General features: G+C 66.6%; 68 protein-coding genes, 1 tRNA gene and 2 pseudogenes. 52 read left to right on the top strand and 19 right to left on the bottom strand.

Annotation, left to right across the window (positions count from 1 at the left end; genetic code table 11):
• Window positions 1-775: LmeA family phospholipid-binding protein (locus tag BST17_RS25060; protein ID WP_331250709.1), on the top strand; the 775-nt coding region annotated here is incomplete at its 5' end.
• Between the two features lie 18 nt (window positions 776-793).
• On the opposite strand, the gene BST17_RS25055 is transcribed toward BST17_RS25060, so the two are convergent.
• The 4 genes and pseudogenes from BST17_RS25055 to BST17_RS25040 form a co-directional block, all read right to left on the bottom strand.
• A complete protein-coding gene (locus BST17_RS25055) occupies window positions 794-1957 on the bottom strand; it encodes a cytochrome P450 (RefSeq protein WP_083061611.1) in 1164 nt (387 codons plus the stop codon).
• A 59-nt stretch (window positions 1958-2016) separates the two neighbouring features.
• A pseudogene (locus BST17_RS25050) lies at window positions 2017-3096 on the bottom strand (bifunctional 3-(3-hydroxy-phenyl)propionate/3-hydroxycinnamic acid hydroxylase); the annotation flags it as partial.
• Window positions 3093-4022: a fumarylacetoacetate hydrolase family protein gene (locus BST17_RS25045; RefSeq protein ID WP_083061609.1), complete on the bottom strand. Its 930-nt coding sequence runs from the start codon at window positions 4020-4022 to the stop codon at window positions 3093-3095. The gene BST17_RS25045 and the pseudogene BST17_RS25050, both read right to left, overlap by 4 nt.
• Window positions 4019-5155 carry a VOC family protein gene (locus tag BST17_RS25040; RefSeq protein WP_207573716.1) on the bottom strand — a complete coding sequence of 379 codons (1137 nt, stop codon included), beginning with the start codon at window positions 5153-5155 and terminating at the stop codon, window positions 4019-4021. The genes BST17_RS25045 and BST17_RS25040 overlap by 4 nt, the downstream gene beginning before the upstream one ends.
• 94 nt (window positions 5156-5249) lie before the next feature.
• Between BST17_RS25040 and BST17_RS25035 the strand changes: the two genes are divergently transcribed.
• Window positions 5250-5879 (top strand): TetR/AcrR family transcriptional regulator, encoded by a 630-nt coding sequence (locus BST17_RS25035; RefSeq protein WP_083061607.1) that lies wholly within the window; start codon window positions 5250-5252, stop codon window positions 5877-5879.
• On the opposite strand, the gene BST17_RS25030 is transcribed toward BST17_RS25035, so the two are convergent.
• The gene (locus BST17_RS25030) at window positions 5866-6690 is read right to left on the bottom strand and encodes a hypothetical protein (protein ID WP_083061606.1); all 825 of its coding nucleotides are present in this window, start codon (window positions 6688-6690) and stop codon (window positions 5866-5868) included. The genes BST17_RS25035 and BST17_RS25030 overlap by 14 nt on opposite strands.
• On the opposite strand from BST17_RS25030, the gene BST17_RS25025 reads away from it, so the two are divergent.
• The 3 genes from BST17_RS25025 (at window position 6685) to BST17_RS25015 (ending at window position 9551) form a co-directional block, all read left to right on the top strand.
• A complete protein-coding gene (locus BST17_RS25025; protein WP_083061605.1) occupies window positions 6685-6876 on the top strand; it encodes a hypothetical protein in 192 nt (63 codons plus the stop codon). The two genes, BST17_RS25030 and BST17_RS25025, sit on opposite strands and share 6 nt — an antisense overlap.
• A 366-nt stretch (window positions 6877-7242) precedes the next feature.
• Window positions 7243-9003 (top strand): N-acyl-D-amino-acid deacylase family protein, encoded by a 1761-nt coding sequence (locus BST17_RS25020; protein ID WP_083061604.1) that lies wholly within the window; start codon window positions 7243-7245, stop codon window positions 9001-9003.
• Complete coding sequence (locus tag BST17_RS25015) at window positions 9003-9551, top strand: chorismate mutase (protein ID WP_083061603.1); 549 nt, start codon at window positions 9003-9005, stop codon at window positions 9549-9551. Before BST17_RS25020 ends, BST17_RS25015 begins: the two co-directional genes overlap by 1 nt.
• A 12-nt stretch (window positions 9552-9563) precedes the next feature.
• Here BST17_RS25015 and BST17_RS25010 read toward each other — a convergent pair whose 3' ends face one another.
• The gene (locus BST17_RS25010; protein ID WP_083061602.1) at window positions 9564-11090 is read right to left on the bottom strand and encodes a PTS transporter subunit EIIC; all 1527 of its coding nucleotides are present in this window, start codon (window positions 11088-11090) and stop codon (window positions 9564-9566) included.
• An 82-nt stretch (window positions 11091-11172) separates the two neighbouring features.
• Between BST17_RS25010 and BST17_RS25005 the strand changes: the two genes are divergently transcribed.
• From BST17_RS25005 to nagA, 3 genes are read left to right on the top strand one after another with little or no spacing between them, the layout of a single operon-like run.
• Window positions 11173-11634 (top strand): PTS sugar transporter subunit IIA, encoded by a 462-nt coding sequence (locus BST17_RS25005; RefSeq protein WP_083061601.1) that lies wholly within the window; start codon window positions 11173-11175, stop codon window positions 11632-11634.
• Complete coding sequence (gene nagB, locus BST17_RS25000; RefSeq protein WP_083061600.1) at window positions 11634-12419, top strand: glucosamine-6-phosphate deaminase; 786 nt, start codon at window positions 11634-11636, stop codon at window positions 12417-12419. The genes BST17_RS25005 and nagB overlap by 1 nt, the downstream gene beginning before the upstream one ends.
• On the top strand, window positions 12420-13559 hold the full coding sequence (nagA, locus tag BST17_RS24995) for an N-acetylglucosamine-6-phosphate deacetylase (RefSeq protein ID WP_083061599.1): 1140 nt from the start codon (window positions 12420-12422) through the stop codon (window positions 13557-13559).
• Here nagA and BST17_RS24990 read toward each other — a convergent pair.
• Window positions 13556-13789, bottom strand: coding sequence for a hypothetical protein (locus tag BST17_RS24990; protein WP_083061598.1), 234 nt, complete (start codon window positions 13787-13789; stop codon window positions 13556-13558). The genes nagA and BST17_RS24990 overlap by 4 nt on opposite strands.
• A gap of 302 nt (window positions 13790-14091) precedes the next feature.
• Between BST17_RS24990 and BST17_RS24980 the strand changes: the two genes are divergently transcribed.
• Window positions 14092-17376: a cadherin-like domain-containing protein gene (locus BST17_RS24980; RefSeq protein WP_133053592.1), complete on the top strand. Its 3285-nt coding sequence runs from the start codon at window positions 14092-14094 to the stop codon at window positions 17374-17376.
• 22 nt (window positions 17377-17398) lie between these two features.
• Window positions 17399-17794 carry a DUF2237 family protein gene (locus BST17_RS24975; protein ID WP_083061595.1) on the top strand — a complete coding sequence of 132 codons (396 nt, stop codon included), beginning with the start codon at window positions 17399-17401 and terminating at the stop codon, window positions 17792-17794.
• A 7-nt stretch (window positions 17795-17801) separates the two neighbouring features.
• Here the strand turns inward: BST17_RS24975 and BST17_RS24970 are convergent, their stop codons facing one another.
• Window positions 17802-19427, bottom strand: coding sequence for a patatin-like phospholipase family protein (locus BST17_RS24970; protein ID WP_234807816.1), 1626 nt, complete (start codon window positions 19425-19427; stop codon window positions 17802-17804).
• Between the two features lie 54 nt (window positions 19428-19481).
• Window positions 19482-19673: a hypothetical protein gene (locus tag BST17_RS24965; protein WP_083061593.1), complete on the bottom strand. Its 192-nt coding sequence runs from the start codon at window positions 19671-19673 to the stop codon at window positions 19482-19484.
• 90 nt (window positions 19674-19763) lie between these two features.
• Here BST17_RS24965 and BST17_RS24960 point away from each other — a divergent pair, with 90 nt between their 5' ends.
• The gene (locus BST17_RS24960; protein WP_083061592.1) at window positions 19764-20393 is read left to right on the top strand and encodes a GNAT family N-acetyltransferase; all 630 of its coding nucleotides are present in this window, start codon (window positions 19764-19766) and stop codon (window positions 20391-20393) included.
• 80 nt (window positions 20394-20473) lie between these two features.
• Here BST17_RS24960 and mbtN read toward each other — a convergent pair whose 3' ends face one another.
• Genes mbtN through crcB (BST17_RS24935) form a run of 5 tightly spaced genes read right to left on the bottom strand, consistent with a single transcriptional unit; the run spans window position 20474 to window position 24311 of the window.
• Entirely contained in the window at window positions 20474-21655 is a 1182-nt protein-coding gene (gene mbtN, locus BST17_RS24955) for a mycobactin biosynthesis acyl-ACP dehydrogenase MbtN (protein ID WP_083061591.1), read from the bottom strand.
• Window positions 21652-23226: a long-chain-fatty acid--ACP ligase MbtM gene (mbtM, locus tag BST17_RS24950; protein WP_109750290.1), complete on the bottom strand. Its 1575-nt coding sequence runs from the start codon at window positions 23224-23226 to the stop codon at window positions 21652-21654. Before mbtM ends, mbtN begins: the two co-directional genes overlap by 4 nt.
• Window positions 23227-23243: 17 nt before the next feature.
• Window positions 23244-23513: an acyl carrier protein gene (locus BST17_RS24945; RefSeq protein ID WP_083061589.1), complete on the bottom strand. Its 270-nt coding sequence runs from the start codon at window positions 23511-23513 to the stop codon at window positions 23244-23246.
• A 52-nt stretch (window positions 23514-23565) separates the two neighbouring features.
• Window positions 23566-23940: a fluoride efflux transporter CrcB gene (gene crcB, locus BST17_RS24940; RefSeq protein WP_083061588.1), complete on the bottom strand. Its 375-nt coding sequence runs from the start codon at window positions 23938-23940 to the stop codon at window positions 23566-23568.
• Window positions 23931-24311, bottom strand: a complete 381-nt coding sequence (gene crcB, locus BST17_RS24935) for a fluoride efflux transporter CrcB (protein ID WP_109750288.1) — start codon at window positions 24309-24311, stop codon at window positions 23931-23933. The genes crcB (BST17_RS24940) and crcB (BST17_RS24935) overlap by 10 nt, the downstream gene beginning before the upstream one ends.
• 47 nt (window positions 24312-24358) lie before the next feature.
• Between crcB (BST17_RS24935) and BST17_RS24930 the strand changes: the two genes are divergently transcribed.
• Window positions 24359-27607: an ATP-binding protein gene (locus BST17_RS24930; RefSeq protein WP_083061587.1), complete on the top strand. Its 3249-nt coding sequence runs from the start codon at window positions 24359-24361 to the stop codon at window positions 27605-27607.
• 79 nt (window positions 27608-27686) lie between these two features.
• Here the strand turns inward: BST17_RS24930 and BST17_RS24925 are convergent, their stop codons facing one another.
• A complete protein-coding gene (locus BST17_RS24925) occupies window positions 27687-28358 on the bottom strand; it encodes a hemerythrin domain-containing protein (RefSeq protein ID WP_234807814.1) in 672 nt (223 codons plus the stop codon).
• A gap of 96 nt (window positions 28359-28454) precedes the next feature.
• On the opposite strand from BST17_RS24925, the gene pgm reads away from it, so the two are divergent.
• The 5 genes from pgm to BST17_RS24900 all read left to right on the top strand — a co-directional run bounded on the left by pgm (window position 28455) and on the right by BST17_RS24900 (window position 33072).
• Window positions 28455-30101: a phosphoglucomutase (alpha-D-glucose-1,6-bisphosphate-dependent) gene (pgm, locus tag BST17_RS24920; RefSeq protein WP_083061617.1), complete on the top strand. Its 1647-nt coding sequence runs from the start codon at window positions 28455-28457 to the stop codon at window positions 30099-30101.
• Window positions 30098-31366 (top strand): MFS transporter, encoded by a 1269-nt coding sequence (locus BST17_RS24915; protein WP_083061585.1) that lies wholly within the window; start codon window positions 30098-30100, stop codon window positions 31364-31366. Before pgm ends, BST17_RS24915 begins: the two co-directional genes overlap by 4 nt.
• A 56-nt stretch (window positions 31367-31422) precedes the next feature.
• A tRNA-Ala gene (locus BST17_RS24910) sits at window positions 31423-31495 on the top strand.
• A gap of 124 nt (window positions 31496-31619) precedes the next feature.
• Window positions 31620-32744, top strand: coding sequence for a tyrosine-type recombinase/integrase (locus tag BST17_RS24905; RefSeq protein ID WP_083061584.1), 1125 nt, complete (start codon window positions 31620-31622; stop codon window positions 32742-32744).
• A gap of 28 nt (window positions 32745-32772) precedes the next feature.
• The gene (locus tag BST17_RS24900; protein ID WP_083061583.1) at window positions 32773-33072 is read left to right on the top strand and encodes a hypothetical protein; all 300 of its coding nucleotides are present in this window, start codon (window positions 32773-32775) and stop codon (window positions 33070-33072) included.
• On the opposite strand, the gene BST17_RS24895 is transcribed toward BST17_RS24900, so the two are convergent.
• The 4 genes and pseudogenes from BST17_RS24895 to BST17_RS30005 form a co-directional block, all read right to left on the bottom strand.
• Complete coding sequence (locus BST17_RS24895; protein ID WP_083061582.1) at window positions 33007-33270, bottom strand: DUF3263 domain-containing protein; 264 nt, start codon at window positions 33268-33270, stop codon at window positions 33007-33009. The genes BST17_RS24900 and BST17_RS24895 overlap by 66 nt on opposite strands.
• The gene (locus BST17_RS24890; protein WP_234807813.1) at window positions 33258-33695 is read right to left on the bottom strand and encodes a hypothetical protein; all 438 of its coding nucleotides are present in this window, start codon (window positions 33693-33695) and stop codon (window positions 33258-33260) included. Before BST17_RS24890 ends, BST17_RS24895 begins: the two co-directional genes overlap by 13 nt.
• Window positions 33696-33770: 75 nt before the next feature.
• A complete protein-coding gene (locus BST17_RS29755) occupies window positions 33771-34160 on the bottom strand; it encodes a hypothetical protein (protein ID WP_234807812.1) in 390 nt (129 codons plus the stop codon).
• Window positions 34161-34256: 96 nt separating this feature from the next.
• Window positions 34257-34427, bottom strand: a pseudogene (locus BST17_RS30005) (helix-turn-helix domain-containing protein); the annotation flags it as partial.
• Window positions 34428-35086: 659 nt separating this feature from the next.
• Here BST17_RS30005 and BST17_RS24875 point away from each other — a divergent pair.
• The 35 genes from BST17_RS24875 to BST17_RS24730 all read left to right on the top strand — a co-directional run bounded on the left by BST17_RS24875 (window position 35087) and on the right by BST17_RS24730 (window position 51902).
• Window positions 35087-35833: a phage antirepressor KilAC domain-containing protein gene (locus BST17_RS24875; RefSeq protein ID WP_234807811.1), complete on the top strand. Its 747-nt coding sequence runs from the start codon at window positions 35087-35089 to the stop codon at window positions 35831-35833.
• Between the two features lie 41 nt (window positions 35834-35874).
• Window positions 35875-36420: a sigma factor-like helix-turn-helix DNA-binding protein gene (locus BST17_RS30000; RefSeq protein ID WP_109750286.1), complete on the top strand. Its 546-nt coding sequence runs from the start codon at window positions 35875-35877 to the stop codon at window positions 36418-36420.
• A 264-nt stretch (window positions 36421-36684) separates the two neighbouring features.
• On the top strand, window positions 36685-36927 hold the full coding sequence (locus BST17_RS24865; RefSeq protein ID WP_083061578.1) for a hypothetical protein: 243 nt from the start codon (window positions 36685-36687) through the stop codon (window positions 36925-36927).
• The gene (locus BST17_RS29085; RefSeq protein ID WP_133053591.1) at window positions 36924-37121 is read left to right on the top strand and encodes a hypothetical protein; all 198 of its coding nucleotides are present in this window, start codon (window positions 36924-36926) and stop codon (window positions 37119-37121) included. Before BST17_RS24865 ends, BST17_RS29085 begins: the two co-directional genes overlap by 4 nt.
• Window positions 37121-37738 (top strand): hypothetical protein, encoded by a 618-nt coding sequence (locus tag BST17_RS24860; protein WP_083061577.1) that lies wholly within the window; start codon window positions 37121-37123, stop codon window positions 37736-37738. The genes BST17_RS29085 and BST17_RS24860 overlap by 1 nt, the downstream gene beginning before the upstream one ends.
• A gap of 322 nt (window positions 37739-38060) precedes the next feature.
• Window positions 38061-38267, top strand: a complete 207-nt coding sequence (locus BST17_RS24855) for a hypothetical protein (RefSeq protein WP_133053590.1) — start codon at window positions 38061-38063, stop codon at window positions 38265-38267.
• Window positions 38264-38590: a hypothetical protein gene (locus BST17_RS24850; protein WP_083061575.1), complete on the top strand. Its 327-nt coding sequence runs from the start codon at window positions 38264-38266 to the stop codon at window positions 38588-38590. Before BST17_RS24855 ends, BST17_RS24850 begins: the two co-directional genes overlap by 4 nt.
• On the top strand, window positions 38587-38886 hold the full coding sequence (locus tag BST17_RS24845; RefSeq protein ID WP_083061574.1) for a hypothetical protein: 300 nt from the start codon (window positions 38587-38589) through the stop codon (window positions 38884-38886). The genes BST17_RS24850 and BST17_RS24845 overlap by 4 nt, the downstream gene beginning before the upstream one ends.
• 336 nt (window positions 38887-39222) lie before the next feature.
• A complete protein-coding gene (locus BST17_RS24840; RefSeq protein WP_083061573.1) occupies window positions 39223-39525 on the top strand; it encodes a hypothetical protein in 303 nt (100 codons plus the stop codon).
• Window positions 39526-39775: 250 nt separating this feature from the next.
• Window positions 39776-40297 (top strand): WhiB family transcriptional regulator, encoded by a 522-nt coding sequence (locus BST17_RS24830; protein ID WP_083061571.1) that lies wholly within the window; start codon window positions 39776-39778, stop codon window positions 40295-40297.
• Window positions 40294-40548: a WhiB family transcriptional regulator gene (locus tag BST17_RS24825; protein WP_407937768.1), complete on the top strand. Its 255-nt coding sequence runs from the start codon at window positions 40294-40296 to the stop codon at window positions 40546-40548. The genes BST17_RS24830 and BST17_RS24825 overlap by 4 nt, the downstream gene beginning before the upstream one ends.
• A complete protein-coding gene (locus BST17_RS29410; RefSeq protein WP_165762345.1) occupies window positions 40545-40718 on the top strand; it encodes a hypothetical protein in 174 nt (57 codons plus the stop codon). The genes BST17_RS24825 and BST17_RS29410 overlap by 4 nt, the downstream gene beginning before the upstream one ends.
• Window positions 40715-41185 carry a hypothetical protein gene (locus tag BST17_RS24820; protein ID WP_083061570.1) on the top strand — a complete coding sequence of 157 codons (471 nt, stop codon included), beginning with the start codon at window positions 40715-40717 and terminating at the stop codon, window positions 41183-41185. The genes BST17_RS29410 and BST17_RS24820 overlap by 4 nt, the downstream gene beginning before the upstream one ends.
• The gene (locus BST17_RS29995; RefSeq protein WP_083061569.1) at window positions 41182-41433 is read left to right on the top strand and encodes a YegP family protein; all 252 of its coding nucleotides are present in this window, start codon (window positions 41182-41184) and stop codon (window positions 41431-41433) included. The genes BST17_RS24820 and BST17_RS29995 overlap by 4 nt, the downstream gene beginning before the upstream one ends.
• Window positions 41430-42431, top strand: a complete 1002-nt coding sequence (locus BST17_RS24810) for an AAA family ATPase (RefSeq protein WP_083061568.1) — start codon at window positions 41430-41432, stop codon at window positions 42429-42431. The genes BST17_RS29995 and BST17_RS24810 overlap by 4 nt, the downstream gene beginning before the upstream one ends.
• 220 nt (window positions 42432-42651) lie before the next feature.
• Entirely contained in the window at window positions 42652-42984 is a 333-nt protein-coding gene (locus tag BST17_RS24805) for a hypothetical protein (RefSeq protein ID WP_083061567.1), read from the top strand.
• Window positions 42985-43045: 61 nt separating this feature from the next.
• Window positions 43046-43537 carry a hypothetical protein gene (locus BST17_RS24800; protein ID WP_133053589.1) on the top strand — a complete coding sequence of 164 codons (492 nt, stop codon included), beginning with the start codon at window positions 43046-43048 and terminating at the stop codon, window positions 43535-43537.
• A 127-nt stretch (window positions 43538-43664) separates the two neighbouring features.
• On the top strand, window positions 43665-44063 hold the full coding sequence (locus tag BST17_RS24795; RefSeq protein ID WP_133053588.1) for a hypothetical protein: 399 nt from the start codon (window positions 43665-43667) through the stop codon (window positions 44061-44063).
• Between the two features lie 566 nt (window positions 44064-44629).
• Window positions 44630-44884, top strand: coding sequence for a hypothetical protein (locus BST17_RS24785; RefSeq protein ID WP_083061563.1), 255 nt, complete (start codon window positions 44630-44632; stop codon window positions 44882-44884).
• A 68-nt stretch (window positions 44885-44952) separates the two neighbouring features.
• Entirely contained in the window at window positions 44953-45348 is a 396-nt protein-coding gene (locus BST17_RS24780; RefSeq protein ID WP_207573714.1) for an HNH endonuclease, read from the top strand.
• Window positions 45341-46150, top strand: coding sequence for a hypothetical protein (locus tag BST17_RS29080; RefSeq protein WP_133053587.1), 810 nt, complete (start codon window positions 45341-45343; stop codon window positions 46148-46150). The genes BST17_RS24780 and BST17_RS29080 overlap by 8 nt, the downstream gene beginning before the upstream one ends.
• Complete coding sequence (locus BST17_RS24770; RefSeq protein ID WP_083061560.1) at window positions 46143-46523, top strand: hypothetical protein; 381 nt, start codon at window positions 46143-46145, stop codon at window positions 46521-46523. Before BST17_RS29080 ends, BST17_RS24770 begins: the two co-directional genes overlap by 8 nt.
• Before the next feature lie 254 nt (window positions 46524-46777).
• Window positions 46778-47155 carry a hypothetical protein gene (locus BST17_RS29075; protein WP_133053586.1) on the top strand — a complete coding sequence of 126 codons (378 nt, stop codon included), beginning with the start codon at window positions 46778-46780 and terminating at the stop codon, window positions 47153-47155.
• The gene (locus BST17_RS30025) at window positions 47148-47510 is read left to right on the top strand and encodes an FDXHR family putative zinc-binding protein (RefSeq protein ID WP_456238131.1); all 363 of its coding nucleotides are present in this window, start codon (window positions 47148-47150) and stop codon (window positions 47508-47510) included. Before BST17_RS29075 ends, BST17_RS30025 begins: the two co-directional genes overlap by 8 nt.
• Window positions 47503-47754: a hypothetical protein gene (locus tag BST17_RS24760; RefSeq protein ID WP_083061559.1), complete on the top strand. Its 252-nt coding sequence runs from the start codon at window positions 47503-47505 to the stop codon at window positions 47752-47754. The genes BST17_RS30025 and BST17_RS24760 overlap by 8 nt, the downstream gene beginning before the upstream one ends.
• A 281-nt stretch (window positions 47755-48035) precedes the next feature.
• On the top strand, window positions 48036-48344 hold the full coding sequence (locus BST17_RS24755) for a hypothetical protein (protein ID WP_083061558.1): 309 nt from the start codon (window positions 48036-48038) through the stop codon (window positions 48342-48344).
• 134 nt (window positions 48345-48478) lie between these two features.
• Window positions 48479-48778 carry a hypothetical protein gene (locus tag BST17_RS24750; protein WP_133053585.1) on the top strand — a complete coding sequence of 100 codons (300 nt, stop codon included), beginning with the start codon at window positions 48479-48481 and terminating at the stop codon, window positions 48776-48778.
• Between the two features lie 49 nt (window positions 48779-48827).
• Window positions 48828-48992: a hypothetical protein gene (locus BST17_RS29405; protein ID WP_165762344.1), complete on the top strand. Its 165-nt coding sequence runs from the start codon at window positions 48828-48830 to the stop codon at window positions 48990-48992.
• Window positions 48993-49097: 105 nt separating this feature from the next.
• A complete protein-coding gene (locus tag BST17_RS24745) occupies window positions 49098-49394 on the top strand; it encodes a hypothetical protein (RefSeq protein ID WP_083061556.1) in 297 nt (98 codons plus the stop codon).
• Entirely contained in the window at window positions 49394-49504 is a 111-nt protein-coding gene (locus tag BST17_RS30020) for a DUF7419 family protein (RefSeq protein ID WP_456238130.1), read from the top strand. The genes BST17_RS24745 and BST17_RS30020 overlap by 1 nt, the downstream gene beginning before the upstream one ends.
• Window positions 49501-49731 carry a hypothetical protein gene (locus BST17_RS29070; RefSeq protein WP_133053584.1) on the top strand — a complete coding sequence of 77 codons (231 nt, stop codon included), beginning with the start codon at window positions 49501-49503 and terminating at the stop codon, window positions 49729-49731. The genes BST17_RS30020 and BST17_RS29070 overlap by 4 nt, the downstream gene beginning before the upstream one ends.
• A gap of 20 nt (window positions 49732-49751) precedes the next feature.
• Window positions 49752-50081, top strand: a complete 330-nt coding sequence (locus BST17_RS24740; protein ID WP_133053583.1) for a hypothetical protein — start codon at window positions 49752-49754, stop codon at window positions 50079-50081.
• 70 nt (window positions 50082-50151) lie between these two features.
• Entirely contained in the window at window positions 50152-50814 is a 663-nt protein-coding gene (locus tag BST17_RS24735) for a DUF7341 domain-containing protein (RefSeq protein WP_083061554.1), read from the top strand.
• A 400-nt stretch (window positions 50815-51214) separates the two neighbouring features.
• Entirely contained in the window at window positions 51215-51475 is a 261-nt protein-coding gene (locus BST17_RS29060) for a hypothetical protein (protein ID WP_133053581.1), read from the top strand.
• Entirely contained in the window at window positions 51465-51902 is a 438-nt protein-coding gene (locus BST17_RS24730) for a hypothetical protein (RefSeq protein ID WP_133053580.1), read from the top strand. Before BST17_RS29060 ends, BST17_RS24730 begins: the two co-directional genes overlap by 11 nt.
• Window positions 51903-52439: the final 537 nt, after the last annotated feature.

The following is a 52439-nucleotide window of genomic DNA, read 5'->3' as shown; positions in this document are numbered from 1 at the left end:
GCCCCCGCCGATGCCCACCCTGCCGCCCGGCCCGCAACCGCCCGAGCCCAAAGCGAAACGCAACCGCCAGACCGTCGTGCTGACCGCCGTCATCGTGGTCGCCGCCCTCGTCGGCCTCCTGGCCGGGGCCGAACTGTTCGCCCGGCACCGCGCCGGCACCGTGCTCTCCGGTATCACCGACTGCCTGGTCGAGGACACCGCCGACGTGTCCTACTCGGTGACGCCGCCGTTCCTGTGGCAGTACCTGACCGACCACTACACCGACATCTCGGTTGTCACCACCGGCGACCGCGTCCAGGCCGCCAAGGGGATGACCGCCGATGTCACGCTCAGCGATATCGAGCTGACGGATTCGGCCGACTCGAAGGGCACCATCGGCAAGGTTACCGCCGACCTGTCCTGGACCGCCGACGGCATCAAGCAGACCGTGGCGGAGAACCTGCCGGTGGTCGGCAATCTTGTCACCGCCGTGCGCACCGACGCGAGCGCGGGCACCCTGATCCTGGAGGCCGCTGGGGGCACCACCATCACAGCCAAACCCGAAGTGCGCGACGGCAATCTGGAACTCATCGTGCAGGACGTCACCGGCGCGTTCGACAAGGCGACCGTGCAGACCGCGCTGAACGAACTGACCACCCAGCTCAACGAGAACTATCCGCTGGGCATCAAGGCGGATTCGGTGCGGGTCACCGGCACCGGGGTGGACGGGACCTTCTCCAGCACCGACGCGACGATCCCGTCGGGTGAGAGCGACGCCTGCTTCGCGGACCTGTAGGGCTTGCGAGCGCTGTTGTCACGCACAGAGCCGCAGCGGCAGGCTGTGGTGGCGACGGATGATGTTGTTGACCGCCCACCGTGGTTCGCCGACCACCTCGATGCGGTGCACCCGCTGCACCAGCGCCCGCATGATGGCAACGGTCTCCAGGCGCGCCAACCCCTGCCCGGCGCAGGCGTGCGCGCCGTTGCCGAATCCGAGGTGCGCACCGGCACTGCGCCGGATGTCGAAGGTGTCCGGATGATCCCAGGCCCGCTCGTCGCGGTTGGCCGAGGCGTAGAGCACCAGCACCTTCGACCCGGCCGGTAGCGCGGTGCCGGCGATCTCGGTGTCGGTGCGGACCTGGCGGGCGAACGCGCGCAGCGGTGACTCGTAGCGCACCACCTCGTTCACCGCGGCCGGGATCAGGTCGGGATCCTCCTTGATCAGCTCCCACTGCTCGGGGTGGGTACCGAACAGGTACAGCGCATTCGAGATGGCACTGATCGTGGTGTCCAGGGACGGCGCGATGTAGTCGACCATCAACTTCGGACACTCGGCGCGGTCGAGGACGCCGGCATCGGCCGCCGTCAACAACTCGTCGGCCATGCTGCCGGGCAGCACATCGTGGCGGTGCACCACGCGCCGCGCGAAACGCAGCATCTCCCATGCCCGCGGAATCGCCTTGACCGCCTGCCAGTTCAGCGGTCCCAGGATGTCGAAGGTGGCGCCACCCCAGGCGATGAGATGCTCGCGCTGGTCCTGCGGCCAGCCGACCAGGTCGGGCACCACGGCCAGCGGTAGGGCGCTCGCCAGCTCGACCCCGTCGATGACGCCGCGGGTGACGGCGGCCTCGACCACGGCCTCGGCCTGTTGCTGCACCGTGTCGCCGATATCGCGCAGCGCCCGCGGCATCAGCCGGTGCGCGACGAGCTTACGGCGCTCGGCGTGCTCGTTGCCATCGCTGGCCAGCGTGGTGCCCCGGGACAGCCGATCGGTCACCGCGTTGAGAGAGACCCCGTCGCGGGACAGGAACTGCCGATCATCGCGCAGGGTGGCCTTGCACTCGGCGTAGCGGGGCAGCGCAAAGCACTTGTGCCGGTTCAGCCACACCACCGGTCCCAGCTCGCGTAGCCGCCGGTAGTGCGGATACGGGTCCAGGATGGCGCCGGTGCGGTAGATGTCGGCGGCATAGCTGGTCATCGGGTTCTCCCGGCCGGTGCGCTGCGGGGTTCGGTGTGGCGGATGGGCACGACCGCACCGACCGCGCGCCGGATCGCATCGCCGGTGCGCCCGCCGCCGGTCATCAGTCGGCCGACGAGCAGCGCAAGCCGGATCATCCTGCGGGCGTGCGGCTTCCGCTCGGCCTGGTAGTTGTCCAGTGTCGCGGCGGGCTGCCGGCCGGTCAGCACCGCGGCCAGCTTGTCGGCCAGGCTCATCGCATCGCGCAACCCGGCACCCATGCCCTGGCCGATGAACGGCGGCGTCAGGTGCGCGGCGTCACCGAGCAGGAACACGTTGTCGCGGCGCCACCGGTCGGCCAGTTGCGCACGGAAGGTGTATTCGGTGACGCGCAGCAGCTCCAGGTCGGTCTGCGCGCTCACCCACGGCGCGATGAGTGGCCGCAAGCGGTCCAACGTGGCGTAATCCGAGGCAGTTTCGCCGGGCAGCAGCTGGAATTCCCACCGGTACCGGGTGTCGCCGATGCGCATGTAGGTCGCGGCCCGGCGCGCACTGCACACCTGGTGTACACCGTCCCACTGGTCCAGGTCGGCGGTCGTCGCGATGTCCACCACCAGCCAGCGCTGATCGAAGCGCAGGTCGCGCATGGTGGCGCCGATGCACCGGCGCACCAGGCTGTTCGCCCCATCGCAGCCCAGCAGATAGTCGCAGGTGATCACCTCGCCGTCGGCGAGCGTGACGCGCGCCGGGGTGCCGGGCGCGACGTCGACGACCTCGACACCGCCGCGCAGCTGTAGCTGGGGAAACCGGGAGCTGTTGGCGCGCAGCAGGCTTTCCAGCTCGGGCTGGTCGAACATGTTGGCCCGGGGGACGCCGCGCCGGCCGGTGCCGCGCCGGACGCGGGCCAGCACCCGGTGGCGTTCGTCAACCAGTTGCAGTCCCATCCCGGGCCGGGAGATCGCGGCGAACTCATCGGCGATGCCCACCCGATCCAGGATCTGGTACACCTCGTCGTCGAGATGGACCGCGCGTGGTTGCGGGTAGACATCGGGCCAGCGGTCCAGTACCAGGACGTCGATCCCACGTTGCGCCAACAGGGTTGCCGCGGTCAGGCCGGTGGGGCCGGCGCCGATGACGACGACGGGCACGTGGCCGGTCATGGATAGCGCACCCGCATGCGTTGGCGGCCGAGGTCGATGGCGCCGTCGTCGGTGGCGACGGTGGCCTCGACGATATCGCCGTCGTGCAGGTACTTCTGGTTGCCGGCCTGCCGTTTGAAGAAGGCCTTCCACTTCACCGCGGGCGGCAGCAGGTTGCCGATGATCTCGATGACCTTGGCCGGGGCGCTCAGCGCGGTGCCGACCGGGGTTCCGGTGAGGACCAGGTCGCCGGCGGACAGGTCCTGGAATCGGGTCAGCGATTGCAGCGCCTGCAGCGGCCGGTACAGCATGTCACCCTCGACCACGGCGTTCTGACGTTCGGATCCGTTGACCGACAGACGCAGTCGCAGATCACCGAAGCGTTTGAGCTCGTCGGCGTCGACCAGGACGAGTTCGGGGCCGACCGGGGTGAAGGTGGGGTAGGACTTGGCCTCGTAGAACTGGGTCTGGGGGAGCTGGATGTCGCGGGCGGACACATCGTTGGTGATGACCAGTCCGGCGATCGCGTCGGCGAGATCGTTGTCGGTCAGCAGCGTGCCCACCGGGATGTCGCGCCCGATGACCAGACCGATCTCCACCTCATAGTCGAGGAACCGGACGTGCTCGGGCTTGACGATATCGTCGAACGGCCCACTGACCGAGGCCGAGGACTTGCGGAAGAAGGTGAGGGGCACCGTCTTCGGATCCATCCCGGCATCGCGGACATGGGATTCGAAGTTGGTCATCTGCGCCACCACCCGGCACGGCGTGGTGACAGGGGAGATCAGGTCGAGGCTGTCGACCGCGACGGTCTCGCCCGTGGTCTGCAGGGCGGCGCGGTCGGCCAGTAGTTCGGCGGTGGTGGTGGCCGCGGTGTCGATGCGGGCGGCGTCCCCGGCGGTGCGCACCCACCAGGCGTCGGCGGTACGGAGGATGGAAGTGGTCATGTGGCAGCTACTTTCAGTAGGCCGGCGAGGCGCCGGATGTCGAATTCGTTCTCCCCGCGCAGGGCGGTCAGCATCGCGGCCGCCTCGTGGCGCACCGAGCGGGCATCGGTGCCCAGGAAGTCACGGGTGACGGGCGGGCCCCACTGCGACAGCCCGCTGGCGCTGAATTCGGCCCAGCCGGGCTCCAGGGTGTTGTCGAACATGTCGCCGTCGGCGAAGTGCTCGACCAGGAAGCCGTCGGGATCGCGCCAGTAGTCGAACAGCTGGCTGCCCTGGATATGCCTCCCGATGCCCCAGGACCGCGAATAGCCGCGCGCGCTGAGGTATTCGCCGCCGGCGGCCAGTGCGTCGAGATCGCTGACCTGATACGCCGAATGCACGTAGCGGTTGGCCGGGCCGAGCGCGAGCGCCAGGGTGTGGTGATCGGCGGGCTGGCTTCCGCGGTCGCACCGGATGAAGCTCATGGTGGGACCGCGATCGCGCTGGCCCGGGAAGTACAGGAAATCGCTGACGATCATCCCGAACATGTCCAGGTACCAGTTCAGCGTCGTCAGATAGGTGGTGGATTGCAGCACCACATGACCGAGCCGCTGGACCCGCGCCGGCACCCGGGCCGGGCGCTGGGTGGCGTTGATGCGCGCGATGTCGCGTCCGGTGTTGTGCGTCAACGGTTGCTGCACCGGGGTGTCGGGCAGGGCGTGCATCCCGGCGACCACCCGGACCGGCGTGCCGCTGGGATCGGTGAGATCGACCGCGACGCCGCCGATCACCTCGGGCAGCGGCCGGATGCCCGCACCGGTCGCGTCGGCGATGCGCAGCACGTCGACCTCGTCGCCGGCCCGCAATGCCAGTCCGCCGAACCGGGTCCGCGGTCCGCGTCGCAGCAGCACGCAGGGAGCGCCGGCGTCGGTGCCGCGCAGGTGGAGCTCGCTCGGCGTGCGCTGGGCGGTCTGGAAGCCGAACGCCCGGGCGAAGGCCTCGGCGCGGGTCAGATCGGGCTTCTCGAACTCCAGCCACGCCAGGTCGGCCACCTTGATCAGCGGGTTACGGGACCGGCCTGGGTGCTCGCCGCGGACGGCGCCGCGCTCGCTGTGCAGGTCCTTGTGCAGATCTTTGTGCACGTCAGTGGCCATCCCATCTCCTTTGTTGACGAAATCGTCACATACGACGAGACGCTCAGTCAACAGTTTCTGACGAATTCATCAGAAATGAGGCACACTGTGCTGCATGCCCGATGCACCGACCCGCACCGACCGCCGTAAGCAGCGCACCCGCGCCGCATTGGTCGAGGCGGCGCAGCGGTTCATCGCCGACGGCAAGCTGAACGTGCCGATCCTGGAGATCACCCAGGCCGCCGACGTCGGGATGGGCTCCTTCTACAACCACTTCGAGTCGCGCGAGCAACTGTTCGAGGCCGCGGTCACGGAGGTGCTGGACACCCACGGTGCGCTGCTCGACGTGTGCACCGCCGACCTGGACGATCCGGCCGAGATCTTCGCCGCTTCGTTCCGGCTGACCGGGCGCATGTTCCGCAACCGCCCCCAGGAGAGTCAGGTGCTGCTGGCGAACGGGCTGATGCTGCTGCAGTCCGATCGCGGTTTGGCACCGCGCGCGCTGCGCGACATCCGGGCCGGCGTCGCGGCGAAACGCTTCCGCGTCGACGATCCCGAACTCGCGCTGGCCGTCGCCGGCGGTGCGCTGCTGGGCCTGGGTAACCTGCTGCGCGCTCAGCCCGATCGCGATGACGCGCAGGCCGCCGACACCGTGACCGAGGATGTGTTGCGGTTGCTCGGTATGAGCGATGCCGAGGCCCGCGAGGTCTGCGGGCGGCCACTGCCCGACTTCACGTCCTCCTAGTCCGCGACAACACCGCCCGCCAGACGCGGCGACACACGTCTCTGCTGTCATGCTGCGGCAACACCGGGATGTACAACCAGCCCAGGCTCTGCAGGAACTCGGACGTGCGGATGATGAAGGCGGGGTCTACGTCGGCCAGATCGCAGCCGACACCGACCTTCAGGGCCGGCCACCCCATTGCCACCAAGGACTCCTGCCACCCGTCGGTGATGCGAATCTGGCTGTGCGTGGGGCGAATTGCGCCGTCGGACAGCATGAGTCGCACGCGGGTCTGCTCGGGCGTCCGCGAACCAGGGTCGATCTGCACGATGGCTCGGTCCGCGGTCCTGATCGAACGCGTCCCCCGATACCGCTTCGACAACCGCCAGATGTCGTCCTTGGTGAGACCCCACGCGGCGGTGAATGGGTCGAGCAGTGTTACGGCCTCATCCCGCTCCAGATGTCGCGCCAAGTCCAAGGCGGTGCGGACCGGGGTGGTGGTCGGCAACCCCAGCCTGATGGTGACCTCGTCGACGGAGATGCGTTCATTGCGGATCAGCACGCCGGACGGGCGTCCGCTGTGTCGGGCGATGAGTTCGACCGGATCCGAGCTCTTCGCGAGCGCGCGACCGTACAGGGCCGCGGCCGTGCGACCGGCGATGATGGCTGTTCGCCCGCTCCACAGCCAGGCTGCCTTCGCGCGCACCTCCAGGGTCGGTTCGGTGCCTTTCAGGACGTAGACGTTCGGCAGGATCGCGGTGTACCGGGCCCGCAGCACGCCCCGGGTCAGGGTGCCGGCGGCCAGGGCCTCGCTGCCGATGAACGGTTGCATATCGGCATCGTCGCCAAGCGCACCGACAAGATGGACTGTCCGGCCGAGCTGTCTGTGGACAACTCGGTTGTCCGGGCGGGAACCGACTGGAAGTGCTACGACGAGATCGGCGTGAGGGTCGTGATTTCGCGGGAAATGCGTCGAATCCGGCGCCGTGAGCCCGATCTCGTGGCGAGATCGGGCTGAGGGTTGTAATTCGGCCGAGATCGGGCCTGATCCGCGACCGTGGGGGAGATCTCGCCATAGCGTTTTGTCACCTATGTCGGCGGGAGACCGGCGGCCGGTCGGTGGACGTGGGTCCGGCGGGTCGACGTAGGGCCGGCGGGTCGACGTAGGGCCGGCGGGTGGACGCGGGGTCGGGCGCCGACGGGGGACGTGACAGGAGGCCGGCGGGTGGCGTGGGCCGTGGGCCGTGGATCTGGGTCGGAGGCTGGGCGTGGGGTCGGCGGGTGGGCGTGGGCCGACCGCGGCGAGTGAACACTTTCTCAAATCTGCCTAGTCGGTGCGGCGGGCAGTGCTACACACGATGCGGGGGAACCGAAGGAGCGACGCGTGTTCGATCTGAAGATCATCGGCGGAACGGTTGTCGACGGCACCGGTGCGGACCGGTTCACCGCCGATGTGGCAGTCAGGGACGGACGCATCGTCGAGGTCCGACGACGGGGCCCGGGCGACCCGCCGCTGGCCGGGGACTCCGCCGAAACCATCGACGCCACCGGCAAGATCGTCGCACCCGGCTTCGTCGACATCCACACCCACTACGACGGCCAGGTCAGCTGGGACGACGTACTGGAACCGTCGAGCAGCCACGGCGTGACCACCGTCGTCGCGGGAAACTGCGGTGTCGGGTTCGCGCCGGTGCGGCCCGGCCAGGAGCAGTGGCTGATCGAGCTGATGGAAGGCGTCGAAGACATTCCCGGCACGGCACTGACCGAGGGCATCACCTGGGGCTGGGAAAGCTACGCCGACTACCTCGACGTCATCGGCCGCCGCGAACTGGCCGTCGACATGGGCAGCCAGATCGCCCACGGCACCGTGCGCGCCTACGCGATGGGCGAACGCGGTGCCCGCAACGAACCGGCCACCCCCGACGACATCGCCGCCATGAGCCGTATCGTCCGCGACGCCATCGAGGCAGGCGCACTGGGATTTTCGTCATCGCGCACCCTGGCCCACCGCGCCATGGACGGTGAACCCGTGCCCGGTACCTTCGCCGCCGAGGACGAATTGTTCGCGCTCGGCCGGGCCACCGCGGCCGGGGGTGGGGCGGTGTTCGAACTTGCCCCGCAGGGCGCGGCCGGCGAGGACATCGTCGCGCCCAAGCGGGAACTGGAGTGGATGCGCCGGCTCGGCGAGGAGATCGACTGCGCGCTGAGTTTCGCGCTCATCCAGGTCGACGCCGACCCGCACCTGTGGCGTGAACAGCTCGACCTGTCGGCGGCCGCCCACCAGGCCGGTAGTCGGCTGCACCCGCAGGTCGCCGCCCGCCCGTTCGGCATGCTGCTGGGCTTCCCGGGACACCACGCCTTCACCCACCGCCCGACCTATCGGGCGCTCAAGGCCGAGTGCAGTCGCGAGCAGCTGGCCGAGCGGCTCGCCGAACCGGCTGTACGGCAGGCGATCCTGTCCGAGGAGGACCTGCCGATCGACCCGAATGTGTTGTTCGACGGTATGTTCGCGCTGGCCCAGTACTCCGGGGACCGGTTGTACTCGCTGGGCGAACCGCCCGACTACGAGCCCACCCGTGACCGCACGGTCGCCGCGATCGCGGCTGAGCGCGGCCAGGATGTGCTGGCCGCGATGTACGACCTGATGCTGGAGGCCGACGCCTCGAACATGTTGATGCTGCCGATGTTCAACTACGCCGAGGGTAACCACGACGCGATCCGGGAGATGATGACCCATCCCGCCGGGGTGCTGGGCCTGTCCGACGGCGGCGCGCACTGCAGCATGATCTGTGACGCGTCGTATCCGACGTTCCTGCTGACGCACTGGGCGCGGGATCGTCACCGCGGCGAGAAGCTGCCGCTGGAGTACGTTGTTCGCAAACAATCCCATGACACCGCGCAGCTGTTCGGGCTCACCGACCGCGGCGTGATCCAGACCGGAAAGAAGGCCGACCTCAACGTGATCGACCTCGATGCGCTGACACTGCATGCGCCGCGGATGGCCTTCGACCTGCCGGCCGGCGGGCACCGGCTGGTCCAGGGCGCGTCCGGCTACACCGCGACCATCGTCAGCGGCGTGATCACCCGACGCGACGGCATCGACACCGGGAAGCGGCCCGGCCGGCTGCTGCGCGGGACCCGGTGATGCGCGCACCGCTGGTCGCCGCCGCTCTGCTGCTCGCGACGGTCGCCCCGCCGGCCGGCGCCGATGTGCTGAGCCCCCTGCTGCCGCTGGTCGATGCTGCCGCCCAGCGTCTGCAGACCGCCGACCCCGTCGCGGCCGCCAAATACCTGACCGGCGGCGCGATCTCGGACCCGCCGCGCGAACAGCAGGTCCTCGACGGTGTCGCGGCCGCCGCGCAGGCCCAGGGCGCCGACCCCGGATATGTGCGGGAGGTCTTCCGCGACCAGATCGACGCCACCGTCTCGCTGCAGCACAGCCTGTTCGCGTACTGGAAGATCGATCCGGCGGCCGCGCCGGTCACCGCGCCCGACCTGGCCGCGACCCGCGCGAAGATCGACGCCCTGAACCAGACCATGGTGACCGAGATCGCCCAGCGCTGGCAGGAACTGCACGACCCGTCGTGTCCGGCTGAGCGCGACGCCGCCATCACCGAGGCGAGCGTCAACCGCGGACTGGACCCTGTGTTCCGGCGCGCGCTGGAGTACGCGACGCACGACTACTGCCGCTGATCGCCACGGCGGTCAGAGCACGCCGAGGATGTCGTTCTTCAGCGCCTCGGCCTCGGTGCCGAAGACCGCCTGCACGTTGTTGCCGACCTCGATCACCCCGGCCGCGCCCAGCGTCTTCAGCCGCGCCTGATCGACCTTGGCCGGATCGGCGACCTCCATCCGCAGCCGGGTGATGCAGGCGTCGACGTTGACCAGGTTCTCCCGCCCGCCGAACGCGGCGATGACCTGCTCGGTGCGGCTCGCCTCGGCGCCGGCGCTGACGGCGGTGGCGGATTCGGCACCGGCCCCGACGTTGGCGGCCTCCTCGGCCTCGAACTCCTCTTCGGGTTCACGGCCCGGCGTGCGCAGGTTCCAGCGGGTGATGGCGAACCGGAACAGCAGGTAGTAGAGCACGAAGAACACCACGCCCATCCCGATCAGCAGCGGGATGTTCTTGGCCGCCGGCGCGCCGCCGTAGAGCAGCAGATCGATCAGGCCGGCCGAGAAGGAGAAGCCGAGGTGGATGTCGAGTGCGTACGCGACGGCCAGCGAGAGCCCGGTCAGCACCGCGTGGATGACATACAGCGGGAACGCCACGAACATGAAGGCGAATTCCAGCGGCTCGGTGACCCCGGTGAGGAACGCCGTCAGCGCCGCGGCGGACAGGATGCCGACGGCCACCTTGCGCTGCTTCTTGTTGGCGACGTGGATCATGGCCAACGCGGCGGCGGGCAGGCCGAACATCAGGATCGGGTAGAACCCCGACGTGAGGTGTCCACCGGTCGGGTCGCCGGCGGCGAAACGGGTCAGCTCGCCGGTGACGACGCCGTTGGGGGTGTCGTAATCGCCGTACAGGAACCAGATGTAGGAGTTCGGGATGTGGTGCAGGCCGACCGGGATGAGCATCCGGTTGGCGAACCCGTAGACGAACGCGCCGATAGCTCCCGCACCACCGATGAACTGCCCGAGGCTGGTCAGGCCGGCGTCGAAGATCGGATAGAAGTAGCTCATCGCGAACGCCACGAACAGACTGGCCAGCGACACCACGATCGGGACGAACCGCCGACCCCCGAAGAAGCCGAGATACGAGGGCAGTTCGATGGTGTGGTACTTGTCGAACAGCCAGGCGGTCAGCAGGCCGATCACGATGCCGCCGAATACGCTGTAGTTGATCTGGGCCTGCTCGCCGGCCTTGTCCAGTACGCCGTCGAGCACGAACGGCGACATGGTCTCGAAGACCTTGTCCATCACCAGATAGCCGACGACGGCGGCCAACGCGGTGGATCCGTCGGCCTTCTTGGCGAAGCCGATGGCCACACCCACGGCGAACAGCAGCGCCAGGTTGTCGAACAGGGCGCCACCGGCGGCGCTCATGGCCTGGAAGAACGGCCCGATCACCGGTGCCTCGATGCGGCCCAGCAGATCTGGCTGCCCCAGCCGCAGCAGGATGCCCGCGGCCGGCAACACCGCGATCGGCAGCATCAGGCTCTTGCCGAGCCGCTGCAACTGTGCGAACCCCGGAATCCGGGGACTGGTCTGCGCTTTCGTCGACCCACCCATTCGCGGCAGCTTAGTCCCTAACTGCAGAACCCAGGACCGTGTTCGGCAACGCCACAGGTGTGGCGCTCGTAGTGTTGAGGCCATGACGACAAACGTTCTGGCCCCGGTCGCGGGACGCGCGGTCGCGCTTGGCGATGTGCCCGATCCGGTGTTCTCGCAAGGCATGGTCGGTTTCGGCGCGGCCATCGACCCGCCGCACGAGATCGTCGACGCCGTCGCCCCGGTGTCGGGCAAGCTGCTCAAGCTGATGCCGCACGCCTACATCGTGCTGACGCCGGACAACGTCGGTGTGCTGGTACATCTGGGACTGGACACTGTGGCGCTGAATGGCGAGGGTTTCACCACCCACCTGGAGCAGGGTGTCGAGGTGAGCGCGGGACAGGTTGTCATCACCTACGACATCCCGTCGGTGGTGGCCAAGGGCCTCAACCCGATCGTGCCCGTGGTGATCATGGACGAACGCGAACCCGGCAACATCGCGGTGACCCCTCCGCTGGGGGCGCACCTGACGGTCGGGGCCGGACTGTTCGTGGCGAGCAGCTGATGGAGGTCATCATCCTGCCCGACGCGGCCACCATTGGGGCCGTCGCCGCCGACGCCATCGAGGCGTTGCTGCACCGCAAGCCCGATGCGGTGTTGGGGCTGGCCACCGGATCCTCACCGCTGTCCATCTACGACGAACTGGCCACCCGCCATGGCGCGGGCCGGCTTTCGTTCCGGCAGGTCCGCGGGTTCACCCTCGACGAGTACGTCGGCCTGCCCGCCGACCATCCCGAGCGCTACCGCAATGTCATCGACACCGTCTTCGTCGACCGGGTGGATTTCGCCGAGGGAGCGGTGCAGGGTCCCGACGGCCTGGCCGCGGACATCCCGGCGGCCTGCGCGGCCTACGAGGCCGCGATCGCCGACGCCGGGGGAGTGGACCTGCAGATCCTCGGGATCGGCACCGACGGGCACATCGGGTTCAACGAACCGGGTTCCTCGCTCGCCTCGCGCACCCGGATCAAGACGTTGACCGAACAGACCCGCCGCGACAACGCCCGCTTCTTCGGCGACGATATCGACGCGGTACCGACGCACTGCCTCACCCAGGGCCTGGGCACCATCCTGGATGCCCGGCACGTCGTGCTGGTGGCGACCGGGCGGAGCAAGGCCGAGGCCGTGCATCATCTGGTGGAGGGTGCGGTCAGCGCGATGTGGCCGGCGAGCGTGCTGCAACACCACCCGCACGTCACCGTGTTGCTCGACGATGCCGCCGCACGACGGCTGCAACTGGCCGAGTACTACCGCGAGACCTACCGTGCCAAGCCCGACTGGCAGGGCATCTGAGTGCTGCTGGCCGCTGACACCGTGCTGACCGGCGCAGAACTGTTGCGGCCCGGCTGGATTGACGTGGCCGACGGCAGGGTCCGCGCGACCGGGGCCGGCGCACCGCCAGGGCCGGCCCGCGAGCTGGGGGCGGTGACCGTGGTGCCAGGATTCGTCGACACCCATGTGCACGGCGGCGCCGGGGCCAACTTCACCGCCGCCGACACCGCGCAGACCGCGGCGGCGGTGGACCTGCACCGCCGACACGGCACCACCACCCTGATCGCCTCCCTGGTGACCGCGGCGCCGCAGGAGCTGCTGCGCCAGGTCGGTGGGCTCGCCGCCGATGTGCGCTCCGGCCTGCTCGACGGGATCCACCTGGAAGGGCCGTGGCTGTCCGAATCACGATGCGGTGCACACGAACCCGCCCTGATGCGCGATCCCGACCCGGTCGAGGTCGACCGGGTGCTGGCCGCCGGTGCCGGGTGTATCCGGATGGTGACCCTGGCCCCGGAACGCCACGGCGCTCCGGGAGCCATCGATCGATTCGTCGGCGCGGGTGTCGTGGTGGCCGTCGGACACACCGAGGCGACCTACGCCCAGACCCGGTGCGCGATCGACGCGGGTGCGACGGTCGGCACCCACCTGTTCAACGCGATGCGCCCGATCGACCGTCGCGAACCCGGCCCGGTGATCGCGCTGCTGGAGGATGACCGGGTGACCGTCGAACTCATCACCGACGGGGTGCACCTCGACCCGGCCATCTACCGGCACGTCACGCGAAGCGCAGGGCCGCAGCGGGTGTCGCTGATCACCGACGCCATGGCGGCCACCGGGATGGCCGACGGCTGGTACGAACTCGGCCCGCTGGGGGTGCAGGTGACCGGCGGGGTGGCCCGGGTCGCCGGGACCGAGACGATCGCCGGCAGCACGGCCACCATGGATCACGTGTTCCGGTTCGCGGTGGCGCACAGCGGGTTGGCGCGCGATGCGGCGCTGCAGTCGGCGGTGTCGCAGGCCTCGGTCAACCCCGCCCGGGCGCTCGGCCTGCCGGATGCCCGGATGCTCGCCGGGACGGCCGCGGATCTGGTGGTGCTGGATGCCGACCTCGCCGTGGCCGGCGTGCTGCGCCGCGGCCAGTGGGTGGTGGAACCGGCCTAGGGCGAGCAGGTTCCGCCGAGGGCGCATGGCAGCACGGCGTCCATCCAGCCGTGGTTGTTCTGCATCTGCGCGAGCAGCCAGGCCGTGAGGGCGACCGCCGAGAACGCGCCGGCGGTGAACAGCAGCACCACCAGGACCAGCAGGGCGATCCCGGCCGGCGATCCGCTCGCCATCAGGCGTACCGCGCGCACCACCACGTCGATGACCCGCACCATCAGCATCAGCACCACGCAGACACTGTAAACCGGTTGCCGGCGGTCAACGTGCAGTTGTTCTCATTCGCGACATTCTGGCAATTCCCGACAAACCGAACGTTGCCACCGGTATTCCGCATACTTCGCGCAGAACGCCATTTTCAGCAAATTTGTAGCTGCGCTATTCAATCCGCGACGGCCATTCGTTGATGGCGCCCTGAGCAGGCAATTTGGGTGGAGTTTCCTTGGAATGACATGCATTTCGGTGAGAACTTGGCCATGATTTCGAACGGAACAATCAAATACGAGGTGCGCCTCCCACTCTGATTGGCTGACTGATGGCAACGGTTCACGCAACGCATATCGGCCGTATCGGGGTGCTGGCGGTGGCGCTCGGTATCGGCTACGCGGTGATCGGCAGCCCGGCAATCGCATCGGCGTCCACCGACGGCGAGGGAGCCGGAACCTCCGCGCCGGCCTCGCCGTCGTCGGGTGGTGGATCGCCGTCTGCGCCGGATGCCGGTGCGGGCAGTGGTTCCGCAGACGCCGGGCCGGGCCGCCCCGTCGACACCCCGGATGGCGGCACCCCGGACGCCGAGCAGCCCGACAGCGGCGAGCCCGGCACCGACGAACCCGGTGCCGATGAACCCGGTGCCGGAGAGCCCGGCACCGACGGGCCGAAGGCCGAAATGCCGCAGGGGCCGCGCTCACAGCCGGGTATCCGCAAGCGCACCGCCCGCAGTCCACTGTCCTGCACGACCTGCCGCGAGACGACACCGCGCCCCGCGGCCGAGCCGGCCGCATCCGAGACGTTCGACGCCTCCCTGACCGCCGCCGATGCCTCCGCTGATGATGCCGGCGCGGTGACCCCCGCCGCGCCGGAGGCACCCGTCACCGCACCGGCGGCGCCCGGTCCCGCTGCGGCGCCGGCCATCCCGGAGGTCGTCATCCCGGAGCAGATCGCCGCGCCGGTCACGGCGGCGGCCACCGCCACCTCGCGCCAATCCGCCGACGGCACCCCCGACGTCCCCGTCGAGACGCCGGCAGCGCTGGCGCTGCTGGCCTGGACCCGACGCCAGACCGAGGACGTACTGCTACTCGAATCCGTCACCGGCATACCGCCCTCGGCCACCCCCACCCAGGGCACCCCCGACCAGAACACCGGCACCGTCACCGGCGCCATCAACGGCACCGGACCGAACCCGTTGAGCTACAACGTCTCCGCCGGACCCGGCCGCGGGACGGTCACCGTACATCCCGCCACCGGGGCGTTCACCTATACACCGACCACCGCGGCACGGTTGGCCGCGGGCATCACCGCGGCCGCCGACTACGACACCTTCACCGTCACCGTCGGCGACGGCACGCTGTCCAGCACGGTGACCGTCACCGTGCCGGTACTGCCGTCCGCGCTGTCGGGGCCCTCCTCGAAGGGGGTGGGCTGGAGCCCGGCCGGAGTCGCGGTGTCGGCGGGCAAGATCTACGTCGCCAACGCCGGCAGCAACACCGTCTCGGTGATCGACCGGGTCACCGGTGCGACCACCACCGTCAAGGTGGTCAGCTCGCCCAAGGCGATCGCGTTGAGCGATGACGGCACCCGGGTGTACGTCGGGGGCAGCAACGCGATATCGGTGATCAGCACCGCCAACCACACTGTCGTGCAGAAGATCACGACCAACGGCGGCCAGGTCTACGGTATCGACGTCTCGGCCGACGGCGGCCGCATCTACGTCACCAACAACGGCAAGAACACCGTCTCGGTGATCAACACCGCGACCAACAGCATCGTCGCCACCATTGCCGTCGGCGCCAAACCGGGCGGCATCGTGCTGGCCGGGTCGCGCCTCTACGTCGCCAACACCGGTGCGGGTACCGTCACCGTCATCGACACCGCCAGCAACACGGTCGTCGGCAATCCGATCACCGTGGGCGCGAGCCCGTCGGAACTGGTGGCCTCGGCCGACGGATCGCGGGTCTATGTCACCAATCACGGCAGCGGCACCGTCTCGGTCGTCGACGCCGGCACGCGGTCGGTGGTCGGCACCATCACCGTCGGCAGCCAACCGCAGGGCATCGCGCTCAGCCCGGACGGCAGCCTGCTCTACGTCGCCAACGGCCGCGACACCATCTCGGTGATCGATACCGCCACCCGCGCCGTGCTGCGCACGGTGACCATCGACGGCTCACCCGAAAACGGTTCGCACCGACTGGCGCTGAGCCCGGACGGCAGCCAGATCTACATCACCGACATGGTGGACAACTCGCTGCGCACCCTGAGCCTGACCCGCGGCAACACCGCGCCCACCGCCGGCGTCCCGACCATCGGCGCGCCCAACCCGGCGACCGGGATCGTCAACGGGCAGCTCAACTTCACCGACCCCGACGGCGACCCGCTGACCTACACCGTCACCAAGGCCCCGAGCAACGGCACGCTGCTCATCAATGCCCAGGGTGGATACACCTTCACACCCACCCAGGCCGCCCGCGATGCCGCAGCGCAGACACCCGGCGTCGACACCGTCACCTTCACCGTCGCCGCCAACGACGGCCGCACCGGCACCGCCACCGTGGCGGTCACGGTGACCATCGAGCCCAGCACCACCACCGTGCCTGGGGACAGCACCGGACTGCTGCAGGGCATGTTCGACGCGCTCAAACCCGGTGACACCCTCACCCTGGCCCCGCAGATCTACCGACACTCCGGGGTTCTCACGATCCGGGTGCCCGGGGTGACCATCAACGGCAACGGTGCGACGCTGTACGCGACCAACGACAACACCTCCTCGGTGCAGATCCTGGCCGACGGGGTGACCCTGCACGACATCACGCTCGGCGCCGCGCTGACCGGTCCGCGCTATTACGCCCCCCAGCACCACAAGCTGGTGATCATGGCCGACCACGTCACCGTCACCGATGTGACGATCAACGGTTCGGCCGGCGCCGGGATATATGTCGACAACGCAGGCTATTTCGAGCTCAACGACGTCCGGGTGATCCGCTCCCGGGCCGACGGCATCCACATGACCAACGGCTCGCACCACGGCGTGGTCAACAATCCCTACACCGAATGGACCGGTGACGACGGGGTCGCGGTGGTCTCCTACAACCCGGACACCGGCGGGGTGAGCCACGACATCGTGGTCAACAACCCGACCGTCAACGGCACCACCTGGGGGCGCGGCATCAGCGTCGTCGGTGGCACGAACATCACCTACAACAACATCACCGTGCGCGATACCGACTCCGCCGGTGTCTACATCGCCACCGAACCGAGTTACAACACCCGGTCGGTGGACGGGGTACGCATCCTGGGCGGCACCGTCACGAACGCGAACACCAGTGCCACCGTCGTGCACGGCGCGGTCCTGGTGTACGCGGGCAACGCCGGCACCAGCGTGCGCAACGTGACGATCGAGGGTCTGACCGTCAGCGGCACCCCGTCCAGTGCCGGGCGCATCCTGGCGATGATCACCGAGAACGGGGCCACCGTCAGCGGCATCACCTTCCGCAACCTGGCACTTCAGCGGTCCAATGCGATCGCGACGGCCTACACCAACGCCGCGGCGTGGTTGTACCAGCTGATCGGTGTGACCGTGAACGGGGTGGCGGTCACCACGCTGTGAGCCCGGCGAGCATGATGGGGTCATGCCCGAACACCCCGAACTGAATGTGCTGGGCGGCCCGCTGGAACCGTGCGGCAGCGATCCGGTCACCGGCTTCTACCGCGACGGCTGCTGCTCCACCGGCCCGGAAGATGCAGGCATGCACACCATCTGCGCCGTGGTGACCGCCGAATTCCTGGAACACCAGCGCTCCATCGGCAACGACCTGAGCACCCCGATGCCGCAGTACCGCTTCCCGGGGCTGGTGCCCGGTGACCGCTGGTGTGTGACGGCGGTGAACTGGCTGCGCGCCTACCAGGACGGCTACGCCGCCCCGGTGGTGATGGCGTGCACCCACGAACGCACGCTGAACATCGTCCCCATCGAGGTGCTCGCCGAGTACGCCGTCGACGTCCCCGACGATGCCAGCGACCTCTAGCTGAACATCAGGTGATGTAGCGGTCGCGCCACCGTTCGAACCGGTTGCGCGGGCGCTGCGCCTCCGACAGCACGGTGCTCATCGGGGTGGCCTTGTCGCGGGCGGCCCGGCTGCCGGCAGTCGGCACCCGATACTCCCACCAGACCGGCTGCAGCAGAGCCGATGTCACCGGGATCGCCTTGTCCACCCGCTTGTACCCCCAGCCGCAGGCCCGGTCGATCGAACCGGTCGAGGGCGCCAGGTTCACCGGGGACAGCGTCGGCGCGAACCGCACGACGTGATCGGAATAGGGCAGGTTGCGCACCATCTGCAACTGGATGGCCTGTGCGATGGGCGCCAGCCACAGATGCCGCGGATCCCACTGCGGGTGAAAACAGTCGAAGGCCAGATAGCACGCGTTGCGGGTGCCGAGCCGGCCGTCACGGATGCGCTTCCAGGCCAACTCCACCGGGACGTTGCTGGCGGTCCCGCCGTCGACGATGGCGCCGACATCGTGGGTGGCCAGTATCTCGTCGAGGATCGGCACCATCCGCGGATCGCGGGTCTCATGGTGCAGCACACCGGGAATTGCCGACGAGAAGGACGCCGCGTCAACGACATTGAAATCCCGAGTCAGATCGTCACCGCCGACGACGATGGCCTTGACCACCCGGGAGTCGATGAACGCCGCGGCCTGCCACATCCGGGCGGCCACCTCCGGCCCCATCCCGATCGGCAGGAACGGCAGCGTGCGCAACCGCAGCACCGCGAGCTCCTGATGGCGGAACTTCGCGGGCAGTGCGGCGAACGGCTGCCTGCGCACCCCGGCGATCACCGCCTCGTACGGGATGCCCAGATCCGACATCCGCATCTGCTCGCCGTCCTCGCGGGTGAACAGCGCGTGGGCGAACTCGTCGAAGCGCAGCGAGAACATCCCGGTCAACCCGTGCCGGCGGCGCAGCTCCTCGGGACCGAGGATGGCGCGGTAGGACACCGTCTTCGCCCAGGCCACGTACTCCTCGATCGGCACGGGCAGTGAGCGGGCCATCACCGCCCCGATGACCGACCCGATCGACGAGCCGATCATGTAATCGGGCACCTGCCCGGCCTCCAGCAGCCGCTGCATGCCGCCGATGTAGACGAACCCGGCGCCGCCGCCACCACCGAGGACGGTGACCAGCTTCTTGTGGCCCACCTCGGCGTCCAGCTCGTCCATCGAGAACCGGTCGGCGTGCCGCTCGGCGAGCGTGCGGCGCTGCTCATCCTGCTCGTCGGACAGGGCACCGAGAATGTGGCGGGCGTCGCGCAGCGCGGTCAGCGCGTCCCGTTCCTCGCGCAGCGGGCCGTGCAGCGTGTTACCCACCCGGGCGCGCCAATTCGTCAGTTCCGGGCCGACCGCGACATCACCGCGCCCGCGGCTGCCGCCCGGCCCGGCCGCACCGGGCTCGAAATCGGAGAGCTTGGCGAAGTTCAGCAGGTAGCGCAGCCGGCGCAGCTGATCGTCGCTGAGCACATCGGGCATCCCCAGGTGCAGCCGGACCAGCCGGTTCTCCATCTTCTGCAGGGCCAGCGCCGGATCGGCGGTGGGCAGATCGGCGGTGAGCGCCTCGACGTTCTCCAGCTCCTCGGCGGAATCCGCCTGGGCGTCCTGCACGGGCGCGGGACGCGGGGCGCGCCGGTCGAGGAACGGTATCTGCACGACGTGACTCTAAGCCGAACCCTCCCGGGATCCGACGTAAGCCAGCAGAGCCGGGTCGGCCGAGGTGAACCGCTCGACCTCCTCACCGCCGTCGCAGCGCAGCAGCGCGATCGTCAGCCGGCCGGGGGAGCGGGCCACCACCTGCCAGTGCGCGCCGGCGTCGGTCCACCTTCGTAATTCCTCGACCTGATCGCGGGTCATGTCCCTACGATCGCATCATGGGTGGGAGCGGGCACGGCCAGGTATGTAGGCGACCCCAAGATCACGCCGTTGGGTAGGCTTCGCTGTCAAATGATCGAGACTGACGAGCCGCTGCCGATCCTGCCGCGCGAGCTGACCGACCTCCCCGATGAGGTGCGTCTGGTCGGCCCGCCGTGCACGCCCACCGTGAAAGATCCGTACGACGTGCGCCTCGTCGATCCCGACACCGACGCCGAGCTGATCTCGGGATGGATGAACCTGCCGCACCTGGCCGAGGCCTGGGAGTACGCCTGGCCACCGGAGCGCTGGCGGCTGTACCTCAAAGCCCAACTGGCCGGGACGTTCTCCCGGCCGTTCCTCACCAGCCGCAAGGGTGAGGACATCGGCTATGTCGAGGTGTACAGGGCGGCAAAGGATTCCATCGCCACCCGGTACGAGGCGGATCCGTATGACCTCGGCGTGCACGCGGCGATCGCCGACACCCGGCTGGTCAACCGCGGCATCGCGCCGCTGATGCTGCCCAAGCTGATGGCCGATATCTTCGAACGGGAACCACAGTGCCGACGGGTGATGTTCGACCCGGATCACCGCAACACCGGGGCGCGGCGGCTCGTCGAATACGTGGGCTGCACGTTCCTGGGTGAGCACCAGATGGCGAACCGCAAGATGGCGCTGTACGTGTTTCCGCGCACGCCCGAAGACATTCCGGCCCTGCGTTAGTCACCGAGCACGCGCGTGTACCCCTGAAAGGTGCCGATTCCGGGGGTATCAGCGTCTGCTCGCGAGGGGCCCCGCACGCGTCAGGGGGTGGCGCCCATCATCGCGGCGTAGCCGTCGTAATCGGGTTTCATGGCGGCGGCGACGAGTTCCCACAGCACCTCGTCGGTACCGCCGCCGACGCGGGCGAGCTTCATGTCGCGCCACCACTGGCCCAGCGGGGTCTCGTCGACCAGATATCCGGTGCCGCCGAAGATGTGCATGCACTCCGAGACCACCTCCTCGCCGAGGCGGGCCGCGCACACCTTCATCGCGGCCGCGGTGCGCAGGTCGAGCTTGCCGCCGGCGGCGATACCGGTCAGCGCGTGCCGCAGCAGGTCCACCCGGGCCTGCAGGTCGGCCATCCGCATCCGCAGTGCCTGGTGTTCGTAGAGGGTGTGCCCGAACTGGCTGCGACTCATCATGCGCGCCAACGTGATCCCGAGCACCCGCTGGCAGCTGCCGGCGATCTGGCCGGCCACCGACATCCGCTCGTGGGCCAGCCCCCAGGAGATCGCGGCCAGCCCGGTGCCGGCGCGGGCGACCAGCGCGTCGGCCGGCACCCAGGTGTCGATGTGCACGGCCGCGGTGTCCAACGGGCCCGCACCCACCTTGTTGTAGGGCGTGCGCACCTGCACTCCCGGATCCCGCAGCGGCACCGCGACGACGACGACGTTGCCGTGCCTGCTGGTGGGATCGTTGTCGACGTTGCGGGCGACGGCCATCACGTAATCGGCGATGGGCGAGAGCGATACGAACTTCTTGACCCCGGTGACCGCGAAGCCGTCGCGCACCGACCGCACGGTGGTCCCGACGATCTGCAGGTCCGATCCGCCGGACTCCTCGGACGCGCCGACGCACAGCACGGTCTCCCCGCGGATGGCCTGTTCGCAGATGGCGCGCAGGTGGTCGGAGCGCCCGAACCGGCGCAGCAGTGCGATCGCCGAGTCGTGCAGGCTGACCCCGACCGCGATCCCGGCGGAGCCGAGCCTGCCCAGGCGCAGGGCCAGAGCGATCACCTTGGCCACATCGGGTTGCTGGGCGTCACCCCACTTCGCGCTGAAAACGCCTTCGCGGCCCAGGTATTCGATGAGCTGACGGGGGAACGTGCCGGTGCGCTCGGCCTCGGCGGTCCAGTCCCGCACCCGGTCGTCGAAGACCCGGTCGAGCAGCTCCTCGAACTCCTGCAGCGAGGTGGTGGCCGGCGACTCGTTGAGCACTGTCATTGCCCGGCACCCTCCAGGTTGCGTTTGACTTCGAGGCGGCGCAGCTTGCCCGAGGAGGTCCGTGGCAGCGAACCGGGCCGGACGAACACGACATCGGCGGGCACCACGCCGCATTCGGAGGCGATCAGCGCCACCATGGCGGTCCGGGCGGCGGGCTCGTCGGCGCCCTTGAACTCGGCGGTGATCACCAGACCGGGGCGGGTGGTGGGGCCGTCGGTACCGACGGCGACGACGGCGCCGGCGCGCACACCGTCGACCTGGGCCGCGACGTTCTCGATCTCGGTCGGGAAGATGTTGCGCCCGGCCACGGTGATGATCTCCTTGGCGCGCCCGCAGATCACCAGGCTGTCGTCCAGTAGATAGCCGATATCCCCCGTGGGGAACCAGGTTTGGGGGTCGACGGCGGCCTCGCCGAGATAACCACGCATCATCGAAGTGCCGCGGATCTCGACCTCACCGACCTCCCGGTCGGACACCCCGCCGGAGAACCGGTCGCTACTGACGATGCGCATCTCCATCCCGTCGATGGCGTGTCCCAGCACGGCGTGCTTGCGCACGTAGCCGCCGTCGTCGGTGACCACCTGGATCTCGTCGACCCGCAAACCGCTGCCCGGCGTGGGAACCGCGACCGCGCAATTGGATTCGGCCAGCCCATAGGACGGTGCCAGCGCGCCGGGGTCCAGGCCGAAGCGGGCCATCTCCTGGGCGAAGAGCCGGCTGCCGTCACAGTCGACGGGCTCACCGCCGTTGAGCGCGAACCGCAGTGTGCCGAAGTCGACATCGCTGACCAGTCTGGAGTACTTGCCCACGATGTTGTAGGCCATGTTCGGCGCGGCCGTCAGCGTCGCCCGGCTCTCGGTGATCCACTTGAGCCACCCGAACGGCTGCGCGGAGAACGCCGTCGTCGGCGCCTGCCACAGCTCGGCACCCGAGAGCGCCATCGTCAGCAGGAAGGACAGCCCCATGTCGTGATAGAGCGGCAGCCAGGAATGCCCGCAGTCGGCGCCGGTGACCTCGACCCGGGACACGAGGGCGCCGATATTGGCGAGTACCGCCTCGGGGGAGAGCTGTGCGGTGCGCGGGGTGCCGGTGGACCCGGCGGTGCCCTGCAGCACGGCGACATCGGCGGACCCGACCGTCCCGGTATGCGTATGGGAGCGCTGCGCGTGCGCGATGCGGCTGACATCGTGCACGGCGAGATGGCTGTCGGCCGCGCTCAGTTCGCGCAGATGCGTGCCGTGGCTGAACACGGTGCGCACCCCGATACCGGCGAACCGGTCCAGGGTGGCGCGGGCCCAGCGCTTGGGGTCGGCACCGCGGACCGGTCCGGGCAGGATCGACACCCCCGCACCGGCCAGGAACGCCCCCGGGACAGCCGAGATGAACTCGGCGGTCGGGTCGCCGACCAGGCCGATGGTGTTTGCTCCGCTGTCACAGATGTGCGCGGCCACATTCTCGGCCCTGGCATGGATCTCACCCCACGGATGACGGTTCCAGGTGCCGGTCTCGGTGTCGAGGACGGCCAACGCCCGGTCGGTCGAGGTCATCGACGCGGTGAGGGCCTGCGCCAGGACCGATGGCGCACCCGTCACGAGTTCGCCTGATCGGCAGGCAGTTTGGCCAGCACGATCTTCTCCAGATCGCCCAGGGTTTCGCAGTTGAGCAGATCTTCCTCGTCCAGCGCCGCGCCGAGGCGGTCCTCGATGGCCACCATGCCGACCGCGAATGCCACCGAGTCCATGCCCACGTCGTCGACCAGTCGGGAGTCCCGGCTGACCCGGCTGACGTCGATGTTCAGGTCGTCGCGCAGGATTGCCAGGAGCTGAGGGTTCACCGCTTCGGACTGTGACATTTCCATGTTCGGCGACCCTACACCTGAGAATTTCCTCAGGGTAGGCTTACCTCATGTGCTACCCGCCACCGAGGCGCGTGCCGAGCAGCTGACCCAGCCATACCGCGAACAGTCCCAGGGCCACGCTGACCACGATGTTCAGCACCGCGGCCGGCCGGCGAGGTTCCTCGGCGAGCCGTTGCGTCTCCAGCATCCAGGTGGAAAAGGTGGTGTAGGCGCCGACGAAGGCGGTGCCGGCCAGCAGCGCTATGTGCGGGTCAAGCGCCAGCGCGCTGAGCAACCCGAGCAGGAAGGCCCCGCTGACGTTCACCGTGAGAGTCCCGATCGGGAAGCCGATGCGCACCCGTCGCGACACCACCCGGTCGACCAGCATGCGGCAGACCGCGCCGAGGCCGCCGATGACGAACACACCGATCCAGACGGTCACGGCCATACCCGCCGGGTCAGCGCCGTGGCCGCCTGCAGCACGAGCAGGCCCAAACCGATGCTGCCAGCGGTGTATCCCGCCGCCAGCGCGTGATGACCGTGCTCCAGCATGGTGACCGTCTCCACCTGCATGGTGGAGAACGTCGTCAGTCCGCCGCAGAACCCGGTGCCCAGCAGTGAACGCCGGTAATCGGTGCCGGCCAGCCGGGTAGCCACCACGCCCAGCAGTGCGGCACCGAGGATGTTGACGACGAAGGTGGCCCACGGCCAGTGCCCCGGCGGCACCGCCAGCGCGTGCACCAGGCCGGCCCGCGCCAGGGTGCCGACCCCGCCGCCCACGAAGACAGCGGCCAGTTCCCGCCGATCGGTGAGCGCCACCCGCAAAGTATGTAGCCACCCGGCGCTACCGATAAGGTCGGCACACCATGACAGCGCAGGATCTTCGGCCGGTGCGGATCCGCGTCCTGGGTCCGGTGCGGGCATGGGTGGGCGACACCCCGGTGGATCTCGGTGGCCCCAAGCAGCGCTCGGTGCTGCTGCGGCTGGTGCTCGCGCGCGGCGAGGTGGTCTCGGTCGACCGGCTCATCGAGGACCTGTGGGCTGGGGAGCCGCCGCCCAAGGCGCTGGCCGCGCTGCAGGCCTACATCTCCCATCTGCGCCGGGTGCTCGAACCGGGCCGGGAACGCCGCGCCGCCGCGCGGGTGATCGTCAGCGCCGCACCCGGATACTGCCTGCGGCTGCCGGATGCCGATGTCGACGTGTGGGCGCTGGAGACCGGTATCACCGCCGCCGAGCAGTCACCGCAACGGGCCACGCTGCTGGAGGATCTGGTCGCGGCCTGGACCGGTGACCCCTATGCCGAGGTGCGCGACGCGCTGTGGGCCGCCCCGGAGGTGGCCCGACTCACCGAACTGCGGCTGGCGACGGTGGAGGCCCACGCGGCCGCGCAGGCGGCGCTGGGCAATCACGCCGCGGTGGTGCGGGCCCTGGAGCCGGTGGTGCGCGACCACCCGGCCCGGGAGGCGGCCGCCGGCCTGCTGGCCGCCGCGCACTACCGCGGCGGGCATCAGGTCGCGGCACTGGAGGTGTTGCGGCGCACCACCGGATACCTGGTCGACGAGTTGGGGCTGGAGCCGGGCCGCGCGCTGCGCGATCTGGAAACAGACATCCTGCGCCAGGCCGACCATCTCGACCCGATCCAGCTGGCGCCGGTCGCCGTCGCGGCACCGCACGAGGTGCCCACCACGAGTGCGACCCGCGGGCGCACCGAGGAGCTCGCCGCGATCGCCGCGGCCGCCACCGCGGCGGGCGCCGGCCTGAAGGTGGTGTGGATCGGCGGGGAGGCCGGGGCCGGTAAGACCACACTGGTCGACACCGCGGCCGGGCGGCTGCGCGAGGCGGGCTGGACGGTGGCCGCCGGTCGCAGCCCCGAGGTCGACGGTGCACCGCCGGGCTGGGCATGGACCGAGGTGCTGACGGCGTTCACGTCCACGCTGTCGGAAACGCAGTCCGCCGCGCTGGCGCCGCTGCTGCACTCGGCGCCACCGACCGGTGAGGTCGGTGCCTTCTGGATCGCCCATGCCCTGGCAGAGGTGTTGGCCCACAACGCCGGTCGTGCGCCGCTGCTGATTGTGCTCGATGATCTGCACCGCACCGACGGCTTGACCCTGGAACTGCTGCGGCTGACCGCCGACCGGCTGGCCACTCACCGGGTACTGGTGATCGGCACCTACCGACCGTCGGAATCCGGTGCCGAACTCGGCCAGGCCCGGGCGGCGCTGGCCAATCACACCGCCGCCCATCTGCTGCTGAGCGGTCTCGATGACACCGCGCTGACCCAGCTGGCCACCGACTGCGGGCTGGTCGCGGTGACCCGGGAGACGCTGCGGCTGTTGCGGGAACGCACCGGCGGTAACCCGCTGTTCGCCCGCGAGCTGGCCCGCCTGATGGTCGCCGAGGGGGTGGACGCCGCACACGGCGCGGTGCCCGTGGGCGTGGGTGATGTGGTGCGCCGCCGGCTGGCCCGGCTGCCACCGCAGACCGCGACCGCGCTGCGCCAGGCCGCGGTGCTCGGCCGCGAGGTCGACCTCACCCTGCTCGGTCAGTTGGCCCGCAGCGATGACGACGAGCTGCTCGACGCGCTGGAGCCCGCGGTGCTGGCCGGGCTGCTGGAGGAACCCGCACCGGACCGGATCCGGTTCGCACACAACCTGATCCGCGACACGCTCTACGAGGACACCTCGGTGCTGCGCCGCGGCCGGTTACACGCGGCGGCGTTGGAGCTGCTGCGGGTGCGCGCCGCCGATGCCGCGTCGCTGGCCTATCACGCGGTCGCCGCGGCCACCGCCGACACCGCGCTGGAGGCGGCGGGTTTCGCGATCAACGCCGCGGCCGAGGCCGACGCCGTCGGCGCCCCCGCCGAGGCGGCCCGGCAATGGCGCGCCGCGGTGCGGATGTTCGGCCTGGCCGGCGCCGACCAGGCCACCGCCAGCACGGCCCGCTGCGGGTTGATCGCTGCGCTGGCCCAGGCCGGTGACGCCCTCGGATCACGAGAAGAGCTGCACCACACCATGGTTGCCGTCGGCCACGATGACGCGCTGGCCGTGCAGGCGCTGACCGCGTCACACAGTCCGCTGGTCTGGCGGGTGCGCGTCGGCGACGTCATCGATCCGGCCATCGTCGATCCACTGCGCCGGGTGCTGGCGCGCGAACAGCCCGCCGCGGTCCGGATCCGGTTGCTGCTGACGCTGTTCACCGAACTGGAGGGCGCCGAGCACGATGCCGCGCTGGCGGCCTGCACCGAGGCGTGGGAGACGGTGCGCGACCTCGATGACCGGCGGCTGCTGCTGGCGGTGCTCAACGTCCGCGCGTTCGCGTGCCTGGGACCCGATCTGGCCGGCGAGCGGGAACGCGTTGTCGCCGAGATGCTGTCGGTCGCCGAGGAACTCGACGCGGTGGACCACCAGGCGGTGGCGCACTGGTTGGCCTTCCTGGACGCGTCCGGGCGGTCCGATCTGGCGGGGGCGGCCGCACATGTCGATCAGGCGGTCGCCCGGGCCGGTACCGGCCAGCTCGGCTTCCTGCTCGGTGTGCTGGACGCGTTCCGCGCCCAGTTGGCCATCCTGGCCGGTGATGTCGACGAGGGCGAGCAGGCCTACGGCGAGGTGTCGGCGAAGCTGGCCGAATACGGTGTCGCCAACGGCACCCACATCGGCATCGTCGGCCGGGTCACCGCGAACCTGGTCCGCGGCAGCCTGGCGCCGATGGCCGACGATCTGGTCGCCGTGCACCGGTTCGCCTCCAAGATCATCGCCGACGGCGCCGCGCTGGCGCTGATGCAGGCCGGCAGAACTGAAGAGGCCCGGCAGATCTGGGCCGAACGGCTACCGATCGAACGGTCCTTCTACTTCGTCGCGATGGCCACCCTGCGGGTGCACGCCGCCGTCGCCATCGGGGATCTGGAGGTCGCGCGCCGCACCGCCGGGGAGCTGATCCCGTATTCCGGTCGGTTCGCCGGACTGGACAACGGCACGCTGCTCACCGGCCCGGTCGACGCGGCGCTGGCCGCTCTCGCCGAGGCCTGCGGTGAGCCGGAGCGGGCGGCGCGGTACCGGCAGGCCGCCGCCGAGCTCACCGAACGCCTGCGGGTGGCCGCGCGGGCGCTGCGCCCCTGACGCTGCTGTTGCGCGAAACTCGCGTACCCGGGGCTCGCGGGCCCCGGGTACGCGCGTTTCGCCGGCCGGGCAGGACGTGTCAGCCGAACACCGCGCGGTCGAACCGGGCGTGCCGTGCCGCCAGGTAGCGCAGCAACAGCATGAGCGGCCCCGGCACCCCGGCGGCGATCGTGGCGCGTTCGGTGTCGGTGGCCACCGCGAGCACGCGCGGCCCGTCGAAGGACAGCCGGCCGGTCTTGCGGGCCGCCGTCTCGACCGCCTCCCAGTCGGCCACCGAGACGTGCCGGCGGATCACCGGGAACAGCTCACGCTCCTCGTCGGCGATGTGCGCGTGCAGCAGCCGGTGCAGATCGGCCAGGCCGGCGGCCAGCGGCCGGGCCAGCTCGGTGTCGCCGGAGCGGGCGAACGCGGCGGCCGCCGCGCGCAGGGCGTCCAGCCGCGGGTCCAGGGCCGCGTGGTCGTCGGTGAGCTCGGTCAGGTCGACCAGCCCGGCCGCCGAGGACTCGATGATCGGCCACAGCACATCGTCCTCCATGGTGTGGTGATGGTGGATCGACTCGCACATCAGCTCCAGGTAGCGGTTGATGGCGCGGGCGCGTTTGACGGTGCACGGCGTGCGGCGCTGGGCGATCGCGGTGGTCAGGTCGGCGAGGCGACCGATGTCGGTGACCATGGCGCGGTGGGCGAGCAGGATGCCGCTGAGGTCGGGTTCCACCGCGGCGAGTTGGGCTTTGTGTCCAGAGCTGTTCATGCCGATCACCTTGTCGGTGTCCACTTGCGGAGAACTTGTGACGGGCTTGCGAGGACGACGAGACATCGGCCCCGCGGGTAGGCAAGGATGGAGGTCATGGTGGCCAATCCGCGAGCCGGGCAGCCGGCACAGCCCGAAGATCTCGTCGACCTCGCACATCTGGTCACCGCGTACTACACCGTGCAGCCCGACCCCGAGGACGTCGCCCAGCAGGTGGTGTTCGGGACCTCCGGGCACCGCGGCTCGGCGCTGGACGGCGCGTTCAACGAGGCGCACATCCTGGCCACCACGCAGGCCATCGTCGAGTACCGCGCCGCGCAGGGCACCACCGGGCCGCTGTTCATCGGCCGCGACACCCACGCCCTGTCCGAACCGGCCTGGGTGTCCGCGCTGGAGGTGCTGGCCGCCAACGATGTCGTCGCGATGATCGACGCCGCCGACCGCTACACCCCGACCCCCGCGGTCAGCCACGCGATCCTGACGTTCAATCGGGGCAGGGACGCCGATCTGGCCGACGGGATCGTGGTCACCCCGTCGCACAACCCGCCGCGCGACGGCGGCTTCAAGTACAACCCGCCCAACGGCGGGCCCGCCGACAGCGACGCCACCGGTGTGATCGCCAAGCGCGCCAACGAGATCCTGCGCGACGGTCTGCGTGCGGTGAAGCGGATCCCGCTGGCGCGGGCCCTGCAGACCGCGCAGCGCCACGATTACCTCAACGCCTATGTCGCCGACCTGCCGAACGTCGTCGACCTGCACGCCATCCGCGCCCAGGGGGTGCGGATCGGTGCCGACCCGCTGGGCGGGGCCAGCGTCGACTACTGGGCGGCCATCGCCGAGACCCACCAGCTTGACCTGACGGTGGTGAACCCGCTCGTCGACGCGACGTGGCGGTTCATGACGCTGGACACCGACGGCAAGATCCGGATGGATTGCAGCTCGCCGAACGCCATGGCTGGGCTTCTTCGGAAAGTGAACGACGACCCCGATTCCTACCAGATCGCCACCGGCAACGACGCCGACTCCGACCGGCACGGCATCGTCACCCCCGACGGTGGCCTGCTGAACCCGAACCACTACCTGGCCGTGGCCATCGATTATCTCTACACCCACCGCTCGGGCTGGTCGCCCGACACCGCCGTCGGCAAGACCGCGGTGAGCAGCTCGATCATCGACCGGGTGGTCGGCGGACTGGGCCGCACGCTGGTCGAGGTGCCGGTCGGGTTCAAGTGGTTCGTCGACGGACTGGTCACCGGGACAATCGGTTTCGGCGGCGAGGAGAGCGCGGGCGCATCCTTCCTGCGCACCGACGGGACCACCTGGACCACCGACAAGGACGGCATCATCCTGGCCCTGCTGGCCTCGGAGATCCTGGCGGTCACCGGCTCGACACCGTCGCAGCGCTACGCCGAGCTGGCCGAGCGCTACGGCGCGCCGACCTACGCCCGCATCGACGCGCCGGCCGACCGCGAGCAGAAGGCCCGGCTGGCCAAGCTGTCGGCCGATCAGGTGACCGCCACCGAGCTGGCCGGTGAGCCGATCACCGCCAAGCTCACCGCGGCGCCCGGTAACGGGGCGGGCCTCGGCGGGTTGAAGGTGACCACCGAGAACGCCTGGTTCGCTGCGCGGCCGTCGGGCACCGAGGACGTCTACAAGATCTACGCCGAGTCGTTCAAAGGGCCGGAGCATCTGGCCGAGGTGCAGGAGGCCGCCAAATCGGTGGTCAATACAGTCATCGGGTGAGCTCTCGAACGGAGGACGACTGTACGTCGCACCAGAAGCCCCGCCTGCCGCGTGAGGTGTGGGTCCTGGTCGCGGCCAACTTCGTGGTGGCGCTGGGATATGGCGTGGTGGCTCCGGTGCTGCCGCAGTACGCCCGACACTTCGGGGTCAGCATCGCCGCCGCCACCTTCGTCATCACCGCCTTCGCCATCATGCGGCTGGCCGGTGCGCCACCGGCGGGCCTGCTGGTCCAGCGCTGGGGTGAGCGCCGGATCTACATCAGCGGCCTGATCATCGTCGCGCTGTCCACAGCCGCCTGTGCGCTCGCCGAAACCTATTGGCAGCTGCTGTTGTTCCGCTCCCTCGGCGGTATCGGCTCGGCAATGTTCACGGTGTCCTCGCTGGGGCTGATGATCCGCATCTCCCCGGCCGACGCACGCGGACGGGTGGCCGGGCTGTTCTCCTCGGGTTTCATGATCGGCTCGGTCGGCGGACCGATCCTGGGCGCGCTGACGGCCGGGTTCGGTCTGGCGGCACCATTCCTGATCTACGGGGCGGCCCTGCTGGTCGCCGCGACCGTGGTGTTCGTCAGCCTGCGCCATTCGACGGTGGTCACCGGGTCAGACGAGCAGGACGGCCCGCCGGTGCCGTTCCGCACAGTCTTCGCCCACCGCGCCTACAAGGCGGCGCTGCTGTCGAACTTCGCGACCGGCTGGGCCTCCTTCGGGCTGCGGATCGCGCTGGTACCGCTGTTCATCGTGGAGGTGCTGGGCCGTAGCCCGGGGGTGGCGGGACTGGCGCTCACCGCGTTCGCGGTGGGCAACATCTCCGTCGTCATCCCCAGCGGGTACCTGTCGGACCGGCTGGGGCGGCGCAAGCTGCTGATCTTCGGGCTGACGCTGGCGGCGCTGTCCACCGCGCTGGTGGGCTTCACGTCCTCGCTGCCGGTGTTCATGGCGGCGGCCTATGTGGCCGGCGCGGCGACCGGCATCTTCGTCTCCCCGCAGCAGGCCGCCGTCGCCGACGTGGTGGGCAGCAAGTCGCGGGGTGGGACCGCGGTGGCGACCTTCCAGATGATGGCCGATGTCGGCTCGATCGGCGGTTCACTGCTGGTCGGGCTGATCGCGCAGTACCTGTCGTTCTCCTGGGCGTTCGTCATCAGCGGGGCGATCCTGCTGGTGGCCGCGCTGGGCTGGGTTTTCGCCCCGGAAACCCGCGGGAAGCCGCCCGCCGAGCACACCCCGGCCCGTCCGCTCGGCCCGGAGGCCGGCGGAGAGGTGCCCTGACCAGCCGTTTTGAACCTCCGTGGGGCAGTGGTGTACGTTTCTACAGCACAACAAACGGGGCTATGGCGCAGTTGGTAGCGCACCACACTGGCAGTGTGGGGGTCAGGGGTTCGAATCCCCTTAGCTCCACCGTTTACCTGGGCTTTTAGGCCACTTTCGGCCAGGACAGCACCAGCAGACAGCACGGACCGGTTTATGCTGGTCATATGGAATCCAACCCCCAAGGTTGTGACGGCACGGAAAGCCTTGCCTGATGGCGTACGTCAGGCCCCGCGAACGCAAAGACGGATCGAAGTTCTACTCCGTCTACTGGCGCGACGGCGGCCGAGGATCCAAGCAGGAATGCGAATCCTGGGAGACCCCCGAAGACGCCGAGCACTTCAAGAAACTCGTCGATGACGTGGGTGGGGTGAAGGCCCGCGAGATCATGCGGATCGTCGCCACCCCCCGACAATCCCAAACGTTGGCTCAGTACCTCACCAAGCACGTCGACACCCTCACCGGCATCCAGGCCGGAACGAAGAAACGCTACGAGGCGTACGTCCGCAACGACCTGCACCCCATCGGCAGCATCCCGCTCACCGCACTGTCCCGCTCCGACATCGCCGCGTGGGTGAACACAATGTCGGAGAAGTCCTCAGCCAAAACGGTGAAGAACAAACGAGACTTCCTGTCCGGCGCATTGAAGGCCGCGGTCAAAGCTGGGGTGATCACCCACAATCCGGCTGAAGATGTCCGCAATCCCCGCTGGGACCGCAAAGAGATGGTGTTCCTCACCTCTGCGGAGTTCAAGCTGCTGCTCTCCGAGATACCGGAGTACTGGCGCCCCCTGGTGGAGTTCCTCGTCGCTTCAGGCTGCCGGTGGTCGGAAGCCACCGCCCTGCAACCGAAGGACATCGACATCTCCCACGGCACCGTGCGCGTAACGAAGGCGTGGAAGACCGGGGCCGGCGGGTACACCATGGGTGTACCGAAGACGAAGAAATCAGTGCGGACCATCAACGTGCCTTCCCGTGTGTTGGAGCAGCTGGATTTGTCGGGGGAGTGGGTGTTCACCAACTCCGGCCGCGGGCTAGGTGCATTCGCTGATGGGGTGGTGCGGTCGAGTGACTCCCCGGTGCGGATCCATTCGTTTCACCCGAACGTGTGGCGGCCTGCCATCAAGCGAGCGGAAGCTAAAGGGCTGCGGAAGTCCCCCAGAATTCATGACCTGAGGCATACAGCGGCGTCGTGGCTTATCCAGGCGGGCAGGCCGTTGACGGCGATACAGCAGCAGCTCGGGCATGAGTCCATCGCGACGACTTCCGACGTTTATGGGCATCTGGACCGGTCGTCGGGTCAGTCAAACGCCGCAGCGATCGACGCAATGCTCGCCTAGCAACTCCCGGCTTCCCTATGCTTGCAGTATGAAGACCGCTGTCATCCTGGCCGCTATCGCGTTTCCGCTCGCAACCGCAGCCCCAGTAGCAGCGAACGAGTACTCCTGCCTGAACGCCGCAGCATCGAACGGCTACGTCAATGCCGACAAGTTCGTTTGGCAGGTCGAGCAGGATTGCGCCACCGCCTACAAGATCGCCTATCCCGGTGGGATCGACACCCAGGAGCAGGCGAAGGCCGCATCGGACGCCGCCGACCAGTACCTACGGTCGCTCGGGTACGACGCCGAGACGGTCGAGCAGATGGACATTGCGGGGCACGGCGTCTAGGCCGGCTATCCGCCTGAGCCGGTTCACAACGACCGGGTTGTACGACAACGCCGTCTCCGATTCAAGCAACTGGCTCAACCGTTGGTAGTAGCGCACCGGATCTAACCCAAGGCCGCGAATGGCGTCTTCCTTCGCCCCCGGCGTCCGCCAGAACAGGGCTTCAAGATCCAAGATCTGTCTGTCCGTCACGGAATCCATAACCACTCGTCCCCTAACGCACCCTCCAACTGACTGGTCTCCAGCGGATCGAGGGTGCTCATTCGTGTGTGCAGGGTGGGTAGATCAACCCATAGGGCGTCGGCCAGTTCGTTGGGTTCACGGCTCCACCGCAAACCCTCCTCCAGGTCGTGCATCTCGATGAGCCGGCGGGCCGCCAACTCATCGACGATGCGCTCCTCGCGTTCCTGAAGCCCTGGGGGTACCGGCCCACGCTCTAGATGGATCAGCTCGTGGGTCAGGGTGCATCTGCGGTGGACCTGGCGGAGCCGCCTGCACAGCCACACTCGCCGGAGTTTGAAGCTGGTCACTCCCCACATCTGGTGGGGCAGCTCCCGGTGGCAGTTGATGATCACGTCGGGGTAGTTCTCAGCGGCGTGACGCCACGGATGCCAGCGGGATTCCATACCTGGAAGCTAACTGTGACCCCCGACAAGTCAGACGAGCCGCAAGCCCCTGACCTCGAATAACAGCCGTGTTATTCAGGTTTGGGGTGCTCTTTTACGTTTCGGGCAGCCAGAACCATACGCCTCCTTGATTTGCTTCTCTTGGCTCGGTGAAGGCGATTCCGCCGCAGCTTCCATGACATGGGTCTTCTCCTCTGCTGTCTCCCAGTAACCGTGATTGTCGAAACCGTTTCTCAGAAGCTCGTCCCGATCCAAAAAGAGCCTTTCGAGGATGGGTCTGACCTCCGCGCCGGCACCGCTGTTGAGAACATCGTCGGTGAATCTGTCGCACACACCGAGGGCTATGTCGACTGCGTTATCGGCCGTCATTCGCCCTTCGGCCACTTGTCCTCGAAGAACGACAGTTACTGCATCCCAGGCTGAAAGGCTTCTGGGTGCGACCGCCATTTCCGCGAGCTGCTCCATAGAGACGCGTCCATCCCCCCGAGGCGGTAGAGGCGTGGGGTCTCCGCCGTGAAGGGTCCGCGCGGCGCTACCAACTTCCCAATCCAGTCCGGCGTCAAGGCGACGCAGCACCAGCGGTGTCGGATCCTTTAGAACGCCCCGTTCGATTTGACTTAGCGTCGTGGAGCTAGGGCCGCTCCGGCTTCGCAAGTCGGTTTGTTGCAAGCCGAGCTCTTCGCGCCGTTGGCGGACGATGCGCCCAAAACGCTGTCGGTCCGGTTCTTCCATGGCGGCAAGACTGCCAAAAATTTTCGGCAAACCATAGTCCGGTTTGGCTAACGACGCGCATGTAGTTTTCAAGGTCGGCGTCTCACACGCTGGGGATTCTGCACGTCAGGGCAAATTTGTGGCAAAAATGCTTGCGGTCGCGGCGGTTAGCCGTTACCGTCAGGACCTATGGGAAGCAAAATTGCCGCAAAACGGCGATACAGCCGACAGCGAGAACGTCGGGTCCCGCCTCACATGTCTCTTCAGGACGTCCGACTTCTACTCAAGGGCATCGCGAAGCAGTACAACTTGCCCCTCGGGTTCGACATCGATGACATCTGCGATCGGGTTGAGGCTGCGTGCGGTGATCGACCGGCCAGAGGAACCATCTCCGCGATCGAGACGGGCACGAGGGGCGTTTCGGCTGAGCTTTTGACGGCGCTGGAGTTGGCCTACGGCACACGTCCCGGGTCGATCACGACGACATACGAGCCCCGTTGTACGCCCAGCCTCGCCGACGAGGTCGCGTAATGCCCGTCCGATACGCCCCCGCATAAACAACGCCCCCACCTGGTCAGGGGTGGGGGCTTACCGACAACCCGAGTTAGGAGACTCGAATGTCAGAATCCAATCATACCGGAGCGTTGGTTCCGTTTAACTACGGCGACTCTCCTGTGCGAGTGATCGTCATCGACGGTGAACCCTGGTTCGTCCTCACAGATCTGTGCAAGGTTCTCGACCTTACGAACCCCCGCAACGTCGCGGCCCGCCTGGCCGATGATCAGAAGGGTGTCCGCCCGGTGGACACCCTTGGCGGACAGCAGTCAATGACCATCGTGTCGGAAGCTGGCATGTACGAGGTGGTGTTCCGCAGCGACAAGCCTGAGGCCGTGGCGTTCCGCCGCTGGATCACGGGGACCGTTCTTCCCGAGATCCGCCGCACCGGCTCGTTCAACGCTCAGCCCGCCCTGCCCCAGACACGCGAGGAGCGGTTCGCCCTCGCGCTGGTCGATGCGAAGCAGATGATCGTGGAGCGCGACGAAACGATCAAGGAACTGACCGCACCAGCGCGGTCGTGGCAACTGCTCGCCGATGCTCGTGGCGACTTCTCTGTGGCGGAGGCCGCGAAGATCCTGTCTCGCGATCCGTCGATCACAACCGGGCGTGATCGCCTGTTCGACTTCATGGCGGAACAAAAATGGATCTTCCGGTCCAAGAACGCACGCGGCGGCTGGGAGGCGTATCAGACCGCTGTTGACACGAGGCGTCTGGTCGAGAAGCCCGCGAAGCCCTTTTTGAACTCCAAGACCGGCGCTTACGAACTGCCTGCCCCCACGATTCGCGTGACTGCAAAGGGCATCGGCAAGCTCCACGAACTCATGGGTGGCACAGAGCCGATCCGCTTCGTTGTGGGAGAAGCATCGTGACGGAAAAGGTTGCCCGCACTAGGCAAGCCTGGCGTCCGCCCATGCCCCGCAAGGGAAAAGCCATTCTCCTGGACGCGCGGGAGGCTTCTGGACAGTACGGATGGACAGACGAGAACCTGGCAGCAGTTCACGCAGCCAGGGACGCCGGCTGGACTTTGCAAGAGATCGCCGATGTCCTCGGCTGCACCCGCGAGTACGTGCGGCAGCTGTATGAGAAGGAATCAGATCCGACCTGTGAGGTGACCGGATTCCCAGAAAAGCCGAAACGCCCGCAAGCCCCCCAACGGATTCCCGTCAACGTCCTTCGGAGACGACTGGTTTCGTCCGGCGAGATACAGGAACTTGTTGACCTGCAACGCGTAGCTAAGCGACGCCGCAGTAACGGAAATCCAGCAACTGTAGCTGCGGCAGAGGAACTTTGGCGCCGGGTTAATGACCTTGTCAACCTCGGGGTCTCGTCCACTTGGTTGTCTCAGCAGATGGGGCTGTCCAGCCAGACCTTGAATTGGGGCCTGGTCCGATACGGATACCGAGACTGCCCTCCCTCGCAGTCGTTGAAGGTAACTGGGGGCGGTCAGCATGACTGAAACGTTCAGTGTGGAGGAGTACGCGGACCGTGTGCTCGGATCCCACCAACCCGCCGACATTCAGTGGTTGGTGAAGCGGTTCCGGGGTGAGTCGAAGCCCCAGTTGCCGGCCTACAAGGCGGGCCGCAGGTGGCGGGGAACTGAAGAGGACATCGAGCAGGCCATCGAGTTGTTGAGGCCGACAAAGGTTGGTGTTCCTGATGTTCCGTCTGCTTCGGGTTTGACGAGGACTTCTGCTCGTCGGTTGATGGGGAGGTCGGCGTGATGAATGCGGCTGAGGTGTTGCTCGCGATGTTGTTGTTGGCGGGGGTGTTTATCGCCGTGGTGTGGGGTGTGTCTCGGGCGGCGTATGCGCGGGGTGCGGAGGATGCGCTAGCCGATTCGGATTCGTACCGGTTCGAACGTCAGGAGGAGCGGAACCGCGCTGTGGATGCGGAAGCGGAAGCGCAGCGGTCGGGGGATGACTGGGTGGTAGGGGATCTGGCGGATGAGGGGATGAATCGATGAACAGCGTTGTTGCCGTCCGGGATCTATTGATGGACGACAAGGTGATGCCGGTCAACGGTGTCGGGAAGGTCTTCACCGTCACCGATCTGCACTACGACCAGGGTGTGGTGAAGACCGTCACCTTGTGGGACGGGTGGCGGGAGCACGTCAGTCGGGAGAAGACGTTCGTCCTCACGGCGAGGGTGTGGGACTGATGTCGGCTCGTCAGGTTGCCCGTGATCTCCGGTATGTCGCTGCGGATTTGTGTTGGGCTGTGGTGAAGGTGTCGGTGGATGGGTTGGCGTCTGGTGTGTCGTGGTGGATGGCCAGGAGGCAGCCGGCTCCGTTGCCTTCGGGTGCGGAAGCACTCACCAAAGCAGAAGCCCTAGACGAGGTGTGGGAGCCGGGATGTGCGCGGCTGCTGCGGAATCCTGAGACGCTGCAACGGCTTCTCCAGGCTGACGAGACGCAAGCCGTCGAGCTGGATCTGACCCCGGAGCAGCGTGATGCGGCTGCTGAGTGCGGCGTCGACATCTGCTGCGAGCACTGGACCGCTTTCAAGGCGGGCGAGAAGTGCTGGGAGTGCGAGCCTGGTCCGGGTGTGGTGACCACCCCCACACCCGGACAGCCAACGTTTGCCGACCACGTCAAAGCCCTCCTAGAAGAACACATCGTGGTCAACGAAATGTTCGGAATCGGAGTCCTCTGCACCGGATGCGATTGGCGGGGCGTGCATTCCGACCGCAACACGCATTTGTCGGAGTTGATCGGGGAGTTAGTGGCAGCCGAAACCCGCATCGCACAGAAACTACGAGCAGCAGGAGACAAGTGATGGCATCTGTCGGCGAGGTCACAGTGAAGGTCAAGGCTGATCTATCGGCGTTCACCCACGCAACTGTCGAAGACGTGGCGAAGGTGATCGCTGCCCACGTGTACGGAGATGGCGGACCGGTTGCAGATCCAGGCTCTCCCAGCGCTTTGAACGTTTGTACAGATGCCGCTGCGGAGTTGTGCGAGCGGTTCAACATTCTGCCTGCCTGATTTTGGCGGGGTCTCGGTTGCGGTAACAGCCGAGACCCCTGAACACAACGGAAAACACACATCAACGAGAGGAATCCGAAGTGCCTGCACGAAACGATACCAACGAGGTGGCGGTGAGCTTCGATGCTCTCGTTGACCTCACGACGAATGCCGTCGGCTACGGCGTGATGATGGCTTTGGAGAGCCGAGACGAACTGCTCCGGAAGCTCCAGGCGGCTGGCCCGAACACCACCATGTGGGATGTGTTGAAGCCCGACGCGGAGAGTTTCCTGCGGACCCGTACCGACCTCGTGGAGCGACTGAACGAGGTGACCGAATGACCGAACTGGATTCGCCGCGTGTGGATACCGACTTCACCCCGGACATTCACTGGGGGAGGAGGCCGGGGGTGGTGCGCCCGCAGCCCCGGTGGTGGGAGAAGCAGTGGTTGACCCTGCCCTGGTTCCACCCGTCTCGGGTGGTGGTGGATGCGTCGGATGAGCATGACTTCACCAACGCACTCGTCGAGTTGCAGGGCATGGCCCTCGATTTGGAGGCGGGCTTGCTGTCCGGGCATCGTCCTTCCTCCCCGCCGTTTGTGGGTGAGGAGATGGGGCCGAACCCCCCGTTCGAAACCTTCCAAGACTTCTGGAACGCAGCATGAACGCGGCGGAAGTGCTGGCGCAGCACCAGTATTGGCCCCGCTCCACGGTCTGCAAGTGCGGGCATGTTCCGCTCACCGTGGGCGAGATCGCCGCGCACCAGCTCGACGCGCTCAAAGCCGCCGGATACGCGGTCGTCGAGACTCAGATGATCGAAAGTGGCGACGTTATCGACAAGATCGCGAAGGCTGTCGGGTGGTGTGAGAACCCCGACCCGGACGACCCAGAAGAGGCCGTTGCAGAAGTAAACAACCTGCTCTGGGACTGGGTTAACGCCGATGCGGAGGCCCGGTCGTGAGCGCGCTTGGGGGTTTGTCGTGGCCTGATGTGTGGCAGGCGTTCGGGATTGTGTGGACTGAGGGGTTGCAGGTGCAGGCCGCCATGCTGGTCGTGGCACCGGTTCTGGGCTTCGTCATGGATTTTGGGATGCGGCGCCCGTGCTACGAGGTGACCCGATGAGCCCCCAGGTGCGGGTACGTCCCCGCCGACTCCAAAACATCGGCCTATCGGTCGCCTGGACCCTCTGGATTGCGGGGTGCGCTGTCACCGTCGGCACCTACAACCCCGTCTGGCTGTATGCGGGGACATTAATGGCGGTCCTGTTGGCGTTCGCCACAGACACCAGGAGACAACGATGAGCCTCGAGAGGCCAAGCCGCGAAGAGGTCGACGCCGAACTTGAGTTGGCGATCATGGGCTACGACCGCCGCGATAAGTACCCCGAGTGGGGCAACGCCGCGATGCGCGAGGCGTACCGGGCCGGGATGGAAGACGGTCGGCATGCGGTGAAATCGCCGATCCGAGAGCTGCACCGTCCGTTTGATCGGCCCCTCAGTTGGGGCAACACGCAGACCGAGCGCGTCTGTGCTCACTGCCTCGGCCCTATCTCCTGGCCTTGTGCGACTGCTCGTCTGGTGTATGCGGAGGACGAACTGTGACTGCGAATGTGGGTCGTACCCCTAACCGGTTCCACCACAACGGAGACGTCACCGTAGGCGGCTACTTCGGACCCCTCCACGACATCACCCCCATCCCCTTCGGCACCAAACATTTACACGTCAGGTTCATGTACGGGCTGTCCCTGGACTTAACCCCGGCGGATGCGGCGGAGTTGGTGCTGCATCTGACGAAAGGGCTACGCGGGTTGGGGATCACACCCAATTTGGCCGGCGCAACCTGGGAGGGCGAATGAGGGCCGGCGTGGCTCAACGCAGCCACAAACCAGCCTTCACCACCTCCAAACTCCACGGCGCCTGCGCAGCCAAAGATCCCGAAGTGTGGTTCCCCGAAAGCAACGGCGGAACGACCCTCATAGCCAAACAAATCTGCCTCGACTGCCCCGTCCGAATCGAATGCCTCCAAGAAGCCTTGGACCGAGGCGAGGAGTACGGAATCTGGGGGGCTCTCACCTCCACCGAACGTAAGCAGCTCCGCAAAGGCGCTTCTGCGCGAACTGTGAAAGTGGCCCGCCCAGTCCTACCGGAGGAGCACGGCTACAAGGGATACCGAAAGGGCTGCAAATGCAAGGTGTGCAAGGCCGCCTGGTGCGACTACATCAAAGAACATCAGGAAGCGCACCGGGAATCGAAAGTGTGTGTGGTGTGCGGCGGCGATGTCCGCGGGCACGGAAAGTCCCGGTACTGCTCTAAGTCTTGTCGGAATGTCGTCAACGCGCAGCGGAAGCGCGACCAGCGTAGGAGGGCTGCGTGAGCATCATCGGAACCATCGACCACCTACTCAATCGGGAGCCGTGGATGGACATGGGTTTGTGCCGGGAGGTTGGGCCGATCTTCCACCCGGAGAAGGGTGAGCGCGCCAAAGTCGCTGAGGCGAAACGTATCTGCCAGACGTGTGATGTGCAGGCGCAGTGTTTGGAGTACGCCCTGAAAACCCGTGAAAGGTGGGGCATTTGGGGCGGTTATACGGAGCGTGAACGGCGTCGGCTCAGGAGGTCGGCATGAACCGCATATCCGCTATCGGCGCCGCACTGGACGACCTCAGGTCCGAGGTGCACGACGCCGAGAAACTCACCAGCGACAGGGAAACCCATGACGATCTGCGGCGTATCCGCCAGTACTTGAACTGGTGTGTGAGGCGGGTCAACAACATCGAAGAACGGACAACGAAGTGACTGATCCTGTAGCGCAGTTGGCGCTGTCGAAGCTGTTGGGCGGGAAAGTGAAGGAGTGGGAGGCCGACGCCAAAGCAAGGTTGTCGATGCTTCCGGGGGAGAGGACCGCCGCTGTCATCGGCTCCCAGGTGTTGGGGCATGTCGGCATGACGAAGGGCCGGAAAACGGCCCGTGTGGTGAATGAGGCGGCGTTCCTGGCGTATGTGAAGTCGAGGTGGCCGGGTGAGGTGGAGGTGTCGGAGTCGGTGAATCCGGCGTTCCAGAAACGGCTTCTGGACGAGGCCGCGAAGCTGGGGGCGTTTGTGGATTCGGAGGGTGTGGTCATCGACGGCATCGTTGATGTCACCCAAGGCGATGCCTACCCCATCTTCAAGGCTTCGGAGGATGCGGACATCATCGTCGCCGGCCTGTTGGCGAAGGGCGCCCTGAACGTCAACGGACTCAAAGAGCTGGAGGCCGGCGAATGAGGCGTCCTGGGTTGTACGTGCGTCAATCGGAGAACGGTGACGGCGAGTTCTGGTACGTCATCAAGTCCCCGAATGGGCACATCCTCGCGACGTCGGAGATGTTTCCCAGCCGGTCGAATGCGAAGCGGGCGGCGCGGGCGTTCATTCGTCTCGTTGCGCCGGTCACGGTGGAGTTTTCGTACTGGGCTGGCCCTGTTCCTCCGCTGCGGGCTAAGGGCTACAGGCTCGTCACGGAGCGCATCCGATGACCGCGCTCAGGACGAGGCCCCCGACCGGCGCTGTCCCGTGGCCGCTCATCCTTGTGGAGGGTGGGGAGAAGTCCGGCAAGTCATGGTCCGCCGCTGTCCTCTCCGCGTCGGAGAAGGTCGGTAGGACGTTCTGGCTGGACTGGGGCGAAGGGGCATCCGACGAATACGGTGCTATCCCTGGAGCCCGGTACGAAGTCATCCAGCATGACGGCACCTGGCCCGACATCTACGCCCAGATCAAAGCTGCGAAGGATGAAGCCCAAAGGGCCGTAGACGCTGGTGAGAAGCCTGTGGTGTTGGTGATTGATTCGATGACCGCCGAGTGGGATGACCTCAAAGAGTGGGTTGACGGGAAAGCCAGGAGGCGGGACGCCAACCGGAAGAAACTTGAGAAGGACCCCGAAGCGGAAATCCAGATCACCACCGATCTGTGGAACCTCGCCACGGCTCGGCATAAAGAGTTGATGCGGGTGTTGATGCGGTTCCCCGGAATCGTCGTCATGACCGCGAGGGGTGCGGATCAGGTGGCAATGGAGAACGGGAAGCCCACCACGAAACGGACGTGGAAAGTGGAGGGCCAGAAGAACCTGGCTTTTGATGCGTCGGTGTGGGTGCGGCTGTCCCGGTCTGAGCATCCGCAGATCATCGGTGCGCGTTCGGTTCATGCGGGGATCGTGCCGGGGGAGGACAAACCAAAACGCATCCCTGAGTTGACGCTGGAGCAGTTGGTGTTCGACATCCTGCGGTGTGATCCGAAGACGGCGCACGTTAGGGAGGCTGCGTCGGTTCAGGAGCGGGTTATGGACTTGATGGACGCGGTGGATGCCGCGGAGTCCAAGGATCAGCTGACCGAGATTTGGCGGGATGCGAAGGCCGGCGAGGTTTTGAATGTTGGTGTGTTGGATGGGCCGACGTTGTCTGAGGCGATCATGGCCCGCGCGCAGGCGTTGGAGGCCAGTCCGCAGGAGCCGGTGCAGCAAGAGTTGGAGGCGTCCTGATGTGGGATCCGACGAAAGCCCCCGACTACCGGCCGCACACCCCACCACAGTGCTCAGTCTGTGACAAACCTGTTCGGGGTGCGTATCTGTCGTCTTCGGATGGGGTGGTGTGTGAGGTGTGTATCCCGGTGACGGTGACTAGGACGCGGTGTGGTTGTGGTCATTGGGATTACACGACGCAGGCGTGGCCTTCGAAGTGTGCTAGCTGCCGGGAGGCGTCGTGAGTACCGAAAACCCCACCCACGCGGCAGAGGTGCTGAAGCAGGCGTTCCGGGACGCGGACATCGAGTGCGACTGGGACGCCGAAGGGCACGCGATGCACGCCCTCGACGCGCTCAAAGCAGCCGGATACGCGGACCCGGTGAAGCTGCCTGAGCCTGACGAGGACGGATTCTGGCCCGTCGAACTGCCGCAGCACCGAGCGACCGCGCATGTCTACGTGACCCCGGGCGGTCAAGTGCAGTACCCGCGCTACGCCAATACGCCAGGATCCGCACGTTCTCTCGCTGCCGCGCTGTTGGCTGCCGCTGATGCTGCGGAGGCCCACTCGTGAGTGTGGACACGATGTTGTGGTTCCGGCGTCGCCGCCGCAACCACCGGAGCGGGTGGCGACGATGAGCGTCACCGAGTTCTACGGCAACCGCACCTGGGCGGACACCGAAGGTGACATCAGCCCACACCAGAACGGGTTGGCGACCAGCCTGCGCATCCCGATCCTCACATCGGCGTTCCCGCGCTGGAACTACATCACCGGGATCGTAGTTTGCGATGGAGTTGTCGATCAATGCGTCATGCCAACTGACGATGAAATCCGCCTACTGCGTGATCATCTCGACCTGTACAACCGCTACTACCGGCAGGCGTTCCTAGATGCTATGCGCGACTTTGCCCCTTATGACATCGATGGTGGGGCGAACCTCGGCTACTACATGAAGCGCCCGGACAGTGGGTGGTGCTACCGGAAGCGGACATGGCAGTTGGGGGCACGCTGGTGGCCGTCCCCGATTCATTGGCAGACCAACGGTGGTCGAGGGTTTCAGCCTCCGTTGCCGTTGTCGCACGTTCTCACCCGCAACTTTAGGGGTTGGGGGCGGCTGTGTACGTAGTGCAGTGCGAGTGCATGGACAAACCCAGTCGCTTTGAACACCGGTCGGGGGATTTGTCGGCTGAGGCGTTCGTACGCCGCCACCACGCCTTCACAGGCCACCACACCCAAATACACCAGGAGACCGAATGAGCGACCTTGCAGAAGATCTCAAGGCAGCCATCGACGCAGTGGCAAAGCGGCTCACAGCCGAGATCGTCGGCCCGAGTGACAGCTACAACGGAGGACGGTTGACCGGCGACCAGGCCAACGGGCTCGCCCACCTCGTCGTCGACACCTTGCTCACCCAAGGATGGGCGGTGCTCCGCATCCCCGAGGGTGAACCGCACCGGGGATACAGTTCGGGACGCTGGCCCGTCGAAAGCCAAGACCCGGACGCTGCTGTTGTCATCCGCAGCGATGGGCGGATCGTCAGTGACGGCATCAGCAACCCTTACAGGCATCCCAACCATGCGTTGTCTCATGCTGTTGCGTTGATCGCGGCTCGGGATGAGGCGTTGGGTCGATCCTTCACGGACGCGTCCTGATGGCTGCTAAGGGTTTCACCCCCGCCGTGAAGGCCATCGTCTACGAACGCGCTGGCGGCTTGTGTGAGCGGTGCGGCAACCACCACACCGATGTGCAGTACCACCACAGGAGGCCGCGCGGTTCCGGGGGCTCTCGGCGGGCTGACACCAACCTCCCGGCGAATTGCTTGCTGTTGGGTGCGTCGTGCCATCACGCCACAGAGATGGGCAGGACGACGGCATACGAGTTCGGGTGGCTCGTCAGACAAGGCCACAACCCATCCGAGGTGCCCGTGTTCCGGCGCGGCGCATGGGTGTTACTCGACAACGATGGGGGTTTTGAGCGTGTCCCCGCCCCCACACAGGAGGCCGGATGAGCCGCCGGGATCGTGGGTTGTGTTGTGGGGGTGGGCATTCAACCCCGAAACAAGCACGTCAAAGTGGTAAACTTGGGGGGTTAAATGCAAGGCCCCCGGCGACAGCTGTGAACTGCCCCGGGGTGTGGTCTCACCTGTATGAGAGGTTCGACAATGACAGATGATAGTCCAAGGCCGCTGAGGGCTGTAGAGGCAGATGCCTCCAACCCTATGACGGTCGATCAACTCCAATCGCACGGCAACACTCTGCTCCAGCAGGCTGCCAGGGAATGCCGCAGGGCGCTACAGGCATCCACGAAGATTGATCTGCTTTATGAGGGTCGCAGCTACCGAATCCGGGACGTCGAGTGGATGCAGCGAGAAGCTGAGGACGCCAGGGTGAAGTGGGCGAATGTGTGCGCCCTGCTGGATGAGGTGGTCCGGGAGTACCGCAACAGCGTGAAGCGCACGGGCGGTGGTGCCTGATGCCGGTATCTGCTGATGGTGTCTACCGCCCTCACCCCGAGAAGGTCGGCCCGAGGAGGCGTGCCATCGTGTACGCCCGCGACAACTGGACCTGCCAATACTGCGGACGTGTGTTCGTCCCTGAAGCCGACAATCTCTCCGGTCGGTATGCGCCTTGGCATCGATTGCCCGCCGACGTCGATGTGGTCTATCTCGAAATTGACCATATCCACCCCCGCGCCCTGGGCGGTACGAACGAACTCGACAACCTTCAATCGGCCTGCACCCCATGTAACAAGCGCAAGCTAGCCACCACCATGCGCGTCGACTGGGACGCCCGAATTGCCCTGGCGCAGAGTGTTCTAGAGGCTGGTCCTGCGGGGGAAGACACCGCACGTAAGGCCGCTGCGGTACTCATCGGTTGCTTGCAACGAGAAGTCCCGAAGATCCGAGGCAGGAAAGCCGAGGTGGATTTGGATGGCTAACTCTGCTGCCCTGATTCGGGAATCCATCTGGCGTGACCGCGATTTCCGCAGCCTCCCAAGAGGAGCACAGGCCACGTATGTGCAGTTGTGCTCGCAGAAGGATCTGGACTGCGCCGGCCTGCTCACCCTGAACGTCGGGTTGTTGGCCAAGGGATGCGACCAGATCGACAAAGCTGCGATCCTGGCCGACCTCGCTGTCCTGGAGGACCACCGTTTTGTGTTCGTGGACGATGAGACCGACGAACTGTTCATCCGGTCGTACATGAGGACGGCTCAGGTGGTGAAGTCCCCCAACATTTTCAAGAGCGCGTTGAAGTCGGCCGGGATGGTGGAGTCGGATAAGTTGAGGGCCGAGGTCGCCGCCGAGTTGAGGCGGTTGCACCGTGCCGAGGCCGACAAACTGGCCGATGAGCTAAACCCTTCTGGAAGTCATCGTCCCGATCCGACGAAGGGTTCCGGAACCCTTCCCGAAAATGGAACCCTTCCGGAACCCTCCAGTACAGGAACAGGTTTAGGACTAGGGTCACCTTCTGTTGGTGGTTACCTTGGGGAGGGAACCGCCCCCCGCCCCCATTGCCCAAAGCATGTCGAAAACCACGACGGGCCATGCCGTCCGTGCGAAGCCCGACGCAAGTGGGATCTCCAGCACGAGGCGGATGTGAAAGCCGATGAGCTTCACCGCAAGCGCACCATCCGCGCCCTGATCGATGCGTGCCCGGACTGCGATCAGGTGGGCCGGCTTGATGATCTCTCGGATTGCCCGAAGCATCCGTCTAACCGCAAGGGAGCCGAAAGTGCCTGACGCCGTCGTGATCATCGCCGAGACGATCCAAACCCATCAGATCGCTTCTAAGCGGATCAAGCACCCGCGCATGCCCGGTGCATTGCGGAACCTCACAGGTTGCAGCGGGTGCGACTGGGTTTCTGAGGCCCTCAACGAGGCTGGACTGGACGCGCACCGGCAACATGTCGCCGCAGCGGTCAACGTGGCTTTGGGTTACCTGGAGCCCGAGACACAGTTCAAGTACACACATCTCGGTACTGGCAAGTGGACCATCCTTGAGGCTTTCGATGTGCCGGTGGCCCGGAAGATCGCCGGGACAACGCATGAGCTGAGCGTGGTGTCTCGGTGGGTGTCGGGTTGGGCGGACGCAGAAGGGTCTGCTGATGCCTGATCGTTTTGGTGAGTCCGACGACCCCACCACCGAGCCGGAACACCATCCTGAGTCTGGTTGGGAACCGGACAGGTTGTGGGCTGCCGAGCAACGAGCCGCAGCGATCGCCGGGTGCGGCCTGTGTGACAGCGACGGCTATCAGGGTGCGTTGGTGTGTGCGCATGTGGATTTCCGGCCGGCTGCCGCACGGGGCCGCAGGTTGATAGCCGAGGTGTTGGCGAAGGTCCGGGAACGCCGCGAGGGAGGAACCGAAAATGGCTGACCAAACGCCCGAGCAACGCATCCTCGAAGCAATCCGGAGTTGGCCCAACCATCCGTGGCTTGTGCTTCCCGGACCCGTGGACATCGCCGGGGGTCTCGCCGCACATCTGGTCCAGGCGCTTGGTTTGGCTGAGCACGCCGAAACGGTGCCTGTGTTCGTCAACGATGACCCACCTGAGTTGGTGTGGCGCGGCCTGGAGCAGGTCCCGGCCCAGCACGCCGAGTGGATTCCCCACACCCGCCTGGCCTCTGTCTGGCATTCCGAAGATTGCCCGGATTGCCGAGAGGAGCACGGCGTTCACGACCGCCGGATTCGTGAGGGTCGTGCTGAAGCGGTCTCGCGTGTTGTTGGGGGTGACCCGAATGCCTGACAGCCCACAGAGCCCGCCGGGAGGGCCGCTCATGACCACACACAGCCCCCAACCCACCCAGGACTACCCGGAAGGCCCAAAAGTGGCTCAGAATTCGATCCTGACCGCCGGAACGCACGGCTGTGCCCGATGCCCGAACCGGTGGGGAGGATTCAAGACGGCTCACTGCGGCGCGTGCCATCGCACCTTCACAGGGCTGACGGCGTTCGACAAGCACCGCACCGGCTCCCACACCAACGACACCCGACACTGCCTCCCACCCGAGTCAGTCGGGTTGGTGAATGCCGGCCGTGCGTACCCGTGCTGGGGATTCTCAGGCGAAGGTGACGACCGATGGGCAGACGACGATGAGTGAACTGACCGACCTACCCGAGCCCGTCATGGTGGGATTCGACCGTCTCCCGTTCCCGATGCGGATGCGGATAGCAGCGGACGTGATGGACGCAGTGAACGTCCGGTTCCGCAAGGAATGCCCGACCGTAGGCATCTCCCAGAACGAGCCCATCTCCCCGTCGTCCATGCGTTTTCTCGCCGATACCTGGCAGATGGAAGACGCCCTTGCCGCTCCCTCTAACCCCGGAGACACCACCCATGAGTGACCCAGCGATCGAAGCAGCGAAGCGCGCATGGAGCCGCGAAGGATGGGGCCGCGGTGAGCCGCAACTGAGTGAGGGCGCTCTGGCAATTGCGGCTGCAAGCGAAGCGCTCGCCCCCTTACGGGACATTCACCGCCCGTTCACGCGTGACTACCCCGGCGGCGACAACCGGACGGTGTGCAATCACTGTCTCGGCCCGGTTGATTGGCCGTGCCTGACCGCCCGCTACTTGTACACGTCCGACGAGTTGGCGGCTGTTCCCTCTAACCGAAAGGCCAACCACGATGAACGCTGAGCAAATCAGTGACCTGAACGAACGCCTGGAGAAGGCCGACCTGGAACTGCGCATCCTTGCGGCAAAAGCTGCGTATGCGATGGAGGGTCAGCGGCTCACCGGGAAGGCAGAGGGCGTCCGGCTCGCCTTGTCCTACCTGCGTGAGTACGCCCCGGGCATCGTCAGTCGCGAGCATTACCAGACAGATTCGACCGGCGTTTCGTACAGCGTGGACCCGACTCGAACGATGTGGCCGCGCTGCAAGTGCGGGGCTGTAGTCCCGGACATGGACGCGCATATCGCGGAGGTGTCGGCGTGAGTGGGGTTAGGTCCGTCCTCACCGACACACTCCGAGCACACCTGCTGACACCGTTCGGTCGATGCCTGTGCGGGGCGGGGGAAGACGCTTGGGAGATCGACGACGCGGAGCCTTGGACCGCCCATCTCGCTGACGTGTTGTTGGGTTTGTCTGGTGTGGCGGTAACCCAACTCCCCGACGCCCTCGAACCTGAAACGCAGACAATCCCGGTCTTCGTTGAAGACGTTCCCCGGATCATGGTTCAACGCGGCTTGGAAGAGGTTCCGGCGCACCATGCGGAGTTCATCCCTCATCAGCGGTTGACGACGGTTTGGTACAGCGACGAATGCCCGGATTGCCAGGAAGAACGCGGCATTCACGACCGTAGGCATCGTGAGGCAATCGCCGCTACTACCGGGGCTGCTGCTGCGGTGGAACACCAGGACCAGCCGTGAACCCCGTTGCGATTGGTTACACCCTCACCCCAACCCCAAAGGACCACCGATGAGCCAATGCAAAGCGGTGCATTACGACGAGCACGGCAAGGTGGTTGCTGTCTGCACCCGCAGCCTCAACCATCACTCAGATCACCACGCCTTCGACGGTGAAACCGACATCCGATGGACCGGCGAAATCGACGTGCTGCGGGACATCAGGGAGCGCCGCTGATGTCTGAGTTGGCCCAGATCCTCACCCTCCAGGCATCTTTTTTAGCCGCTTCTCCTACGTGTCCTCGTTGTTGGGGGACCTCCTGCAACCACGAAAGGCCCAACCATGAGCGAAACGAGTCGTGATTCGGCTTCCGTCGCCGATGAAATCGACCCAGAAGGGTTCACGCGCTACGGCGGCGACTGCCTTTGCGGGGCGCTCTACACCTACAACGGCATGGTCGAACCGGGCCAGTTCCACCCTTTTTGCCCTGACCATGGCGATCCCGAAGACGAGCGGTGCCTGGCTGCTGCCGATGTGTCCGCCAAGCGCGCAGATGCCAGCGCAGGGTTGTTCGCCAGCTATCGGCACCGGTACATGTTCGGCTCAGACAATGACGACGACATCAGGGAACGCCGCTGATGTCTGATCTGTCCCAGATCCTCGCCGTCCAGGCGTCGTTCCTAACTGCCTCTCCGACGTGTCCTCGGTGTTGGCTTCCCCACTGCAACCACGAAAGGCCCAACCAATGAACATCCACGTGGTGATGCGAGATCGAGAAGTCATCGGCGCCGCAATCAAGCCGGAATCAGCGGAGGTTCTTCGCGTTGCCGAAGCGAAGCGACGACGAGACGCCTTCATGGATGGACCAGCCGGATACGAAGGGGAAACCAGATATCAACGTGACGTTGTGTACAGCTGCTACTACGACGAGATGACCGTCATCAAGACCGAACTGCACGATGGAGAACTGGTATGAGACTCGTTAAGCAGGCCGAGATGCTGACCCTGCCCCCAGGGACGCTATTCGCCGAACTGCAACAGCAGTGGTGTTTCCAGGACCTCGCAATCAAGGGCGAAACCATCATCCGCGACCGGAAACCATCCGGGTTTTGGGAACATTCCATCGCCTGGCCCGAATCCGACGACGAAACCGGAACGCCGTTCGACCGCCTGGACATCATGTGGAACGACCCGACCGCGTCATACCCAATCGAAACCGCACCCACCCGCCATGACTGTCGGGAACCCGAAACCCGATACCTCGTCCTAGAAGCGGCTGACATCGACTATCTGATCAGCGTCATCCGACCAGGGGAGCAGCAGTGACCGCGCCGCGCCTGGACACGAAAACCGTTGATAAGCAGGTAAAATCATGCCCATGCGTGGAGGTGTAGCTGTGGCCCAACCCATCACCGACGAGGACGGCAACCTGCCGGCCGCCAAGGTCGAGCTGTCCAACGCGGTATCGGCGTTGATCGAACCGAAACCGAAGAACCGTGAGATGGACGACGGCACCAACCGCATCGAATGGGTTGATTCCCTCTACGACCAACTCTTGGACGCTGTACCCGGTGGGCAGGGAAACGCATCCCGGGTGCCGCAGTCCTCACCCCCCATGTGCTTGGACGCTGCGGAGCTGAAAGCTGAGATCGACACCGCCATCGCCATCTGGGAACCGAAACCCCTCATCGACGCCTCACAACCCCACATCGCACCCATCACCATCATCCGGTTGCAGGCACTTGAAGGCAGGTCGTGGCGACCCCAAGACGTGAGGGCCATCGAGCAGATCGCCACCAACATCCGATCCTGGTGCGAATCCATCACCACCCTGCTCAACCCCGCCCCCAAATGGACCCTCCCCAACCCGTGCCCTGCCTGCGATGTGGCGATCGTGTACCGCAAGAACAGCGGCGGCGAAACCGTCCGCCAATCCGCATTGCAGATCGGCCCCACCGGTTGTGTATGCCAGAACTGCCACCACGAATGGGCGCCCTCCTATTTCCAGCATTTGGCCCGCGTCATGGGCTACGACCTACCCGCTGGTGTACTCGAATAGACACGCGTGGACTCACGTGCACGGGAATGGTCGCAAGAATGGCGTTTATGTGGCACGATAAACATCGGCACCAGCAGTGTGTGAAAATCCCGATCTTATCGACGGGTCTCCCCCTGTTCCCCTGCTGGCCGCCCTTACTTAGCTGGACCGCCTCGCAGGCTGGTCGAATCCCGTTCTGACCGCTATCCAACGGTTACACCCCTGTTTGCTGCGGGAGGTTCGTCATGTCACCAACCCCCGCCCAAGTCGCAGCCCGCACACGGTTAGAAGCGCGCATCACCCGCTGCTACACCAACCTGAAACGCGCCCGATTCGACGGCAACGACCTCGTCATGGACATCGCTGAGCGGGATTTGAACGACTTGTTGGATCAGTTGCCTCGCACAGCCCAGGAGGAAACATGAAGCTCATCGACCGAGTGATCGACTATGTGGCGGATCGGGTCCTTGAGCGCGTGGAAACGCGTCGTCCACACCAGAATGTGACGCTCAACGTCGTCAACCGAGCGGACTGGGACGATGCTGCACCGGGTACTGCGTACCAAAGTGATCTGGCGAAATTCGAGGCCGAACACCAGGCAATGAGGGAATCCGCCAGGGAATTCGCGCGGAAGGTCGTAGGGCCGGAACCGAAACTGTGGGGCCGCACCCGTGGATGTTGACGCTTTGGCTGAGCGGGTTGCTCCCCGTTTGGCGACGTTGACGCACCCCGGCGACGGAAGCCCCGGATCCGATGTTCGCCCGCTGAACTTGTGTGGTTTGTTCGGGCCGTACGAAGTCCCCGACAACATCTCCGAAGAAGACCGGGAAGAACTTGGCATCCCAGCACCGGAGTTCCCACGCCTGTTCATGGAGGCGGTCTACGCCCTCGAAGAGTCAGAGTTCAATGTGGCCCGCGTCGACGCTACCCAGTTAGCGGAGGACCGCGCCGAACTGAAGGCGTTGCGCGCAGCAGACGGCGGCAAACGCCATGAGCGCAAATGGTTCTACGACCCGTCAGGGAACCGACTGTTTCGTGCCATGATCACTGCCGATGGTGAGGGATACATCATTTCCCAAGACTCACTCGACGCCATCAGGAACAGCTGATGGCGCACATCCGGGTCGAGGTTGACGGGACAGTCCAGTTTGACGGTGAAGTCTCCGACTGGCAGGCACCACCCACACCACCCGCTGTAGCTTCCCCCATCCGTGCAGCCGACATGCCACCCGGCATCCGAACCATCCTCGCCAAAGCACTGTGCGAAACCCTAGAGAAAGCCACTGGGTTCAAGTTCAGGCAAATCTGATGCCCAAACCAGGCACTAACAGCCAACGCGGCTACGACAACGTCCATCGAAGAAAACGCCAAGCCTGGGCACCCATCGTTGAAGCCGGCCAAGCGATCTGCTGGCGATGCCAGACACCCATCAACCCCGGGCAACTCTGGGACCTTGGCCACAAACCAGGAACAGACCCCAAGGACCGGCAATGGGCAGGCCCCGAACACCGAGGGCGTGACTGCCCAGCCGGAGGGAACAGGGCCACCGCCCGCACACACCGACGCCCCCCCGCGGCACGTTCCACGCCAACCGCGGTCACGACTACCGCACCCACGACATCGAGATGCACATCTCCGAGATCGGG

Source organism: Mycolicibacterium bacteremicum, assembly GCF_002086115.1.
Classification (GTDB): domain Bacteria; phylum Actinomycetota; class Actinomycetes; order Mycobacteriales; family Mycobacteriaceae; genus Mycobacterium; species Mycobacterium bacteremicum.
This window is presented reverse-complemented; position numbering and strand designations above follow the sequence as displayed.

What these genes read in the sequence shown, in the direction of transcription:
- BST17_RS25055 (WP_083061611.1), bottom strand. Translation starts at nt 1,957, where the DNA reads ATGACCAGCTATGCCGCCGACATCTACCGCACCGGCGCCATCCTGGAC.
- BST17_RS25045 (WP_083061609.1), bottom strand. Translation starts at nt 4,022, where the DNA reads ATGACCACTTCCATCCTCCGTACCGCCGACGCCTGGTGGGTGCGCACC.
- BST17_RS25040 (WP_207573716.1), bottom strand. Translation starts at nt 5,155, where the DNA reads ATGGCCACTGACGTGCACAAAGATCTGCACAAGGACCTGCACAGCGAG.
- BST17_RS25035 (WP_083061607.1), top strand. Translation starts at nt 5,250, where the DNA reads ATGCCCGATGCACCGACCCGCACCGACCGCCGTAAGCAGCGCACCCGC.
- BST17_RS25030 (WP_083061606.1), bottom strand. Translation starts at nt 6,690, where the DNA reads ATGCAACCGTTCATCGGCAGCGAGGCCCTGGCCGCCGGCACCCTGACC.
- BST17_RS25015 (WP_083061603.1), top strand. Translation starts at nt 9,003, where the DNA reads ATGCGCGCACCGCTGGTCGCCGCCGCTCTGCTGCTCGCGACGGTCGCC.
- BST17_RS25010 (WP_083061602.1), bottom strand. Translation starts at nt 11,090, where the DNA reads ATGGGTGGGTCGACGAAAGCGCAGACCAGTCCCCGGATTCCGGGGTTC.
- BST17_RS25005 (WP_083061601.1), top strand. Translation starts at nt 11,173, where the DNA reads ATGACGACAAACGTTCTGGCCCCGGTCGCGGGACGCGCGGTCGCGCTT.
- nagB (WP_083061600.1), top strand. Translation starts at nt 11,634, where the DNA reads ATGGAGGTCATCATCCTGCCCGACGCGGCCACCATTGGGGCCGTCGCC.
- BST17_RS24980 (WP_133053592.1), top strand. Translation starts at nt 14,092, where the DNA reads ATGGCAACGGTTCACGCAACGCATATCGGCCGTATCGGGGTGCTGGCG.
- BST17_RS24975 (WP_083061595.1), top strand. Translation starts at nt 17,399, where the DNA reads ATGCCCGAACACCCCGAACTGAATGTGCTGGGCGGCCCGCTGGAACCG.
- BST17_RS24965 (WP_083061593.1), bottom strand. Translation starts at nt 19,673, where the DNA reads ATGACCCGCGATCAGGTCGAGGAATTACGAAGGTGGACCGACGCCGGC.
- BST17_RS24960 (WP_083061592.1), top strand. Translation starts at nt 19,764, where the DNA reads ATGATCGAGACTGACGAGCCGCTGCCGATCCTGCCGCGCGAGCTGACC.
- mbtN (WP_083061591.1), bottom strand. Translation starts at nt 21,655, where the DNA reads ATGACAGTGCTCAACGAGTCGCCGGCCACCACCTCGCTGCAGGAGTTC.
- BST17_RS24945 (WP_083061589.1), bottom strand. Translation starts at nt 23,513, where the DNA reads ATGGAAATGTCACAGTCCGAAGCGGTGAACCCTCAGCTCCTGGCAATC.
- crcB (WP_083061588.1), bottom strand. Translation starts at nt 23,940, where the DNA reads ATGGCCGTGACCGTCTGGATCGGTGTGTTCGTCATCGGCGGCCTCGGC.
- BST17_RS24930 (WP_083061587.1), top strand. Translation starts at nt 24,359, where the DNA reads ATGACAGCGCAGGATCTTCGGCCGGTGCGGATCCGCGTCCTGGGTCCG.
- BST17_RS24925 (WP_234807814.1), bottom strand. Translation starts at nt 28,358, where the DNA reads ATGAACAGCTCTGGACACAAAGCCCAACTCGCCGCGGTGGAACCCGAC.
- pgm (WP_083061617.1), top strand. Translation starts at nt 28,455, where the DNA reads ATGGTGGCCAATCCGCGAGCCGGGCAGCCGGCACAGCCCGAAGATCTC.
- BST17_RS24905 (WP_083061584.1), top strand. Translation starts at nt 31,620, where the DNA reads ATGGCGTACGTCAGGCCCCGCGAACGCAAAGACGGATCGAAGTTCTAC.
- BST17_RS24900 (WP_083061583.1), top strand. Translation starts at nt 32,773, where the DNA reads ATGAAGACCGCTGTCATCCTGGCCGCTATCGCGTTTCCGCTCGCAACC.
- BST17_RS24895 (WP_083061582.1), bottom strand. Translation starts at nt 33,270, where the DNA reads ATGGATTCCGTGACGGACAGACAGATCTTGGATCTTGAAGCCCTGTTC.
- BST17_RS24890 (WP_234807813.1), bottom strand. Translation starts at nt 33,695, where the DNA reads ATGGAATCCCGCTGGCATCCGTGGCGTCACGCCGCTGAGAACTACCCC.
- BST17_RS29755 (WP_234807812.1), bottom strand. Translation starts at nt 34,160, where the DNA reads ATGGAGCAGCTCGCGGAAATGGCGGTCGCACCCAGAAGCCTTTCAGCC.
- BST17_RS30000 (WP_109750286.1), top strand. Translation starts at nt 35,875, where the DNA reads ATGCCCCGCAAGGGAAAAGCCATTCTCCTGGACGCGCGGGAGGCTTCT.
- BST17_RS24865 (WP_083061578.1), top strand. Translation starts at nt 36,685, where the DNA reads ATGAATGCGGCTGAGGTGTTGCTCGCGATGTTGTTGTTGGCGGGGGTG.
- BST17_RS29085 (WP_133053591.1), top strand. Translation starts at nt 36,924, where the DNA reads ATGAACAGCGTTGTTGCCGTCCGGGATCTATTGATGGACGACAAGGTG.
- BST17_RS24860 (WP_083061577.1), top strand. Translation starts at nt 37,121, where the DNA reads ATGTCGGCTCGTCAGGTTGCCCGTGATCTCCGGTATGTCGCTGCGGAT.
- BST17_RS24850 (WP_083061575.1), top strand. Translation starts at nt 38,264, where the DNA reads ATGACCGAACTGGATTCGCCGCGTGTGGATACCGACTTCACCCCGGAC.
- BST17_RS24845 (WP_083061574.1), top strand. Translation starts at nt 38,587, where the DNA reads ATGAACGCGGCGGAAGTGCTGGCGCAGCACCAGTATTGGCCCCGCTCC.
- BST17_RS24840 (WP_083061573.1), top strand. Translation starts at nt 39,223, where the DNA reads ATGAGCCTCGAGAGGCCAAGCCGCGAAGAGGTCGACGCCGAACTTGAG.
- BST17_RS24830 (WP_083061571.1), top strand. Translation starts at nt 39,776, where the DNA reads ATGAGGGCCGGCGTGGCTCAACGCAGCCACAAACCAGCCTTCACCACC.
- BST17_RS29410 (WP_165762345.1), top strand. Translation starts at nt 40,545, where the DNA reads ATGAACCGCATATCCGCTATCGGCGCCGCACTGGACGACCTCAGGTCC.
- BST17_RS29995 (WP_083061569.1), top strand. Translation starts at nt 41,182, where the DNA reads ATGAGGCGTCCTGGGTTGTACGTGCGTCAATCGGAGAACGGTGACGGC.
- BST17_RS24810 (WP_083061568.1), top strand. Translation starts at nt 41,430, where the DNA reads ATGACCGCGCTCAGGACGAGGCCCCCGACCGGCGCTGTCCCGTGGCCG.
- BST17_RS24800 (WP_133053589.1), top strand. Translation starts at nt 43,046, where the DNA reads ATGAGCGTCACCGAGTTCTACGGCAACCGCACCTGGGCGGACACCGAA.
- BST17_RS24795 (WP_133053588.1), top strand. Translation starts at nt 43,665, where the DNA reads ATGAGCGACCTTGCAGAAGATCTCAAGGCAGCCATCGACGCAGTGGCA.
- BST17_RS24785 (WP_083061563.1), top strand. Translation starts at nt 44,630, where the DNA reads ATGACGGTCGATCAACTCCAATCGCACGGCAACACTCTGCTCCAGCAG.
- BST17_RS29080 (WP_133053587.1), top strand. Translation starts at nt 45,341, where the DNA reads ATGGCTAACTCTGCTGCCCTGATTCGGGAATCCATCTGGCGTGACCGC.
- BST17_RS29075 (WP_133053586.1), top strand. Translation starts at nt 46,778, where the DNA reads ATGGCTGACCAAACGCCCGAGCAACGCATCCTCGAAGCAATCCGGAGT.
- BST17_RS30025 (WP_456238131.1), top strand. Translation starts at nt 47,148, where the DNA reads ATGCCTGACAGCCCACAGAGCCCGCCGGGAGGGCCGCTCATGACCACA.
- BST17_RS24760 (WP_083061559.1), top strand. Translation starts at nt 47,503, where the DNA reads ATGAGTGAACTGACCGACCTACCCGAGCCCGTCATGGTGGGATTCGAC.
- BST17_RS24755 (WP_083061558.1), top strand. Translation starts at nt 48,036, where the DNA reads ATGAACGCTGAGCAAATCAGTGACCTGAACGAACGCCTGGAGAAGGCC.
- BST17_RS29405 (WP_165762344.1), top strand. Translation starts at nt 48,828, where the DNA reads ATGAGCCAATGCAAAGCGGTGCATTACGACGAGCACGGCAAGGTGGTT.
- BST17_RS24745 (WP_083061556.1), top strand. Translation starts at nt 49,098, where the DNA reads ATGAGCGAAACGAGTCGTGATTCGGCTTCCGTCGCCGATGAAATCGAC.
- BST17_RS30020 (WP_456238130.1), top strand. Translation starts at nt 49,394, where the DNA reads ATGTCTGATCTGTCCCAGATCCTCGCCGTCCAGGCGTCGTTCCTAACT.
- BST17_RS29070 (WP_133053584.1), top strand. Translation starts at nt 49,501, where the DNA reads ATGAACATCCACGTGGTGATGCGAGATCGAGAAGTCATCGGCGCCGCA.
- BST17_RS24740 (WP_133053583.1), top strand. Translation starts at nt 49,752, where the DNA reads ATGCTGACCCTGCCCCCAGGGACGCTATTCGCCGAACTGCAACAGCAG.
- BST17_RS29060 (WP_133053581.1), top strand. Translation starts at nt 51,215, where the DNA reads ATGAAGCTCATCGACCGAGTGATCGACTATGTGGCGGATCGGGTCCTT.